Here is a 57,671-nt window from a genome sequence, read left to right as displayed (position 1 = left end):
GTGGGCGTACCCGCTTTTCGTGCCCGCTTGGGGCGATTCCTGGCTGACTCTGTCTCCTTCCGATTGCCAGTGGTCGTGCTGGTGTTCTTCTTCGGCTTGCGGGCTGCTGGCAGCGATGCAGGCTTCCGAGCAGCGGACGAGTCATTCTCCAAGCTGCTGGGGTCGATGTTCTCGGGTGCGTCACCGGCGGCTTCGTCACCGAGGGTCTGCTGCATGTTGAGCAGGAGCGCCCGGTTGTTTTCCAGCGCCGACAGTTGCTGCTGCAGTGCCGTGATTTCGGAGCTGACACGTTCGTGTTCGGCTGAGTTGCGCTCGAGGTCGGCGGTGATCTGCGCTGCGTATTGGGACTTCAGATTGGTGTTGCTGGCGGAGGTGTCCACCACAAGCTCCCTCGTCTGGGCAGTTTTCATGTTGGTGGTGGATCGTACCTCTACGCGACGGCTAGTGCTCTGACCGCATAGGTTCGCCGGGTTGGCGGTCGTAGCGGTTGGATGTGCGATGACATCCGATCCGACCGCTGGAGGCGCGGTGGCCGAGCCCGTCCGTGTGCGAAGACTGACCGACCAGGAGGGGCAGAAGCTGCAGCAGATCGTGCGCCGCGGCAGCACCAACTCCGTGCGTTACCGGCGCGCGATGATGCTGCTGGCCTCGGCCGGCGGGAACCGAGTGCCGGTGATCGCCAAGCTGGTGCAGGCCGACGAGGACACGGTCAGGGATGTGATCCATGCGTTCAATGAGAAGGGCATGGCCTGTCTGGACCCTCAGTGGGCGGGAGGCCGTCCCCGCCAACTCAAGCCTGACGAGGAGGATTTCGTCATTTCGACGGCCACTACCCGCCCGGTCAAGCTCGGCCAGCCGTTCACTCGCTGGTCGCTGCGCAAGCTGGTCGCCTACCTGCGCAAAGTGCACGGCCGGGTGATCCGCATCGGCCGTGAGGCGTTACGGTGCCTGCTCGCCCGCCGCGGCGTCACCTTCCAGCGCACCAAGACCTGGAAGGAGTCCCCGGATCCCGACCGCGAGGCGAAGCTGGACCGTATCGAGCACGTCCTGGACCGCTTCCCGGATCGGGTCTTCGCCTTCGACGAGTTCGGCCCACTCGGGATTCGGCCCACCGCGGGCTCGGGCTGGGCCGAACACCGGCGTCCCGACCGGCTGCCGGCCACCTACCACCGCACCCACGGAGTCCGGTACTTCCACGGCTGCTATTCGGTGGGCGACGACCGGCTGTGGGGCGTGAACCGGCGAAAGAAGGGAGCCGTGAACACCCTGGCCGGGCTGAGATCGATCCGTGCCGCCCGGCCTGACGGCGCGCCGATCTACGTGATCCTGGACAACCTGTCCCACAAGGGCGCCGACATCCGTCGCTGGGCGAAGAAGCACAAGTCGAGCTGTGTTTCACCCCGACCTACGCCTCGTGGGCGAACCCGATCGAAGCGCACTTCGGACCGTTGCGGCAGTTCACCATCGCCAACTCGAACCACCCCAACCACACCGTGCAGACCCGGGCCCTGCACGGCTACCTCCGCTGGTGCAATGCCAATGCCCGCCACCATGACGTCCTGGTCGCCGAACGCAAGGAACGCGCCGGTATCCGCAGCGAGAAAGGCATCCGCTGGGGCGGCCGACCCGCTCTCGCCGCATGATCAGGCGACCTGGCGAACGTTCCAGGTCACAGCACCACCTCCGCAGCGAATCTGTCTGGGCTACTTGACCAGCCGGAAGGCGGGGTGCCCAACCCAGGCCCGCAGGAACTCCGCCGATCCCAGCGCCATCCAGCCGTTCGCCCGCGATCCCCAACACCCCCGGAAGGCCAGCGACGACCGACGCCTGTCCATCCAGCAGCTCGACATTGGCCACGCCCCCGATGACGTCCATGACAGCGGCGGTCAGCAGGGCCGTGGTCACGTGGTCGATCTCGCGATTGCAGCCGGCGCCGACATTGACGGCATGGGTCGGTCTGAAGCCGAGGATGGCCTCCACCTCGGGCTCGTCCGCGTGCTCAGCCTCGAAGGTGCTCTCGTCGCCGACGCCCGGCCCCATCAAGTAGACCAGGAAGGGCCGACGCCAGTCTTCGCGCTGCGGATTGAATCCCACCAGGGCTGTGAGCTCCTCGTCCGCGGAGGTGTTGCCGAGGAGTGGCAGCGGGAACGGCTTTCGCCAGTCCTTCTCTCGCCTGTCCTCGACGCCCAGTCGCTCTGCGGGCACGTTGACGTCGAAGAACCCGGGCCGCTTCTCGTTGAAGTGGGAGGAGAGTCCCACCATCAACGCGCGGAACTCCCGCAGCGCAGCAGGGGAGAGCGGCTCCGCCAACTCGATCACCAACGTCGGACCAGACATGCTGGGAGCCTAGTTTGATCGGCTCCGCGACCGCTCGCATTGTTCCCACACTGAGTCCAGCCGGTCCGAGCACCGACGCCGCCAACCCGGCGAACCTATGCGGTCAGAGCACTAGAAAGCTATTGGTTTCAGTGGCCGCTGTTCTGCCCGACGTGCTTGGCGGCGAGGGCGCCGCTCGCCTCGTCGGTGTCGGGGTTCGCCGGGTTGCTTGGCGATGGCGGGCTGGCGCCCATGTTGGCGACGGTGACAGGTCGCATGCGCGACCCACAACTACGAGCGAGGGATGACGCTGTGGGAGGTCCAGCGCATTTTGGGCCACCACTGGGCCACCACGACTCTTCGGTACATGGCGACTGAACAGGCCGACTCCGAGCATGCCAATGTTGCAGCGAGCTCGCGGGCGGCCCAGCGCCTGGTGATGGACAAGGGGAACCTTGTGAAGTGGAATCTGAGGATGGTGGCCGCTCAGCGGGACCTGGGGCGTCCCACCGAGTTGCTGGAGGCGTTCAAGACGGTCGGGTTCACGCCGTCGATGAGCAAGGTCGCAGCGATGTGGAGCGGCACCCCGGTCACGGTGCGGCTCGATGACCTGGACAAAGTCTGCGCGGTGCTGAACTGCACCGTGGGTGATCTGCTCCAGGCCGAGCCCTTGGAGGCCGACTGCGGGGGAGAGCGAGGCACTGCCGAAGGCCGTGGGAGCTGAGGGCTCCGGCGGGGGTCCTGTACGTCCGACGCCTCGTCGACAGGGCAGCGGTCGCTCACTGCGCCGAACTGACGGATGCGGGCAAGATCTCATCCTGCTCAGTGCCCGGGCTGCAAGGGCTGGGGTGCTCGGGCTGACAGAGTGCCAGAGGTGCACGGAATGGCGGAAGAAGCATCCTGAGCGGGGCGTATGTCTGCGCTGCCGTCACACGGGATATCTCAACTCCGACCGTCTGTGCCGGGCATGTCTGCACACTGTCCGGCTCGATGCCGACGCCGCGTGGGTCACCGACTCTGAAGGCGCCGGCGGCCCGCGAAGCCGCCAGCTGATGTTCCTCTACTACGGCCTTGCCCCCACTCACGCCCAACCCTGAAGAAGTACGGCAGGCGCACCGGCCGCACCGGCGTCGATCAGTGCGAGCGGCTGCACTGGGTGGAACACATACGCGCGGCCGCGGCCTCGACGTGGGACGACCCTACGGTCCTCCCACCCACTGTCCCGGGGCAGCTGCCGCTCTCCGGCAACGGCACTGCCGTCATACCGACTCCGCCGCAAAGCTCGCGGTCCAACGCGTTCGCCGAACGATGGATACGCACAGCCCGTGCAGAATGCACCCGACCGACTCCTCATCGTCGGCGAACGACACCTGCGTACGGTCCTCACCAGGTACACCGAGCATTACAACTCCGGACGAGCTCACCGCAGCCTCGACCTACGTGCTCCGGACGACGACCCGAACATCATCCCCCTACCCGCCGCCACGGTCAGGCGCAAGCAGGTACTCGGCGGGCTGCTCAACGAATACCACGCCACGCCACCCCCGACCGCCTCATCATCCACAGGAAACGCCCAGCTCAGCGGCATGATCTGAATATTGACACCCGTCAGGCGGCTCGGAGTGAGCGACCACCACACGTCGCAGCCGAAGCCCGCCCTGATGGTGCCGCTGCCACAACTGCCGAAGGTCTTCTGGGCGTTCCACGACCAGTACTACCGGGCCTACCGCCGCTACGCCTACGTGCATCTGGGGGATCCGCACGCGGCCGGTGAGCTGGTCCACCAGGTGCTGATGCACCTGGCGATGAACTGGGCCCACCTGATGGAGGAGGCGAACCCCGCCGCCTCCGCGTGGGCTCTGCTCAAGGAGAGCGTCGCCGGAGAACTCCGGATCCAGGGCCGCAAACCCGCAGTGCCCGAGACGGCCATGCTGCAGCTCGTTGTGCGCGCGGTGCTGGAGTCCAGCCGCCAGGAATTCGAGGTCATCGAAAGCGCTCTGGGCCTGTACCCGGCGATAGCCAGGCTGCCCGAGCGGCAGTTCGACGTGATGGTGCTCCGCTGCGTCCTCGGCTTCTCCACCGATACCGTCGCCCGCATCATGGGAGTCACCAAGGCCACGGTGCGTTCGCATTGCCACTTCGCGCGCCGGAAGATCGCCCGGGAACTGGGCATAGCGTTCGAGACGGACTGCGACGACGAGGAGTGACATGACACCGCGCAGCGTCGATGAACTCCTGGCCGACGCCGAGATCCTGCGGCACGAGTACGACGTCGAGGACACCGAGGCCTCACGTCTGCGTATCGAACGCGAGATCGCCGACACCTGGTGGCGCAGCGCGCTGCTGCTGGAGTCCTCCGCTCAGCAGGTCAAGACCTGGCTCCCTGAGGATGCTCCGCGTCACCGCACTCCTCTGTGCACGGCCCGGTACGAACAGGCCGCCCAGGGGATCTGCGGAAGCTGTCCACCCTGGTGATCCGCGACTCCCGGGCCGCTCACCACATCGCGCTCCTGGCCCAGTCGTGCCGTGTCGAGCCCGCCAGCGCGCTGATCTTCGCTTGCTTGCTGCACCTGGCCGGACAGGGAGGGATCGCAGTTTGGTGGCAGTTCTCCGCCGGCGCCGGAAGCGTCACCGCGGCACTGTGCCTGTATCTGATGTGCAGCGAGGAGAGCTCCGCGATGCCGAGCACTGGGCACGCGAAGCCGCCTGCCTGGAACCTCGAGAACCAGACCAACCCCAGTGACGGCCTGGTCGGCATCCTGCGCCGGCCCTCCAGCCATGAACACTGCGGCAGCTGGTACACCCCCAGCCCATGATCAACCGCACCATGGCGATCCTGCACCCCGGCGTCGCGGCCAGCACGCGCGTCGTGGACAACCTCGCCTTCGCCGATCACCTGCTGTGCCGGTCAATCGCCGTGGCGGTCCAGCGCCTGGAGATCAAATCCGACGCCGACTACGGCACCATCCCCAAAGCCTCCTTCGAACTCGCCGCCCGACTGGAGGACTGCGCGGCATCATCCCCTGACCCGAGAACCCCACTACGAGGGGTGCCGTCACCACGGAAGAGCATAAGGGGCGGTGGGCCAGCTTGGGATGGAGCCGGTTTCATGAGCGGGCGGATGCGGTGCCGTGGAAGCCTGTGTCGGTGACGGTTTCGGTGTCCACTGCATGGAACTGGCGGATCCACCGGGTCAAGCCGACGCGGTCGTTCTTCGCAGAGGCGCTGCGCCGACACTGGGCGACGGCCGTGGAGACGCTGCTCGTCGACGACCGACTCTCGGTGCTGTGGGGCGGAGCCGCCCTCGGCCTGCACACCCTGCACGTCGCCACCCCGGACGTCCTCACCGACCGGTTCGGCCCACTCCTGCGGGGCCACGCGAAGGTGACCCCCGGTCTGGTGACTTCCCGGGGCCGCGCGGAGCCCACCAAGTGATGTTTGTGAGTGAGCCTTTTCAGCGTTGCCACTCCAGGGTGAGGACGGCTTTGGCGATTGGCGACATGCGTTTCGGGCGAACCGTGCCCCGCGGAAGGTCCGCAGCGGCGGCATCGGATCGCCCCGCTCGCCGGCCATCACCAGCCATGCGGACTCGGCCCAGAGCTTCATCGCCGGCGGCTCTCACCGAGTTTGACCCGTCCGCCTCCTGCTTGGCTTCCGAGCCAGCCAAGAAGGAATCCAGCAGGAATGGTGACCAGCCCGATATGTTCCAAAGGAAACCAGTGGAAGTCCTGTTGCGGCAGCAGCGATTGTGGCCGACCGGATACGGCCGGGCTGGATACTTCAAGAATGACACACGATGTCAACGATCCGTAGAGGGTCCACAGCAGGCCTCTGTTGGTGAAGCCTTTCCAGAACAAACCGTAAACCAGGGCAGGTAGCACTGTTGAAGCAGTGACCGCTGCCGCGAACGACACCAGAGCAACGACATTCCAATGGTGAAAGGCCACTGCCAGAAAAACGTTGATTATTCCGAAGGTGACTATGACCCATCTGGTCAGTGCCACCTCCCGATTTTCTGCAATGCGACCTCGCAAAACCACGTGCGCATAGAGGTCATGAGCCACTGATGCTGCGGCAGAAAGGAGGAGGCCGGAGAGTGTACTGAGGGCAGTGATGAAGACCGCACACGCGATCAAGGTGACCAGCGGTTTGCTCTTCATGCTGTCAACTAGCATGACAAGAGAGGAGTATCCCTGCGGATCGCGGACCGCTATAGGGTGACTACCCACCAGGGCTGCTGCAGTCAGTCCGACGATTACAATTCCGGTGAAGATAAGCGTCATGATTGGAAGGGTGAGAGTTGCGGCGCGCCGAGCGGCCGCCCCGTGGGTATAGGAAGCTATGCGCATGACAATGTGAGGCAGAACAATGGGACCCAGGGCGAGAGTGAGGCACAATGACAGGAGGTTCAGTCGGCCGACCGTCGTCTCGCCGAACAAAGTTCCAGATGAGTAGAATTCTTTCGCCCCGCCGCCCTGACGTCCGGCAGTTTCCAGGATACTGCCGACTTCCCAGTCGTACTGCTTCAGCACCGTCCAGATCAGCACCAAGAACACACCGAAGGTAAGGAGTACGTTGCCGATTTTGACCAAACTTGTGCCGCGCATTCCACCGAAGGCCGCGTAGGAGACGACCAACAGGCCGATGAGAATGGTGCCGATCTGTGAGGCCCAGGCAAGGTTCAGCCCCAGAACGTAGGCAACGACATCGCCTACCACCACAAGCTGAATGACCGAAAGGGGGATGCAGACAGCGATGGTGACCACCGCGCCTGCGGTTCTGACATCCCTGCCGCCTATACGGCTCTCCAGAACACCGCCCAGCGTGAAGCGTTCGGTGTTGCGTAGGGGTTCGGCCAGAGGAACCATAAGCGCGAAACCGGCCACGGCGCTGAGGGCAACGACCATACCGTCGTAGCCGCCTAGGCTAACCGCTCCGACCCCGCTGAGAAGGACGGTCGTCGAAATGTGGTCGCCGCACAGGGCCAAAGTGTTCCAGGCTACGGGAAGGGAGCGGTTAGCGCTGAAGAACTCGACGACCCTGTCGTCGCTGCTGATCCCGACGATCAGGCACAGAAGGAAAGATGCCATCATGGCCAGCATCAAGGAGATAAATGGCGTGATCGAGGCGTTGTCGGCCACCGCCAAGAAGTAGGAAGGGGAGTGCCTCACTGGTCGCTCCCCATATCGAAAGGCTTCGCAGAGGCTCGTGGACTATCGAGCTGAATGCTGCATGCGCGGTCGTACCAGAAGCCAGATGAGAGAAGACTGACGGCCTGGCCGCCGAGCAACAGCATGCCCCAAGTAAATGAGCCCGCTACGCAGGTTGCCATCTCGTGGCCCAGGCTGAGAATAGATAGCGGCACGCTGGCTATAGTTACGCAAATGATACCAACGAGGCGACATCCGAGTCTGCCAGCTGAGACGGGTGGATGATGCCCTGGCGTCGACTGTTCAGTCGACGAGTTGGACATACTTGCTATGGAACGCACGAAGTAATTCCCTAGGGGTAGATTCGGCGAGCGAAGGCGCGCCCTCATGGACTTATGACGAGGACCGCAGGTCTCGCACTGGCATGGTGTCGGCGGGAAAGCGGGGATCGGGGGGGGCATATCTGAGCTCGAACTGGTCGGCCAGAGCCTTCACGATGTCGAGTTCCCGGCCGCTTTCGTCATCTGGAGTCTCGGACTTCGCGCGGGACAGTTTGCGCTGCCCGCGGTCGGTAACCACTACGTGGATCGCCCAGTAGGTCAGGGATGCACGGAATTTGGCGGTGTCGCTGGGTGCACGCAGGACTGCGTTAGTGGTCAGCTCCGAGACGGCCTGCGACGTCGTCCATGATTCTCGCAGAAAGGCTCCGCTAGCGGCATGCTGCAAGAACCAGTTTGCGCGCCTCGCGGGGTGCTGCGTGGCTCCGGCCCGGCAGTTGCCCAGCCTCCCTATACACATGAGTAGCGGTATGGGCGCTGGCGGCCTGGGCATGCGAATAGGAGGCGGGCTTCACAGTCACGGCTCGGACGCTTCCTCAATGAGGTGTATGTCGGTCTCGATTCGGATTCGAGCCGCGTCGCGATCATGACCTGCATAGTGGTCCTGTCGATCGCAGCCACGCTTTTCACCGCCGCAGTAGATGTCTTTGATCCTGCCGTCAATAGAGAAAGCAGCGATAGCCCTCTTCGAAGCGGAAAATTCCCAGTTGCGTTGTGCTCAGCTGTATCCGCAGCCTCCACCTCGGGTCGGGCGTCGACCTAGCCGCTGGTCGATAAAGGGCCGCGGACACATAGCTCGCCGACCTCACTGGAGCGCGGTCTCGGTGCCCGGCGCGAGGACCACGACGTCGTCCGACTCGCTGATCGGGCGTCCCACTGAGCACCGGCGCGCCGCGCGGGACGCGTCGGGCGGAGTGACGCTGAGAGCTGGAGGGTGGCGATGTCGTTGGGGTGCAGGACCGCTTGGACGTATTCGACCCGCGCCCCTGCGGCCCCGGGGCCGCAGGTTCTGGTGTGAGGTCCTCGATCCTGATCCCCGCCGTGCCTCGGCTCGCTCCGAGTGTGAGCCGCACTCGTAGGCTGGGCACCACTGCGGCCATCTCCTCGGTGAACTTGTGAACGTCGAACTCAGGTTGTTCCTGGGCCAGGGGGCCGTAGCCCCGCCCCGCCGCGCAATCGTCTCGATCTCGTGGTGTCGGTGAGCCGGAAGCGTGCTCACCGGTACCAGCCCTGGCCTTGAGCGGGCCGTACCGGGCCAAAATGGTGCCGAAGGAGTTGCCGCTCTGGAGGATGACCCGGTTGCCAGGGACGAGTCCCTGGCGAAGGAGACCCACGGCGATCCTGTGGCTCGCGGGCGGCAGTTCGGCGTGGCTCAGCCGGCCGTCCGGGGCCACGACGGCCTCCCGGTCCGGGTGGGCGTCCGCGACGCGCTGCCACCGCTTCACCAGAGTTTCGGACTTCCATGCACCGCCCAAACGGCGCCGGCCGACGAGTTCAGGGGTGCGCGGTGTAAGTCCGATGTTAGCCATGATGATCCCCTTCTAGGACCAGCAGTGAGAAGTCAGCGGAAGCGAACAAGGTCAACACGGCGGCGCCGATCGCGTCGGTTCGGGCTTCCCGTGACAGGTCGACATCGACGGTGGCGCCGAGTTCGAGGCGAAACCGCTCGGCCGGGGCTCAGCGGCTCCGGGCATCCGTGCATGCCGTGGTGCCACTGGCCTCGAGCCACAGCGCGCGCCCCTAGGCGGCGCTGCTCGTTTGACCACCGCCGCGCCGTCGGCCTTGGACATCGCAGGTCAACCCCGTGGGCACGATTACGGTCTCGGAGCTCAACTGCGCTTTGCGATTATGAAGAATTGCTTCCATCAATGTCAATCTCCTGCCGGAGGTGTCACCTGACGATTCACCAGCGCCGCCTGGATCCGGTCGTGGTGTTCGCGGTGGCGGTGCGCGGCAGCGTGCATGCCGTCCGCGAGACGGCCCCTTGCTCGGCGCCGGTCCGCGCGTTCCCCGCCTCCCGACGCGGTGTGCGCGTACGGGGGCAAGTGGCCGCGTTGCTGCTGCTCAGGGCCGCGACCTCGCCCTCGACGGACTCTTCGCAGTTCACCGGCGTGCTGCGGCCGACGCCACGCGGGTCGAAGCCGTCACGTCGTAGGAGTCCAGCACCTTCTGCGGCAGCCCTGAGCCGGCGAGAATGGCCGGGTAGCCGAGCCCCGTACCGCGGAGCCCCGATACCGGGCTGGCCCGGCTCTCCTGCGGGCAGGTCCGCGCCCTTCTCGACGACTACACCGCGGCACGTGGAGCGGGAACAGGGTGGAACCTGCATCGGTCTGCTGGCGCCGAGCGACAACTCTCGTTGAAGGCATGGGTGTCGCCAGGTGCCGTGCCGCAGGCCGCCCGAGGCTGGGGGCTGCGGCACGGCCGACGGGGCGGTACCCCGCCCGTCGAATTAGCTTTGCGGACTGAAGAAGCGAATTGGGGAGTTCGGCTTGAAGCCAATACGCGGGTAGAGGGGCGCCCCGGCAACGGTCGCGTGCAAGGTGGCGCGGGTCAGTCCGGTGGCTCGGGAGCCTTCATACAGTGCCTTGCGTGTGACTGCTTCGCCATAGCCTCTGCGCTGCCATTCCGGCTCCGTGGCGACCAGCACGACGAAGAGCCGGCCCTCCGCCGCGATGGTGCCAGCGCACGCCACAGGGAGGTCGTCGCGCATCGCCAGGTACGCATGCACCTCGTTTTTCCACAGCGCGGAGCCGACAAGTCCGTCGCGGCTGTCCTCAAGGGGGAAACCGTAGCCGCGTGAGTTGATGTCTGCGTATGCCTGGAGCTGTTCATCGGTGGTCACACGTAAAAACGTCAGGTCCGGGTGAACAGGATCGGGGAGCGGAAGGAGGTTGCCGGCCATACCCGTGCCAGGGAAGGCGTACTGCAGACCTACCTGCTTGGCCGCTTCCTCCAGTGTGGAGCGGGCCTCGTCGTCGAGGAGATCCTCGAAGAGCCACAGGAAGCCCGGGTGCTTCTTCGTCCGCATGATGTCCGCCGTCTGGGTCAGACGTTGCTGAAGGAGCTTCGCGTCGGCGCCTACGTCGGTCAAGGTGATGGCGTTCCAGAACGCGAACCGGCTGTCTGCCCACCGGACAGCAATGCCGGGAAGGTCACGCACGTCAGCAGCCGCATCCCAGTCGAGCACCATCGCACGCCATGCCACGGCGAGCTGCTCCATTGACTCGATGGACTCCGTGAGGTCCGTCATCGTATCTCCTCGCATTGTTGTGAATCTCATGAGTTCGTGATCTTTCGTCGGCACAGGCCTGCGGAAGGGCCGTTCGCCCCTGTTCATTTGAAGGTGGGCGTCTTCGTCGCCAGCGCCCGTAGTCGGCCGGGCCGGTCGGGGAGCTGGAAGAACAACCGGCCGAGCATGTTGATGTGGTGCCGCACGAACGGCGAGGGGCGGGCCACGTCTTACGGTACCGCGTCGTCCGACGTCAGGCAGAGATCACCGCCGTCCCGGACCAACGGCTGACAGCGGGCCGCTCCTTCGTGCTCGTCACCGCCGAAAACCTGTGTTGCAGCTATGAATCGGTTCGCCGCTACGCCCTTCGTGGACCCGGCCGGCTCTCTTTGGGAAGAGTCGGAGGGCGACCGGGGGCTGGACGTCCGGTCGGGGGTGATGGCGGCTTCGTGGCCGTGACCATTTCATCCGGACAATGGTGTAGACGCGCCGGGCGCCAGGCAGTGTCGTAGGACGGGGTTGTGCTGCCGCGCCGTTGGACGCACTGGGCAGGTTGCCCCCACTTAGAGCTTTGAGGGAGTCGGACAGCACGAGCAGGGAGGTCTCGCCCGTTCTCCCCGCACACATTGCCGTCCAGCAGGTTCACCCGCTCAGGGTTCGCGTGCTGGCGGTAGCGGGGACCGTGGCGAGGGCAGTGGTGGGTGCGCCGCTCCGGGCTCTTGGGACCGTCCTGGGGCGGCGAGATGGTGCTGCAGGTCGATGTGACGGAACTGGTGGATCGTACCTAGCTGGCGCAATACGCCGCGTCGTTCATGGGCGTCGGTGAGGAAGGCGGTCAGATCCAGGGGAAGGTGTCGGTGCGCCGCCAGGTGGTGGCGGGCGAGAGTGTAGTGCCACCAGGCGTTGTGGCTGAGCGCTGCCGCAAGGCCGACGGTGAGGCCGTAGGCGAGGCCGCGGTTGAGGATGTGGAGCGGACCCATCGAGATCGCCTGTCCGCTCGTGGTTCCCCGGCCCAGACCGTAGGGAATGCCGCCCCGTACGGCGTATTCGACGCCATAGCAGAGGAGGAACGCGGCGCCGACCGCGAGGCCGACGCCCATCCACAGCCTATGGAAGATCTTTCGGTCCTGCTCCAGGAGTGCGGCCGGTCCGACCGAGGTGGTGAGATCAGCCGGTTTGCCGGCGAGGCCGTGGGCGATGCCGACAGCAAGTCCGAATGCGCTTGAGAAAGAGAGCATCGTGGTGAAGGTGTAGGAGGGCGTGCCGGTGAGGAGAGACTGGATCCCGAGGACGGTCCAGTGGGTGACACCGATGGCGGAGCCGCTGGCGAGCCCCACCGCAAACCCCCGCCAGTTCCAGGCCCACCGCGTGCGGACGGTTGGGATGGCGCCTGGGCGGCGTGCGGACAGGCTGCTTGCCCGGGCGCCGACGGCTCCGCCAGCCACTGCGTAGACCGCCCCGTTGGCGAGGGCGCCGACGGCGGCGGCCGTGGAGCCGTAGCTGTGGCGGAAGGAGAACCAGAGCGCGGCCCCGGCGGTGAAGCCGAGGGCGCACATGCGCCAGTCCCAGGCCCGGCGGTGTTGGGGCCTTGAGGCCGCGGGCTGCCGAACCGCGAGTTTGCTGGACAGCGCACCGACGAGCCCGCCGATGAAGCCGTAGGCGGGTCCATCGGCCAACGCGGTCCGCAGCCATTCCAGCTGCCCGGCGGTGAGTACGTGGGTCACCCCCTCGGCGATCCCCCCGGTCAACCCTGCGACGATGCCGCAGCCGATGCCACCCGCGATCCCTCCGGCCAGGCCCGCGACGACGGCCGCGGGCGGGCCGGTCTGCCACCCGGAGTCGAGGCCGGCGAGCAGCGCCGTGAGCCTGCCCACCACGGTGGCGGCGACCCAGGCCACGACACCGAGGACAGCTCCCGTCACCACCTGGGCGATACGGGGCGACAGCGCACGACGCAACTGCCACCAGGCCAGGTCGGTGGCACCGCCCAGGGTGTGTTGCAGGTGTCGCGCCAGATACCGCAGGGCGTGCTCGGCTTGTTGGGGAGACCAGCGGCACGGATACCGCGGATGGGGCCGGTAGGCGGCGGGCACGTACGCATCGAAGAGATGGGCCCGGACGGCTTCGGTGTCGGGGAAACGGGTCGGATCGCACAGGTCCGCAGGCGTGGGGAGGACAGTTGCCTCTTCTCCCGGCCGGGGATTGTACACCGTCCTGGCCAGAAAGAGCATCAGCGGTGTGGTCAGCGTGCGTGCCACGGGGGCATCAGTGCCGAGCAGGCGGATCACCGGATCCCAGCGGGCAGCCGCCGTCGTGTCCTGGCCGCCGGCGTCCCGTTTCAGATAGTCGGCGATGTCCGGCGCGTCCAAGGGGCGCAGTTCCACGGCGGTGGCACCGGAGAGCTTGACCGGAACGCCGCGGGCCGGGGCCAGCGTGTCCCCGTACTCCGTCACTCGGCTGGACAGCACCAGCGGCTGACCGAGAGGCAGGGCGGCGTTGATCGAGTCCAGCGCCATGGCGCGGAACGGTTCGGGAATCTCGTCGAACCCGTCCAGGACCGGAAGGATCAGCCGGTGCTCCAGTAGTGCTCGGGCGTGGTCGGCGTGCCCAGTGTGATCCGCATGCCCTGACTCTGGGGCGCCGAGACCGCTGTAGTCACGCGCGAGCCGTTCTGCCATCCAGGATTCCAGCGTCTGTTCCGCAGGATTCCACGAGGCCAGCGGGAACAGTACGGGAACCGGGCTGCCCTCTGCGCGCTCGGCGACCAAGGCCAGCAACAAGCGGATCAGGAGCATCGTCTTCCCGCTTCCCGGGCTGCCGAGGACCACAAGACGGCGTGTCGGTACCCGTTCCAGGAACACCTCGGTGATCTCCCCGCCTGTTCCGGCCAATCCAGCAGGCTCCCTGGCCCAGCCGGGGGGAGGAGCCGACCGGCCGGACGGCCAGTCACCGGCCATCTCCCGTAGGAGGGACCATGATTCGCTGAATTGGGGATCGGCTGTCTGCCAAGAGACCGGGAGCGGATAGGGGTCGTTCAGCCGCCGCACCCCGGCCTCGGACTCCCACTGGCCCCGTACGGCCACCGCGAGCCGATCGGCGATCCGGTCCAAGCCGTACCCGTCGGCTGCCTCCCGCCGATCGGCCCGGAAGGCTGCCCAGGACAGGTACAGACCGCCTACGGACGGAAGCAGAGCCGCTGCCGTCTCAGCCACCCGCAGGTCGGAACGGAAAGCAATGCATACGGCCCCGGCCATGCCGCCGACTGCCAGCACGAGATAGAGCACGCCGACCCGCCGTGTCCGCCAACCAGTCCCCATGGCCGGATTTTCCAGCGGCGGCAACGGGGGTCTTGCTGGAACAGCGGCTGCGCCCCACGTACGAGTGACAATTTGCTCGCCCCCCACCAGGATGCGGTTCGGAGCCTGGTTTCAGATGGTCAGCCGTCGCGGATGTGAAGGTCGAACTCGTGAGGGGACGTCCCCACCACTGTTCGGTCTTCTGTTCCTTCCGGACACGGGTCTGGATCTCCTGTTGGTGCTGGGGCAGCAGAAAGATGTGGCGGCCTTCGCCGTCGACATTGCCGGTGCATTGCTGCCGGTCCTCGCACTCGCGGCAGGCTCGGCGGGGGGAGGAGCACGGACAACCGGGCGTGTCCGTCGCCGAGTGCGGGTTTCCAAGGAGGGCTGGTCATCCCATTGGGGAGGTCAGGGTGCGGTTCTGCCAGTCGACGGTGAAGTTTTCCTTCGCGAAACCGGGACCTTCGCTGGCCCGGGGAACGGTGCGGACGGGGCCGAGAAGCGTAATGCCCCACCTCTGGGCGGCATGGTGGGTGCTGTCCGGGTTGGTGTAGCCGCCGTCGACGACGTGCTCGAGGGACCTGAAACCCTCGGACGCAAGTCCCTGGTGGATACGGTCGAGTCCGTCAATGTCCTGTTCAGGCGCCGGTCGGGTCTCCACATGCACGATGACATTTAGACCCTCATCGTCACAGGTCTGGGTCTGGTGGTCGCGGTAGCCCTCAGTCCCATTGTCCCGAGATAGCGACTTTCTGGCTGTAGCGGGCCCCCATCGTGGGGTGCGTGCCCAGACGACAGGCCGCACATCTCCACCCGGTCGGGTGGAGTTCACCGACCGCATCCAGAAGTTGAGCCAGAATGGGATGCGGTGCTGACGGAAAGGTTCCTCGTCCTGACCGACGCCCACAGCGCCTCCTTGCGTGCCCAGTGGAGACACAACTCAACGGGGGCATACCCGTACCTGCCGGATACCAGTAGGCTGAATGACCAGTCATCCGGGCCGTCGGGCCGGACTTCCGGGCTCGGGCCCGCGGATGCGGCCGGGTGCCACCAGGCCGGGGATGTGTCGAAGCGAGCCCGAGACCGCAGGTCCCGCCCGGCGTGTGTGCCCCGGATCGCCGGTCAGGAGCCCCGGCTCAGCTCGCTCCCGTACTGGTCGGCCATCAGGTCGCCGGACAGGGAAGCGAGCGACTGCTCCTGCCGCATGGTGCACGCCCTGTCGTTCAGCCCCGGCGCCTACCCTGGCAGCCCTGCGTCGCCACGATACCCAGCGCCACCAACAGCGTCACCACCCCGAACACGAACAGTCGCTGGCGCAGTAGACCGCGGCTTGGCCGGGCGACGCCCGCAGACCGGGTCCCACAGGTCGACAAGTTGTTCCTCTGGTACCGGCGTATCAGCTGTGTGCTGGGGGGAGAGGTTGACCGGGCCGGGCATGAGACAGGACAGGGCCGCGGTGGGCAGGTAGACAAGCCCGGTGTCGGCGGCCTGGTCGAAGGTGAGGAGGCGCGTGCTGTCGCCGCTGGCGGTGGTGAGGGAACTCAGCAGCACCCTGGAGAACTTACGGAATGTCGCACTGAGGTGCTTGAGTATCCAGCGGCTGGAGGGTCCAGGATCTCGTCCATGGACGACGAACGCCCCGACGTGCTCACCATCGGCCAGCTCGCGCACCGCACCGGACTTCCGGTGCGTACCCTGCGCTTCTGGTCGGATGTGGGAGCGGTGCCGCCCGTGGCCCGCTCCGCCAGCGGTTACCGGCTGTACGACGCCGACGCCGTGGCCCGCGTCGAGCTGGTCCGCACTCTGCGGGAGCTGGGCCTCGGGCTCGACGACGTGCGTCGGGTGCTGAGCGGTCGGACCACGGTCGCCGAGGTCGCCAACGCGCACGTGGCCGCCCTCGACGCGCAGATCCGCTCGCTCAAGATGAGCCGGGCCGTCCTGTCCACCGTGGCGACCCGTGGTTCCACCGCTGAGGAGACAGCACTGATGAACTGGTTGGCGCGGCTTTCCGCCGTCGAACGCAAGCAGATCATCGACGAGTTCAAGGAGGAGGTGTTCTGCGGTCTCGACGTCGGGCCGCGCCTGCGCGACCGCCTGCACACCTTCAGCATCGAACTGCCCGACGATCCCACACCTGAGCAGGTCGACGCCTGGATCGAACTGGCCGAACTGGTGCGGGACCCCGGCTTTCGCGCCCGGTTGCGCACATGGATGGAACTCAACACGCCCGCACCGGGGCGGCCTCATCCTCCCGGGGCCTCCATCTGGTGGGCCAGGCAGGTCGTGCAGACCGTCGTGGAGGTCAGAAAACGCGGGTTGCCCCCCGAGGGATCGGATGCGGCCGAGGTGCTGTCCGAACTGTTCGGCGACGCCGATTGGAGCGGAGTGCTGCGCAGCCTGGAGGCAGGGATCGAGGCAGGGGCGGAGCGCTATCGCAGACTTGTCGCCCGCGTGCGCGGGCAGGATTCGGCACCTGACGCGACCGAGGAGCTGGAGTGGCTGGCGCGGGCCTTGCGCGCCGCAGATCAAGCCTGACCGGCCCTACTTTGCTTGTGCGTCACTGCGGGTGCCGATAAATCATCCGGCCTGGTCATACGGCAGGTCGGTACTCGTGGAGGCTTCCGCGAGTCGGCGTCGTCGGTGGACCTCCAGCTCTCTCAACGTCTCTGGATCGTCGATCGGGTGAGGGAGTGGGCGGAGCGGTGCGGCTTCGCCCAGGGCTCGGTATGGTCTATACCCGTTGTGGTGGGTCTCGAATTCGCGCAGCGCGTGGAGAAGGTGGCTCTGGTTCCAGATCAGGGTGCGGCCAGGAGTTCGCGTCGGCAGCTCTGTATCCAGCGCTCTATGAAGGAGTTAATCCGCGGTATCTGGATGCCAGTGGTGACGACCCCCAAGCCGGCGTCGGTCACGAGGGCGTCGAAGGCGGCGGTGAACTTCTAGTCTCGGTCCCGGATCAACAACCTGGCCCTACTAGTGCCGCGTCAACCAACGTTCGCCCTGTAGTGCCGCGCTATTTGAAGGACGTGGCCGACAGTGGTCATCCGTCACGCTGTCCTCGTGGCTGAGCGTGTGCGGGTGCGAGAGATCGATGACGACGACGGGCAGCGACTGCTGCGGATTGTGCGCCGGGGCACGGGGCCGGTGGTGACCTGGCGGCGGGCCCAGATGGTGTTGTTGTCCGCGCAGGGCATGCTGGTCGACAACATCGCGACGGTGACGTTCACAAGCCCGGACCGGGTCCGGGACGTGATGCACAACTTCAACGCCGACGGTTTCGAGGCGCTCTACCCCAAGTACCGGGGCGGGCGCCCGAAGACCTTCACCCTCCTGGAACGGCGGGAGATCAAGAAGATCGCCAAGTCCAAGCCCGCCGAGCACAGCCTGCCGTTCTCGACCTGGAGCCTGATCAAGCTGGCCGGCTTCCTGGTCGACGAGGGGGTGGTCGACGACATCAGCCACGAGGGACTGCGCATCCTGCTCCGCGAGGAAGGCGTCACCTTTCAGCGGGTGAAGACCTGGAAGACCTCGAAAGACCCGGACTACGAGGCCAAAAAGGCCCGGGTCGAACACCTCTAGGCTATCGCCGACGGCGAAGTGATACCTGAACCCGGCGAGCCCGAAGTCATCGTCTGCATGGACGAGTTCGGCCCACTCAACCTCCAGCCTCATCCCGGACGCCAGTGGACTGAACGCGGCGGCAAGGGCAAGGACCCCGGCCGCGAACCTCGGCCGCGCCGCCGGGCCACATGCACCCGCCCGCACGGCGTGCGCCACCTTTTCGCAGCCTACGACCTGGGCAAAGACCAGCTCTACGGCCACATCAAGAAGACCAAGAACCGCAGCAAGTTCCTGGAATTCTGCCGCTACCTGCGCTCGCTGCACCCGGCGGAGGTACGCATCGCGATTGTCTGCGACAACTACTCGCCGCACTTGACGACCAAGCGCTGCCAGAGGGTCGGCGCGTGGGCGGCTGCCAACAACGCCGAGATCGTCTACACCCCGACCAACAGCTCCTGGCTGAACAGGATCGAGGCCCAGTTCACCGCCCTTCGCTACTTCGCCCTCGACGGCACCGACCACCTGACCCACAAGGCCCAGGGCAGTATGATCCGCCGATACATCATCTGGCGGAACAAGAACGCCGCCGACAAGCGCCTCACTGCCCTCGTCCACAGAGCGAAAGCTGCCTGACCCGCGCCGACAGCGTCTGTCTTGGGTCGTCAGGGCCGGATCGGTGGCGCACTCATCGCTGCCGTCAGGAACGTGATCGCCCATCGCCGGGCCGCCTCGCCCGCTACCGGGGACACGCAGCCAGGGGAGGGCTGCTGGTGGACCTGGAGGCGGTCGACGGCCGTCACGGCAAAGATCCCCCGCATCCGGAACCACAGCTCCTCCGGGGAAAGGCTGGGCAGTACGCGCGCGAAGGCTGCGAAGTAGCGCTCGCGGACCGAGTCCTCGGCCGGGCCGGTCCAGCTGCGTGCCTCCTCGGCCGGGTCGCTGAGGATCGTCACGATCAGCCGGGACGTCCGGGCGCCGCCCTCGTCGCCGGCCGGCATCTCGTCGAACAGCGGCCCCGCGAATGCCTCCACCAGTTCGCTGACCGTTGGGTCGGGGGTCCGGGCGAGCAATTTGTCGAGTTCGGCGCACTGGGCAGCGGTGATGGGCTCGACCACGCGGCGGGCGACTGCCGCCATCAGCTCCGCCTTCGAGCCGAAGTGGTAGCCGACGGCGGCCAGGTTCGCTCCGGCGAGTTTGGTTATCGCGCGGACCGAGGTGCCGCGGTATCCGTGCTCGGCGAAGAGGTGCTCGGCCGCGTCGAGGATCTGAGTGCGGGTGTCTGGGGTCGCCACACGAGGGACTCTACATATGTTTGAATGAAACGAACGTATGAATCAAACGGACGTATGAAAGAGGGCTGTCATGAAGCTGCTCGTGTACGGCGCCGGGGTTTGCGGCAGCCTGTTCGCCGCCCGCATGCACGAGGCCGGCCACGACGTCTCGCTCCTCGCCCGGGGCGAGCGCCTGACCGCCCTGCGCCGGCAGGGAGTGCAACTCGCCGAGGAAGACGGCCCTGTCAGGCGGGTGCCGGTACCGGTGATAGAGCACCCGGACGGCGGGTACGAGCTGATCACCGTCTTCGTCCGCACCCACCAGGTGGATACAGTGCTGGAATCACTCGCTGGTGTCCGAGGTGACGTGCTGGTCCTGCTCAACTGGGCAGCCGGCCCGGAGACGCTGGGTGCGGTGATCGGCCACGAGCGGGTGCTGCTCGGCTTCCCCGCGACTGGCGGCACGATGGACGGCGACGTGGTCCGCTACCGCAAGACCAATTTCATCACCCGCCGGGTCGCGATGCCGATCGGCGAGCCCGACGGCCGTACCACCCCGCGACTGGTACGGATCGTGGAGACGTTCCGTACTGCCGGGATCAACGCCAAGGCCGAGTCGCAGATGGATGCCTGGCTCAGGACGCACGCCGCGTTCGAGGTCCCGCTCGGTCAGGCGGTACACGCGGCGGGCGGCCCGGTAGCGCTGGCCGACGTCCCGGACGCGGTACGCGGCATGCTCCACCTCATGCGGCAAAACCTCGCCGCGATGGAGACGCCGCCGGTACCTCGCGCGTTCGCCGCGTTGCGGGCTCTGCCGCAAGGGCTCCTTGTGGCCGTGCTCCGGCGCTTCCTGAAGAGCCCGACGGCCGTGCACAGCGGACTCAGCGACCGCTCGCCTGCCACGGCGGCCGAACTCGAGCGGCTGGCCGAACAGCTCCGTGCCCCTGCGGGAGCCCGCTAAGCGACCCAGGACGGCGAAAACCTCACCACGCACACCACCGTCAGCCCCACAGTCCTCGGCCCCACCTCCGCTGGCTCCACGGACGGCAACCGCTGACCTCATGACCGTTTCGGTAGCAATGGAGCGTCCGGCCTTCGGAGTTGGCGTGGCTTTCTCCCCCTTTGGGGCCACGCCCTTCAAATGACGGGGCGCTACAGGGCGAACGTTGGTTGATGCGGCACTAGCCGCGTCTTCCAGGTCCATGAGCAGACTACGCCCGAGCTGAGCTATCCAGTCCGCAGTTGGCTGTGCGGTCGCACCCAAAACCCGGATCCTCCGGGCCGCATGCTCGATGACCGCGAACACGTACAAGGGGGGCGCTCCGGTCAGGGTGCTGACCTCGAAGAGATCGTAGGCGAGCAGCCCCTCCGCTTGGCTGCGTAGGACGTCCGGCCCAGGTCGTGCTCTGCCGTTCGGGTACGGGTGGGACCATAGGGGCCGGGTACGCGGAAGGGGGCGCACCGATGCCGTGATCAATAAAGGGGGAAAGCACGGATGTCTGCCCTTCTGTACGGGGGCTATCCCCCTAAGGGCTCAGGGGCGAGCCCCCTTAAGGGTTGGGGGTGAGCGGGATGGCCGCCGCTGATCGTCGATGGTGGGATGAACGGCATGACGACAACCGTGTCCCCCACCACATCAGCTGTGTCGGTGCAGGCAGTGAGCCGTGTCTACGGCGAAGGTTCCGCGACCGTGCGGGCCGTTGACCAAGTGAGCATCGACTTCCGTTGCGGTACCTGGACTGCAGTGATGGGGCCTTCGGGGTCGGGGAAATCGACCCTTCTGCACTGCGCTGCCGGTCTGGAGAGGGTGGACACCGGGCAGGTGCTGCTCGGTGACACGGACATCACCGCGGCCAGTGACGCGGAGCTCACCGAGATGCGCCGTACCCGCATCGGCTTCGTCTTCCAGAGCTTCAATCTCATCAGTTCGATCACCGCGGCGCAGAACGTGGCCCTGCCGCTCCGGCTGGCGGGGCGGCACCCCAATCGGGCCGAGATCCGGAACGCTCTCACGGCCGTCGGACTGACCGGCCGTGCCCATCACCGCCCGCGCGAGCTGTCGGGCGGTCAGCAGCAGCGCGTGGCGATCGCCCGTGCGATGATCACCCACCCCGAAGTGCTTTTCGCCGACGAACCCACCGGTGCTCTCGACTCGACATCGGCGCGCATCGTTCTGGATCTGCTGCGCGCCATGGCCGACCGGGGCCAGACCATCGTGATGGTGACGCACGACCCGGCCGCGGCCGCGCGGGCCGACTCCACGGTCTTTCTGCGTGACGGCCGCGTCGTCGACCACCTCGCGGGCGCGACCGCCCAGGCCGTCGCCGACCGCCTCGTCGCGCTGGAGCACTGAGATGCTGCACTTGAGCTGGTCCAACTTCGTCGAGCGCTGGACACTCTTCATCGGCGCCATCGTGACCGTGTGCCTCGGTGTGGCGCTTGTGCAGTCCTCGCTGCTCCTCCTGCTCACGGTGGCCACCCTCGATGCCCCGTCGCACCTGTCCGCCCTCGGCCGTATGGAGTTCACCGAGACGAAGCAGGTCGCGGTGACCCTCATCGCCGTGACACTGGCCTTCTCCGCCTTCCTCGCCGTCTTCATCATCGGCTCGACCTTCGCCTTTACCGTCGCCGAACGCCGCCGGGACTTCGCCCTGTTGAGGCTGGTCGGGGGCGACCGGCGCCAGCTTCGCCGCATGCTGCTCGGCGAGGCGGTGTTGCTCGGCGCGATCGGTGCCGCCGTCGGCATACCGGTTGGGGTCGCCGTCATGTCCTTCCAGACGTGGCTTCTTAATAGGATGCGGTTCGTGCCTGTCGGGTTCGAGGGTGAATGGCGCGGTTGGATCCTCGCGGTCTCGGTGTCGGCCGGTATCGGCCTCGCGGTAGCCGGAGTGCTGCTGGCAGCCCGGCGCGCCTCGCGTGTGCGCCCCCTGGAGGCGCTGCACGAGACCGGTAAGGCGGCCCATGTCATGACCCGAGGCCGCTGGATCATCGGGCTGCTCTTCGCTATGGGCGCCGGGGTGCTGATCGGCGTCTCACCCGCCGGGGGCCCGGCGGGCGGCCAGGCCATGGCCGAGGTGGTCTCGCTCTGCGCGGCGCTGGCGTTCACCGCGATGAGCCCCCGTCTGGTGACCCTGTTCGCCAGGCTCCTGCCGGTCCGCTCCAAGGCGGTGATCGGCACGCTTGCCAAGGCCAACCTCCGGGACGGGGTACGGCGCAGCGCGTCCACGGCAGCGCCCCTCATCGTGCTCGTCGGCCTCGTGCTGGGCCAGTTCGGCGCGCTCACCTCCTTCGCGGCTTCCGGCCAGGACCAGAAGCGGGCAGGTACCGTTGCCGATCTGGTGGTCGAGGCGAACGGTCCGGTCAGCCCGAGGTTCGCTGCGGTGCGGGGGCTCGCGCACGTGTCCACCGAGATCCAGGTGCCGGTCGCCGTCAGGACGGGCAACGGCGAGATGGCTACGACCGAGATCGGCCGGGCCTTGATCGTCGACCCGGCGGCATATCCGCACGCACACCCCGGCAGCGGCTCACTCGACGCCCTGCGCGGCAAGGCCGTCGCCGCGGGACCCGGCGGGGACCTCATCTCCCGGGGCGACCACGTCGGTGCACGGATCGGAGATACCGATCTTGGGTCGCTGCCCGTCGTCGCGAAGGTGCCTGAGGCGATGAGCGGGGGAGCGGCGCTCATCCTCCCGTCCGGGTTGGTGCCCGCTTCGGCGCTGGCCGACGCCACCTCTCAGACGTTCGTGACCCTGAGCCCCGGTGCCGACGAACAAAAGATCACCCAGGCGCTTTCCCGTATCGGCACCGTCCGCGGCCTGGACGACTGGCTCGACCGGGACGCGGCCGAGAGCAGCGCCACGAGTGCGGACATCTTCGTCGTGGTGATGGGGCTCGGCGGGATGTACGCCCTCGTCGGTGTGATCAACGCCGTCGTGATCGCGGCGGCCTCACGCCGCTCCGAGTTCGCCGCCGCACGAGCGACCGGCCTCACCCGCAAGCAGGTCGGATACATGGCGCTGGCGGAGGCGTGGGCGGTCACCGCTATCGGCCTGGTGTTCGGCGGTCTCGCCGCGGCGGGTACGTACGTCGCCGTCGTGGTCACCACCGCGGCGGTCACCGGAACTGCGACGCTCGTGGTGCCCTGGACGCTGATCCTCGCCATCGGCGCTGGCGCGTTCCTCGTCACCGGCGCCACGAGTGTCCTCACCTCCTGGTGGGCGACTCGTCCGAGCCCGGTGACGCTGCTGGGGGCCCGGGAGTAGAGACTGCGGGACGCGCCCGTCTCATCGATGTGCCCCATTGATCCACCGACTCCCGAGTCACATAAGCGACCGTCCGAGCGGGCCGGTGCGGTCATCGACGACCACGGTGTGCCGGGCCTGCCAGGAGGCCAAGCCCGGCTGCTGGCACAGTGGTTGGGGCGGACGAGGATGTCGCTGATCGCTTGGTCCCTCGTACCAAGACAAGGTCCGAGCCCGCCGGGCAGGCTGGACGCAGGAGTGATCCGGGCGGACACGCCACGGCCCGCCGCTGACGTGGCGGCGGCCGGGGAAACCGGTACTGGCCGTCGCCGCGTGGGCGCGCGGCCTGGGCCGAATCGGTTCGAGTGCCTTCCGGGGATCTCCGGTATGCCGCCATCGGCGCCGGTGGATCGCCTCGGCGGCCTTCTGATCGGCGGAGTCAGGGAGGCTGACATCAGTAATGGTGAACCGTATCGGCTCTTCGGAACGCCTGGGCGGTGGTCGAGGGGCGTGCGACCGGTTCCGGGAAGCCCGTAAGAAGGCGTTCTTCGGGCGGAAGGAGGAGCTGGCCCTGCTGCGCTCGGTCTTCTGTGACGAGGACCGTCCCTTCTCCGTCTTCTGGATCCATGGCCCCGGCGGAGTGGGGAAGTCGACACTGCTCCAGCACTTCGCCGATCTCGCCCGGGAGGAGGGAACGCCCTGCCGCCTGCTGGACGCCCGGAGGCTCGGGCCGGTGAGCAGTCTGAGCGAGGCCCTGGGGTCCGACACCTGGCCCGACGGCATCCGGCTGCTGCTGATAGACACGGCCGAAGAGCTCAGGCCCGAGTTGGTCCAGTTGCATGAGTGGTTCGTCAAGTCCGCACCCGAGGGAGCGCTGTTGGTCATGGCCAGCCGTCAGTGCCCCCCTGTGAAATGGGTGACGGACAGTGCCTGGTGGGGAAGGGTGCACACGGTCCACCTGGACAACCTCGGGCCGGACGACGCGGCGGAAGTGCTCAGGCACCGGAACGTGCCGGAACGGGATGTGCCGCAGGTACTGCGCTTCACGCACGGTCATCCTCTGGCACTCGTGCTCACAGCCGGTGCCGTCTCCGCCCGTAGCGATACCAGTCGGCCATGGGCGGCCGAGGAATCGCCTGACGTCAGCGCGGAGTTGGTGCGACAGTTCGTGCAGGACGTCACGCCGCTGCACCACATCCCTTCGGAGCTGCAACGCGGGGCACTGGAGATACTCGCCACGGCGCGGGTGACCACGGAGAGGGAACTGCGCGCGTGCACATCGGCGGCCTTCCACGCGCACAGCCAGGAGCTCTTCGAGTGGTTGCGGGGGCTGTCCTTCGTTCGTGCCTACCGCGACGGCCTCGTACCGCACAGCACAGCCCGTGAGGCGCTGATGGCCAACCTGCGGTGGAGGGACGCCTCGAGGTACGAGCGTGTGGTCCGGGGGTTGCACCAGCACATCATGGCGCGGCTCCTGACCATGAACCATGTATGCGGCCGGCGGGAAGCTTGCGACCTGCTGTACTTGGGCCGTGCGACCGGCGTCTTACGCACCCCCTTCCCCTACGATGTGGTCTTCGGTACGAATGCCGCCCCGAACGACCACGTCGCGGCCATGTCGCTGATTGAGCACGGCGAAGGCCCGCAGGCCGTCCGACTGGCGGAGGACTGGTGGCGCGCCCAGCCGCAGGCATTCACCATCTTCCGCGGGCCGCGCAGGAACGTCGAGGCTCTGCTGGTCACCGTGCGGGTGACCTCGAACGCGGTGGCGGTGCCGGAGGATTCCGTGGTCGGCGCGGCACTCGACTGGACTATGGCGCACGCGCCACTGCGACCGGGCGAGCACCTTCTCGTTACCCGCTGGACGCTGGTCCACGACCAGCGCGAACAGGACTGGGCAAGCGCCGACTTCTCGATCGCGGGCGCCATGCTGTCACGTTGGGTGTGCCCTCCCGGCCCGGCGGTGAGCTACACATGTCTGCGCGAGGGCGAGCCCTGGTCCCCGTACCTCACGATCCAGGACCACCAGAGGCTCGAGCTCGTGGAGGACGTCGCGTCGAAGCGCAGGGTGCCTTACGTGCACGACTGGCGCACCGACCCACCGACGGTCGTCCTTGCCCGGCTCGCGGAGCAGCAGCTGCACCCGGCTCAGGCCGAAGCCGACGTCGGCTTCGCCGACCCCGAGGTGATGCTGGCACGCACCGAGTTCACCGAGGCCGTCAAGGAGGCGTTCCGCAATCTGCACCGTCGCGACGTATTGGTCGGGAGCGCATTGCTGCGCTCCCGCCTGGTACCCGCTCACGGCGGAGCGGACGGCGTCCGGCGGCTCCTCATGGACGTTGTAGCGATGACGGCGAGGTCACCGCTGGACGCCGAGGCCGCGCACGTTCTGCGCGTTTCCTTCCTGGAAGGCGCACGCAGTCAGCAAGCGGCCGCCCACCGGCTGGGCCTGTCCTTCAGCACGTACCGTCGGCGGCTCGCCGCGGCGCTCCAGCTCATGGCCGACCAGCTGTGGGAGTGGGAGTGCGACCGGGCCCGGTCACCGCGGCCTTCGCGGGAGCCGGGCCACGGCCCTCACCCGTACCATCCGTAACGCGGCCCGGCGCACACCCGTACAGAAGACCCACGCCCTGGCGGCGGGCGGTCCCGAACCAGTCCGGGCCAGCCCATTCCCTGCCGTCTCAGCGGCACATACGAAACCCGCTGCCGTATCTGGTCGCATCGCACAGAGACAGGCGGTGTCCGGGCGGGCAGGCTGCGGACTGCGGACCCGACTTGGAGGCACAATGAAACCTGTCCAGGCCGTCGCGGTCATTGGCGTAACGGCGCTGTCGCTTTCCGCGTGCAGCGGTTCGGCTGGCCCGTCCTCTGCCGAAGGGGGCGCGTACCAGGACGGCAAGACGTTCACGATGGTACTCGAGGCCGACCCCGGAAACCTTGATCCGCATTTCACCTCGCAGTCGAGCACTTGGCAGGTCGACCGGTTCCTATACGACTCCCTGGTGAACATCGACGAGCACGGCAAGATCGTCCCGGGGCTGGCGAAGACCTGGCATGCCACCACTACCAGGGCGACCTTCACCCTGCGCAAGGGCATCACCTGCTCCGACGGCAGTCGGCTCACGGCCCGTGACGTGGCGGCGAACATCAACTTCGTCGCGGAACCCAAGAACGCCTCGACGCGCCTCGGTGTGTTCGTGCCCCCAGGAGCGAAGGCGGTCGGCAACGACACGGCGGGCACCGTGACGGTGACCTCCGCGACGCCGGACTCCTTCCTCGACCGCAACCTCGGCGGTCTGCACATCGTGTGTCCCAAGGGGATGAAGAACCGCACCCTGATCAAGCAGAAGGCCGCGGGCACCGGCATGTTCGAACTCACCGAAGCCGTCCCCGGCGACCATTACACGCTGACCCGGCGCAAGGACTACGCGTGGGGCCCCGGCAACTGGAAGACCGTCCAGAAGGGCCTGCCGGACAAGGTCGTCCTCAGGGTCATCTCCAACGAATCCACGGCCGCCAATCTCCTCCTCGCGCGGGAGGTCAACCTGGTCACGCTGATCGGCCCCGATAGACAGCGACTCCGTGGGCTGAAGCTGGTCGAGCGTGAGGTGGTCTCACCGTTGGGTGAGCTCTGGTTCAACCAGGCGGACGGGCTGCCGGGCGCTGACGAGAAGGTGCGGCGCGCACTGACCCAGGCGCTGGACCTCGACGCGCTCGCCAAGGCGCTGACCAGCGGGTCGGGCAAGCCGGCGACCGGGCTGGTGGCTCCCGGGATGGGACCGTGCAGCAAGGACACCGTCCGCGGGAACCTGCCCTCCCACGACTTGGACGCGGCGAAGTCGGCGCTGGACACCGCCGGCTGGCGCACTGGTCCGGGAGGAGCCCGCACCAAGGGCGGCAAGAAGCTGATGCTCACGTTCTACTACTCGACCAGCACGGGAGCGACGCAGCAGGCAGCCACCGCTGAGCTGGTGCAGAAACAGTGGAAGAGCCTCGGCGTGCGCGTCACCCTCAAGGGTGCGACGGACGCCGAGAGCGGCAAGCTCGTCGTCGGCGGCGAAGGGGCGTGGGATGTGGCCATCCTTCCGCTCGGCGTCGCACTGCCCACCGAGGCCGTGTCCTTCCTCTCGGGCCCGAGGCCGCCCAAGGGCCACAATTTCGCCGCCATCGACAACAAGCCGTACACAGCCGCAGTCGGTGAGGCATCGGGCATCGCCGGCACGGGCGGCTGCCAGACGTGGGCGAAGGCGGAGAAGCACATCTTCCGGCACGTGGACCTCGTACCGTTCGTGAACGCGGTGACTCCGAAGCTCGCGCAGGGGGCGACGTTCGAACTCAGCCAGGGGGCTGTGACACCCGGGTCGATCCGCATGACGGGCTGAGCCGGTATCGCACACGCACAACGAATGTTCCTGAATTCCTACAGAGGAAGCGCAATGGATCGCCAGGCACGAGACGACGGAGGCCGTTCTGGTGACTGCTCCGACCGCCAGTGAACAGGGGTTCCCAGGTCTCCTCGACAACCGCTGGGCCCGCTTCGCACTCCGGCGACTTGGACTGCTGCTGGTGTCCCTGTGGGTGCTGATCAGCGCCTCCTTCTTCATGATTCACCTCATACCCGGGGACCCGGTACGCGCGGCCCTGGGCACCACGGCCTCGCCGGACCTGGTGCGCCGACGCAAGGCGGAGCTGGGCCTGGACGACTCGCTGTGGCTTCAGTACCTGCACTACCTGCGGGACGTCATATCGGGGGACCTGGGCACCTCGATGATCTCCGGGCTGGATGTCTCCCACATGATCGGTGACCGGCTCCCGGCGACCCTGGAACTGGCCGTCGCGGCCTTCCTACTGGCCGTCCTCGTCTCGATCCCCATCGGACTGGCCATGGCGGCGCTGACCCGGGGCGGCCTGCGCCGGCGGACCGAACTCGCCTTCACGTCGACGAGCGTCGTACTGGCCGTTATCCCGGAGTTCCTGCTGGCCGTGGGGCTGGTGTACGTGTTCGGCGTGCAGTTGGGGTGGGCCCCGGTGGCCGGGCGGTTCGGCATCAGCTCCTACGTCCTGCCGGTCCTGTCGCTCGCGGTGGGCCCGGCGGCCGTCCTGGCGCGGATCGTGCGGGTGGAGACGCTGGCGGTCCTGCAGGCAGACTACATGCGTACCGCCCGCGCGAAACGTCTGCCCCCGCGGCTGGTGTACCTGCGCCACGCGATGCCCAACGCGTTGACGGCGACCCTTACCCTCGGCGGGCTGATGCTCAGCTCGATGGTGGCCGGCACCGTCCTGGTGGAGAGCGTCTTCGCCTGGCCCGGTCTCGGCAGCACCATCGTCCAGTCGATCCTGGTCAAGGACTTCCCGGTGGTTCAGGGCATCGTGCTCGTCTACGGAACCGGGGTGCTGCTGGTCAACCTCGCCGTCGACGTGGCGCTCGCACTGCTCGACCCGCGCTCGACCATCATGGAGGGCTGACCGATGACATCACGCGTTACACCGCACGTCCTGCGGGTGCTGCGCACTCCGGTGGGTGCCTGTGCGGCGGCCCTGGTCGCCGCCGTGCTGATCCTGGCCGTGCTGGCGCCCCCGCTCTGGTCGGCCGACGCCAACGCGGTCGACACGAGTCAGATCCTCCAAGGGGCCTCGACACAGCACTGGATGGGCACCGACCGTCTGGGCCGAGACATCTTCTTCCGGGTGCTGGTGGCAACCCGCCTGTCCGTGCAGCTCGCGGCGCTCGCGACGGCGATCGGTGTGGTGGCCGGTCTGCTGCTGGGCACGGCCCCGCTGCTGCTCGGAACCCGCTGGGGGCGTCCGGTGACGGCGGTCGTGAACGTCGCCGTCGCCTTCCCTGGGCTGCTGCTGGCCCTGTTCTTCGCCGTGATCTTCGGAGTCGGCAGCACGGGCGCCGTGCTGGCGATCGGCCTGGCGTCGGCTCCCGGCTGCGCCCGTCTGACGCACGCCCTGATCTCGGGCATCGCGGGACGCGACTTCATCGCTGCGGCCCGCGTCGCGGGGGTGGGCCGTTTCCGGGTGGTCCTGCGGCACGTACTGCCCAACATCGGCGAACCGCTGATCGTCAATGCGACTATCATGGCGGGGACTTCACTGTTGGCGTTCGCTGGCCTCTCCTTCCTCGGCCTGGGCGTGCAGGCCCCGGACTACGACTGGGGACGCATGCTCGGCGACGGGCTCAGCGCTATCTACGTGCACCCCTTTGCCGCGCTCGCGCCCGGCGTGGCCGTCGTGACGGCCGGACTGGCGTTCAACCTGTTCGGCGAGGCTCTCGCGCGAGCCGTCGGGCTGGACGCCCGTACCGCCGCGGTGTCCCGGGGCGCGCGTACCCCCCTGCCCGCGGCGCCTCCGTCCGACAAGTCACCGGCGGTGCGGTCCTCCTCGGACACGGTGCTGTGCGTGGAGAACCTCCACATCTCCGTCCCAGGGCCCTGCGGGTTGGTCATCCCCGTGCGCGGCGTCAGCTTCGCGCTGCGGCGGGGGGAGGCCGTCGGGGTTGTAGGCGAATCCGGATCCGGCAAGAGCCTGACCGCCATGGCGATCGCCCAACTCGTGGAGGAGCCGGGCAGCGTGAGTGCCGACCGGCTCGCATTCATAGGGGAAGACCTCCAGCGCCTTTCCCCCCGCTCGCTGCGGCGCTTGCTCGGCACATCGCTGGCCATGGTCTTCCAGGACCCGATGACATCGTTCAACCCGGCCCAGCGGGTCGGCCGCCAACTGGCCGAGGTCGCCGAAGTGCACCAGGGGCTGGACCGCGCGAAGGCACTGGCCCGAGCGGTCGACCGGCTGCGCGCGGTCCGCATCCCGGGGCCGGAGCGGCGGGCCGGACAGTACCCGCACGAGTTCTCCGGCGGTATGCGGCAGCGGGCGGTGATCGGCATGGGCCTCATGGGCAGCCCGGCGCTCATCGTGGCCGACGAACCCACGACCGCCCTCGACATGACCGTCCAGCGGCAGGTGCTGCGCCTGCTCGCCGAGGTACGCGAGGCCGACGATGTCGCCCTGCTGCTCATCAGCCACGACATCACCGTCGTCGAGCAGAACTGCGACCGGGTGCTGGTCATGTACGCCGGCCGTATCGTGGAGGACCTGGCTGCCAAGGACCTGCGCACCCAGGCACGCCACCCCTACACGCAGGCTCTGCTGGCCGCGGTGCCGAGCATGACCATGGACCGGGACCAGCCGTTGGTGTCCATCCCCGGCAGCCCCTTCAGCCCGGCCGACGTGCCCGGGGGCTGCGCCTTCGCGCCGCGCTGCCCGCTCGCCGACGAGAAGTGCGCCGATGCCGTGCCCCCGCCCGTGGATGACGGCCACGGACAGCTGACTGCCTGCTGGCACACCGACCTCACGGACCGAAGCGACCGGCCGCAGACACACCGCATGCAAGGGGTGGGGGAGACACAGTGACCGAGCTTCGCTTCGAGAGCGCCACCGTCCGGTACGGCAGCCGGCGCCGCGGCACGACCGCCGTCACCGATGTAAATCTCACCGTCCCCGACGGCAAGGTCGTCGGGCTCGTCGGTGAGTCCGGCTCGGGCAAGTCCACCCTCGCGCGCGCCGCGGTGGGCCTGACACCACTGGCGGCCGGACGCATCCTCTTGGACGGGCAGCCTCTGCGGACCGCGCAGCGTGCCGGTACCCGGCGCCCCCTGCAGATGGTCTTCCAGGACCCGTATTCCTCGCTGGACCCACGCATGACCATCGGCGCCTCCATCGCCGAGGCCATCCCCAGAAGGCACCGCCAGGGAGCAAAGGCGCGCCGGGCGGAGGTCGTCCGGCTGCTCGGACTGGTGGGCCTGCCCGCCGACCGCGCCGCGGTCTACCCCGCGGATCTCTCGGGGGGGCAGCGCCAACGCGTGGCGCTGGCCCGCGCGCTGGCGGGGCAGCCCGACGTCCTCATCGCCGATGAGATCACCTCGGCCCTGGACGTCTCCGTCCAGGGCACCGTGCTCAACCTCGTCCGCGACCTCCAGCGGCGCATGGGCCTGTCCATGCTGTTCATCTCGCACAACCTCGCGGTCGTGCGCTACGTCGCCGACATCGTCGCGGTCATGTACCTGGGCCGGATCGTCGAGTACGGGCCCGCCCACGAGGTACTGAACCACCCGCAACACCCCTACACGCGCGAGTTGCTCGCCGCCGCCCCGGGGGCACCGGACGCCGCAGCGGACCAGACACGGGCGGACGGCCCCGGCCCGGCCGTGGCGGAACCGGCCGACCCGCACCATCCGCCCGCCGGCTGCCACTTCCATCCACGCTGTCCCATGGGCCCTGCGATGTTCGGCGACCGTGAGGTCTGCCGCCAGCGGACCCCCAGCCCCGAGGGCCATCGGCATCTCGCCGCCTGTCACTTCGCGACACCCCTCACGGAAGCCGGCCCCGTTTCATGACTGGCCCACGCGGTGTCGCTCACATCGATCGGCTTGTCGCTCACACCAATCGGCACCGTTCCGGTTCGCTCAGGCAGATGAAGTATCGACCGAGCCTTCGCACGAGGCTGCTAGCAGCCGCCATCCGAATGAGGAGTACCTGGTGACCCGAGGCCAGCGCATCGACGACCTGAACGTCATCGCCATTCCGGAACAGCCCGCGCTGTCCCCGGACGGCACCCGGAGCGTGTACGTGCTGCGGACCGTCAATACCGGGGCCGACCGCAACGAGCGGGCCATCTGGCTCGCCGGATCGCGCACCGGTCGGCCTGTGCGGCTCACCCACGGCAGTGCGGACTCCGCTCCGGCCTGGTCCCCCGACGGCCGCAGCGTGGCCTTCCTGCGTGCCCAGAACGGCCCCCCGCAGGTCTGGTTGCTGCCTATGGAGGGCGGAGAACCGGAGCAGCTGACCTCGTTGCCGCTGGGGGCGGGCGCGCCCGTGTGGAGCCCCGACTCCACCCGCATCGCGTTCTCCACCGCGGTGGACCTCGCCGCGGGCGACGAGGAGGACAGCTCCGCGCAGCCGCGGTCCTCAAAGGACCCCATCGTCGCCGACCGGCTGGATTACCAGGCGGACGGCGCGGGGCTGTTGCGGTCGGTGCGAGGACATCTGCACGTGCTCGACGTGCGCTCCCGGGAGTGCCATCAGGTCACCACCGGTGACTGGCACGCCGGAGGGCCGTCCTGGTCGCCCGACGGGAAGACCCTGGCCTTCACCGCGGCCACGGCGTCCGACGCGGACCTGCGGTACCGGGCACCGGTCCACCTTCTCGACGTGCACGACCGCACGGCGGCACCGCGGCAGATCGGCCTCGTCCAAGGAAGCGGCGGGCCGATCATCTGGACCCCCGACGGGTCGGCCCTGCTCGTGGTGGGCACGGCCAAGGGCCCCGTGGGCCAGGCCGGCCTGCACCGTCTGGCCGTGGACGGCAGCGGGAGCACCGACCTCGCCGCGCCACTCGACCGCAATGTGATGCCCGGCGGGCCCGCCTATCCGGGTGCTGCGCCGCAGCTCACGGGTGACGGCGAGACCGTGCTGTTCTGCGTGCGTGACCGAGGCTGCACCCATGTGTACTCCGTACCGGCCACTGGCGGCACGCCCCGCGCGGTCGTCGCGGGCGCCGGACGGCACGTGCTGGGAATGTCCGTCATGGGCAGCACCGCCGCGATCGTGCTGGCCACCCCCATGTCCTACGGTGAGATCGTCTTCGTCGACCTCACCAGCGGCACGGAGACGGTGGCTACGGAACACGGCGCCGTATTCGAGGGCACCGAGCTCTACCCGCGCCAGGAGCGCGACTTCCACATCTCCGACGGCACCGTAGTTCACGGCTGGCTGATCCGCGACTCGGCCGCGCAGGGACCCCAGCCGCTCCTCCTGGACATCCATGGAGGGCCGCACAACGCGTGGAACGGTGCGGCCGATGACGGGCACCTGTACCACCAGGAACTCGTCGCCCGGGGCTGGACCGTGCTGCTGCTCAATCCGCGTGGCAGCGACGGCTACGGCGCCGCGTTCTACAACGGCGCGATCGGCGCCTGGGGCGAGGCGGACGCGAAGGACTTCCTGGAGCCGGTGGACACCCTCGTCGCGGAAGGCATCGCCGACGGCGCACGGCTCGCGGTCTCCGGTTACAGCTACGGCGGCTATATGACCTGCTACCTGACGAGTCGCGACGGTCGGTTCAAGGCGGCGGTGCCCGGTGGCATGGTGGGCGACCTCACCAGCATGGTGGGCACCGCCGACGGCGGCCAGTACCTGAGCACCTACGAACTCCGCGGCCGCCCGTGGGAAACGCCCGAACGGTTCGCGGCCATGTCACCGCTGGCACGGGTCGGGCAGGTGACCACACCCACGCTGATCCTCCACGGCACCGAGGACCGGGCCTGCCCGGTGGGCCAGGCCCAGCAGTGGCACACCGCCCTGCGCGAACGGGGAGTGCCCGCCCGGCTCGTGCTCTACCCGGGCGGCACTCACCTGTTCATCCTCGAAGGACAGCCCTCGCACCGCATCGACTACGGCCGACGCCTCGTCGACTGGGTGGAGCAGTACGCCGGCAGCGCCGACGGGCCTCGGCGTGCGCGCATCGACGCCCGACACTGGCAGCGACGGCTGACCGAGCTCGCTCACAAGCACGGCGTCCCGGGAGCCGTGCTCGGCATACTGCGTCTGCGGCCGGGCGGGGAGGACGAACTCGTCGAGGCCGCGTACGGAGTCCTGAACAAGGACACGGGCGTCACCACGACCACGGACTCCGTGTTCCAGATCGGCTCCGTGTCCAAGGTGTGGACGACGACTGCCGTCATGCAGATGGTCGACGAGGGACTGCTGTCCCTGGACACCCCCGTCATCGATCTGCTGCCCGAACTGCCGCTCATCGACGCCGAACTCGCCAAGCGGGTGACCATGCGGCATCTGCTCACGCACACCAGTGGCATCGACGGTGACGTCTTCACCGACACGGGCCGCGGGGACGACTGTCTGGAGCGGTACGTGGCCCAGCTGTGCGACGTGGCGCAGATCCATCCGCTCGGAGCCACCTGGTCCTACTGCAACTCCGGCTTCTCCCTGGCCGGCCGCGTCATGGAGAAGCTGACCGGCCAGACGTGGGATGAGGCCATGCGCAAGCGCCTGTTCGAGCCGCTCGGGCTTGAACGCACCGTGACGCTGCCCGAGGAGGCGCTGCTGCACCGCACGGCTGTCGGACACGACAGCGAGGCGACGCAGGAGCCGGTCAGGGCCCCCGTGTGGGGGCTGCCCCGGTCGCTCGGGCCCGCCGGTCTGATCAGCGCCAGCGCGGCTGACGTCCTGCGTTTCGCGCGTCTGCACCTCACCGGGGGCCTCACCGAGGACGGTACGCGGATCCTGAGTGCGGAAAGCGTCGCCGCCATGGCCGACAAACACGCGGACCTGCCCGACAAGCACATGCTCGGTGACTCCTGGGGCCTGGGCTGGATCCGCCTGGCGTGGGATGGACAACGACTCATAGGCCATGACGGCAACACCATCGGCCAGGCCGCCTACCTGCGGCTGCTGCCCGGCGAGAACCTCGCCGTCACCCTGCTCACCAACTGCGGCGACGCCCGCGACCTGTACATGGAGCTGTTCCGCGAGATCTTCGCCGAACTCGCCGACGTCACCGTGCCGCAGCCGCTGGCACCCCCGGCGGTACCCGTCCCGGTGACCGCGGACACTCACCTGGGCACCTACGAGCGAGCCGGCACGAAGTACGAGGTGTTCCACGCAGACGGCGGGCCGATGCTGCGAGAGACGGTCACCGGGCTCCTGGCTGAGCTGACTCCCGAACCGGTGCACGAGTACCCGATGGTGCCCGTCGAGGACAACCTGTTTCTGGTGTTCGAGAAGCGCACCCGGACCTGGATGCCGGTGACCTTCTACACACTCCCGACGGGGGAACGGTACGTGCATTACGCCGTGCGCGCCACGCCCAAGGTGGCCTGACGTGGGGGAGCAGACGTCTCTCGTCACGCACATGGGCTCCCGTCTGCCGGCGATGCTCGCGGACATCGAGGCGCTGGTGACGTGTGAGTCGCCCTCCTCGCATCCGGCCGCCGTCTCCGCCGGGGCCGAGGCCGTGGCCCGCATCGGTGAGCGCCTCCTGGGGGAGTCGGCCGAGCGGATCGTCATCGATGGCACGACCCATGTGCGGTGGAGGTTCGGGGAGGGCCCGTCACGGGTACTCGCCCTGGGGCATTACGACACCGTCTGGCCGCTCGGATCGCTGACGCGGCACCCCTTCACGGTCGAGAACGGGGTGCTGCGCGGACCCGGCTGTTTCGACATGAAGGCCGGTGTGGTGCTCGCCCTGCACGCGGTCGCCTCCCTGGCGGACCGATCGGGGGTGACCGTCCTCCTCACGGGCGATGAGGAGATTGGTTCGCCGACGTCGCGGGCGCTCATCGAGGCCGAGGCCACCGGATGCGCCGCGGCACTCGTCCTGGAGGCATCGGCCGACAACGGCGCGCTGAAGACCGAACGCAAAGGGGTGTCGCTGTACCGCCTGCGGGTGTCGGGCCGTGCTGCCCACGCCGGCCTGGAGCCGGAACGCGGCGTCAACGCGGCCCTTGAGCTGGCACACCAGGCCCTCGCGATCAGCGCGATAGGCGATGCCGCACGTGGCACGAGTGTCACACCTACCCTCATGACAGCGGGTACCACGGTGAACACCGTGCCCGCGGAGGGGGAGCTCGCTGTCGACGTGCGTGTCCGGGACGCACGCGAACAGTGCCGGGTGGACAAGGAGTTCAGGGCACTGCGTCCGGTGCTGGACGGGGCCCGACTGGAGGTGACGGGCGGCCCCAACCGGCCGCCCCTGTCCCGTACGGCGTCGGCGCACCTGTACGAGCGTGCCGCGGTGCTGGCCGGCGAACTGCGTCTGCCGCCCCTGGCGGCCGTCGCCGTGGGAGGCGGCTCCGACGGCAACTTCACCGCCGGTGTCGGCACACCGACGCTCGACGGACTCGGTGCCGTCGGCGGTGGAGCCCACGCCGAGGACGAGCACGTGCTGGTGGACACGCTGCCGCACCGCGCGGCGCTGTTGTCGGCCCTGATGAGCGAGTTGCTCGCGGAACCCGGTGGGCCGCAGGTGGCTGACTCCTACGCCGCACCCGGTGTGAAGAGACCATGACCGAAGCCGAAGGGGTTGTGCCCATGCAGAGTGTGGCCGGGGCCCAGAGCCCGCCCGCCGGAGGACCTCCGGTGTGCGAGACCGCCGCCGAAGCCGTGCGGGCCGCCGACCGTGCCGCCCGCGCGGCGGGTGTCACCTTGCGGGAGATCGCTGAACTCGACGGTCTCGTTGCCGTCTATCAGCTGTACGACAACATCTGGCGTCCCGACCCGAGCAACCCGCCCGTGACTACCGAACTGCTGCGTGCCCTCACCAAAGGGGGCAACTATGTCGTGGGCGCCTTCGACGGCGACGAGCTCATTGGTGCCTGTGTCGGCTTCTTCAGCGCACCCGCCGACAAGGCGCTGCACAGTCACGTCGCGGGGGTATCCGCCCGGGGACGCGGCCGCAGTGTCGGCTTCGCCCTGAAGGCGCACCAGCGGGGCTGGGCCCTGCGACGGGGTGTCTCGGCCATCACCTGGACCTATGATCCCCTGGTCAGCCGCAATGCGTACTTCAATCTGGGAAAACTGTCGGCCGCCGTGGTGGAGTACCTCCCCAACTTCTACGGAGGGATGAACGACGGCATCAATGGAAGTGATGAGAGCGACCGACTGTTCGTGCGCTGGCAGCTCGACAGCCCCCGTGTCGCGACGGCGTGCTCGCAGGCGAGGGCCTCGTTCTCCGATGGCACCGGGGCGGAGGCCGCGGTGACGGCGCTGGCACGGTCACAGGAGGGAGGGCCGCTGCTGGGCGCGCTGGAGGGGGAGACCGTGTTCGTGGCGGTTCCCCGTGACATTGAGACACTCCGCAGGACGCATCCGGAACAGGCCAGGAAGTGGCGTGCCGCGGTGCGCGATGTGCTCTCGGCGCTGCTGGCCGACGGTGCGCGGGTGGTGGGCTTCGAGAGATCCGGCCGGTACGTCGTCAGCCGCGCGACGGTGAGGGGAGACGCGTTGTGAAACTGTTGAAAGTGGAGCTGCGGAGGGTGCGTATGCCGCTCGTGGCTCCCTTCAGGACATCGTTCGGCACGGAGTCGGAGAGGGACATCCTGCTGTTACGTGTGGTCAGCGATGACGGCACGGAGGGCTGGGGAGAGTGCGTGGCGCTGTCGCACCCGTTCTACTCGTCGGAGTACGTGGACGCCGCCAAGGACGTGCTGACGCGCTACATGATCCCCGCGGTCGCGGCCGCCGAGCGGCAGGACGCCGGGTCCATCGCGCCGACGTTGGCGGGGATCAAGGGGCACCGCATGGCCAAGGCGGCCCTCGAAATGGCCGTGCTCGACGCCGAACTGAGCGCGCAGGGCCGGACGATGGTACGCGAGCTGGGCGGTGTGCGCGAACGCGTGCCCTGCGGGGTGTCGGTGGGCATCATGGAATCCGTCGACGAGCTCGTCGAGGCGGTGGCGGGCTATCTGGCACAGGGCTATGTGCGGATCAAGCTGAAGATCCAGCCCGGGTGGGACATCGCGCCGGTCCGGGCAGTGCGTGAACGTCTCGGTGACGGGTTCCAACTGCAGGTGGACGCCAACACGGCCTATACGCGTGGCGACGCCCGTCACCTCGCCGGACTCGACCCGTTCGATCTGTTGCTGATTGAGCAGCCCCTCGACGAGGCCGACATCCTCGGCCACGCCCAACTGGCCAGGACCGTCCGCACGCCCATCTGCCTCGACGAATCGATCACCTCGGCACGCTCTGCCGCCGATGCGATCGAGCTAGGGGCCTGCCAGGTCGTCAACATCAAGCCGGGACGCGTGGGCGGTTATTTGGAGGCACGCCGGATCCATGACGTCTGCGTGGCCCATGGCGTGCCCGTGTGGTGCGGAGGGATGCTCGAAACCGGACTGGGGAGGGCGGCCAACGTCGCGCTCGCCGCACTGCCGGGATTCACGTTGCCTGGGGATACCTCCGCCTCGGACCGGTACTACCGCTCGGACATCACGGCGCCGTTCGTGCTGAAGGCGGGCCATCTCTGTGTGCCGACGGGCCCGGGGATCGGCGTGGCACCCATCCCTGAGGAACTGGCAGCCGTGACGTACGAAACCGAATGGCAGTCCTTTTGACGACGATCTCCCGAGTGGGCCGCCGTGAAAGGGAGGGGAGGAAAGGGAAGGAGTGGAAGAGACACCTGCCCGTCTCGGGGCGGCCCCGTTGTTCGTCCCGGTGCTGGGGCAGCCGAACGCGGGCGGGCAACGGTCGTGGTGAGCCGCACCCGTGCACCGGGCCCGGACAGCCGTCGGCGCGCAGGCCGAGCGATTACTCCTCAGGGACGACGATGCGCAGCTGAAGCATCGCGGCGAAACGGGTGTCGGGGTCGTTGAGGTCGATGCCGCCCACCTCGGCGACTCGACGCAGTCGGTAGCGGAACGTGTTCGGGTGCACGTACACCGCTTTGGAGGCGGCGATGACGTCCCCGAAGGCGTCCAGCCACGCGCGCAGTGTCTCGATCAGCTTGGCGTTGTGCCTGTCGTCGTAGGCGATCAGCCGCGCGACCGGCCCGGTGGGCCGGTCGCCTCGGGTCGCGGCCAGGTCGCGCATCTGGAGTATCAGGGACTCGACATGCACGTCGGCGAGGCACGCCACGCGGCGGTCCTTGGCACCGCCCGCGCGCAGGACCCCGAGGACGCGGTCGGCCCCCGCGCGCGCGTCGGCCAGGCCGGCCGCGTTGGAGGCCGTGGGACCCACCGCGATGACGGCGTGCATCCGGTCGCCCACGCGCTCCAGGAAGTCGGTGGCGATGCGGACGGCGCGCTGCTCGCCGTCTCCGTCCTCCGGGACCGGCAGGAGCCCGTAGGCGACATCGCCGACCAGCGCGGCCGCGCAGCGCGGGTGCACGGCGCCGAGATGCATCGCGAAGGCGTCGCCGAGCCGCTGCCATTCGGTGGCCAGGGATGCGTCGCCGGTGTGAGTGAGCTCCTCCATGGTGGGCCCCGGTATCCCGAGCGCGAGGACAGTCACGGGTTGTTTGGCGAGGCCGAGTCGGCTGAGGGCTTCCCGTGCACCGATGCCGCCCTTCAGCGCCGTGCTCAGCAGGTCCGTGCGGAGCCGGCGCTCGACGTCCGACCCGGCCCGGATGCGCATCATGTGCAGCGCCAGCACCTTCGCGGCCTCGCGCAGCGCACGGGCACGTTCCTCGCTCAGCGGTTCGCGTACCGCCGCCCAGATGGAACCGAGTACCTCGTCCCCGGCGTGCACCGCGACCGCCACACGCGGCAGGAACGGTTCGTCCAGCCCCGTCGGCAGCGACTCGATGTACACCGGCTCGTCGCTCCGATACAGCTTGCGGAGGATGCCGCGCTCGGCCAGAAGGCGTGAGTAGAGCTCGGGCACTTGGCGGCCGAGGACGGTCTGGACGCGTGAGCTGTCGGCTTCGTCCTGGCGGCCGGAGAAGGCGAGGACGCGCAGACTGCGGTCCTCGATCGTCACCGGGGCGTCCAGCAGGGCTGCGATCGCGTTGGCGAGGGCGAACAGGTCGCCCGACGGCAGGCCTCCCACGGTCTCGGACTGGGAGAAGGCTACGTCGCCCTCAGCAAGGATGCTGCGCAGCAGTGCGGCGAGCTGCGTCCAGGAGGCGCCGTGGGTCAGGGCGAGCACGGCGACACCGGTCTCGCGGGCGGCCTCGGCCAGGAGCGGCGAGGCAGGGACCGGAGCCCGTAGGACAAGCCCCGCCGCTCCGTACTGGCCGAGCGTCCGCAGGAGCCGGACCGTTTCCTCGGGCTCGCGCACCCCAACGCCCAGCACCAGTGCGTGCGGCGGCAGTACGGGCTCCTCGAACGGGTCGTAGATGACCACGCTGCCAATGTCGTCGTGGTTTTTCGGAGCTCCGTGGACGAGCTCCAACAAGGTGGCACCGAGGTCGTCCAGGACGCGACCGAGACTGGCGTTGGGTTTGGCGTTCACAGACACGAGTACCGTCCGAAGCTGTGATGCGGAAGGTTGCATTCTACGGTCGAACAGACCCATTTGACGCTGAACGGGAAGGTTGGGCGGTCGCGGGTGCTGAAGCCTTCCCGTCCTTGTCCGGGCCCGATCGGACGGAACGCCCCGTCGCGGGGCGGATTCCGGGGACGTTGTAACACGCGGTTTGTTGATCAAGTTGCGAGCAGCTTAACGAGGCGCTCGGCTGGGGTTTCCCAGTCGAGTGTTTTGCATGGGCGGCTGTTGAGTTCGGCGGCGACAGCGACCAGGTGCTCGCGGCTGTGCTGGAACAGGTCGGTGCCCTTCGGGAAGTACTGCCGCGGCAGTCCGTACGTGTTCTCGTTGGAGCCGCGCTGCCAGGGGCTGCTGGGGTCGCAGAAGTAGACCGGGATGTCGGTGGCCATGGTGAATGCCTTGAGGCGGCCATGTCCGAGCCGGAGGCGGGCCCGAATGGCTGCGCCGGCCCAGGGTGCCCCCGCCGTCAATCGTTACCTTCAGCGGTTCGGCAAGCAGGTTCGCCTGCCGCTCGTCCAGGGCCGCCTCCACCACCGGTACTGAGTGCGTAACGCGGTGCGGCCCCGGGGCCGGTTCACTCGTGGACTGTTGGCTTGCGGTGGACCGAGATCGGCGACAGGGCGAGCGCCGCTATAGCTGCGGCGCAGGCCAGGGCATAGAAGCCCCAGGGGTAGGCGATGCCGGCGGTGACCAGCGTGCCGAGCAGGTAGGGGCCGAGGATGGCTCCGAGACGGCCGATCCCGGCGGTGAGGCCCAGGGCCGTCGCCCGCAATTCTGGGGGGTAGAGCTGGGTTGTCCAGGCGTATACGAGGACCTGGGCGCTGAAGACGAACACCCCGGTGACGAGCACGGCGCTGAAGACCAGGACCTGGCTCTGCAACCGGATCGACAGTAGCGCGAGCAGCGTGGCGGCCAGGGCGAACCACATGAGCGTCGTGGTCTTGTGCCCAGTGTGGTCCGAGACCCGGCCGGCCACGATCAGCCCGATCACGGCCCCGATGTTGAGGATCAGCAGGAGGCCGGTGCCCGCCTGGATCGAGTAGCCCGCCTGCCCCATGATCCGGGGCAGCCAGGTGTTCAGCCCGAACACCAGCAGCAGGCCCATGAAAGACGCCGCCCATAGGGCGAGGCTGGTGATGAGGTTCGCGCCCCGGACGACGTCGGCTCGGTACTGCCGCACGGGCGCGGGCGAGGTCTCTCGCTGCCGGTCGGCCGCGATGTAGGTCTCGGACTCGGGAAGCTTGGCCCACAGCAGCGGGAGCAGCGCGATGCCCAGCAGGCCGCCGGCCACGAACATCGACCGCCAGCCAAGCTCGGGCACGAGGACGAGCCCCAGCAGTGCGGTCAGGACAGCGCCGGCGTGATTGCCGGTCATGGCTGTGGTGACCGCTGTCGCGTTCTTCCCGTCGCGGGCGTGTTCGGAGATGAACGCCAGCGAGGTCGGCAGACAGGCACCCAGTCCGACGCCGGCAACGAAGCGCAGAATGATGAAGGCGGTCATCGTGGGGGCAAACCCGTCGGCGAGAGTCGCGACGGAGAAGAGTGCGATGCTGCCGAGCAGGGTGCGACGCCTGCCCCAGCGGTCGGTCAGCGGGCCGGTGGCCACAGCCCCGAGACTGACACCGACGAGACCCAGAGTCGAGGCCGTCGTCAGTGAGGCGTCGGTGAAGCCGAGGTCTCTCGTCTTGGACAGGGTGGGGATCACCACGCCGAGCACCACGAGATCGAAACCGTCGAGCGCGACCGCGATCCAGCAGAGCACGGTGGGCCATAGGCCGGGTGTCGAGCTGTTGAGAGGAGTATTGGTGGGTGTGGCTTTCCGCATCGTCAGCCTCCTTCGCTGGGCTGTTGCGACAGTCACAGTCCACCTGTCCTCGGGACTAGCGTCGGTGTCCGCTCAGCGGGACATACGCCCGTGTTGTTTTTGGTTCGGAGGGACCGACGGCGAGGCCAGTAGCCGACTTACCGAGAGCGCTGCCATGCGGACCGCGCTCGAGACCCGTTCCAGGTTGCTCGACGACCGGGCCACGATCCCCAGGGCACCCGTCAGCTCGCCCCGCGCGCCGAAGAGCGGTGCGGCGACCGAGCACGCCCCGAGGGTCCGCTCCTCGATGGACCAGCCCAGCGATGTGTGGCGCACCTGAGTGAGGTTGGCGGTCAGTCGGCCGGGCTCGATGAGCGTATAGGCCGTGTGCCGCTCCAGCCCGGCGTCGAGCACCTGGGCCAGCAGGCTGGGGTCGGAGAAGGCCAGGATGACTTTGCCGACGCCGGTGCAGTGCAACGACAGCGGGCCGCCCGGGGCCGTGACGTTCCTGACCGAGCCGGGTCCCGACACCTTCTCGACGACCCGGGCGACGAGCCCGTCCGGGACGGCCAACTGCACGTTCTCCCGGGTCGCCTCGTAGAGATCGGCCATGAAAGGTGCCGCGACCCGCCGCAGCTCCTGGTGGCGGGGCGAGCTGCTTGCCAGGCTCCACAGCCGCAAGCCGACGGCGTAGCGTCCGTCGTCGGTGTGCTCGAGGACCCCGAGCTCGACGAGTTCACTTACGATGCGGTGGCAGGTCGAGCGCGGCAGACCACTGAGTTCAGCGAGGTCAGTCAGGCGCAGCGACGGCTTGGCCAGAGTGAAAGCGTCGAGCAGGGTGAACGTCCGGTCGAGGGTGCTGCGCCCGCTGTCACGACTATTGCCCGCCATGAGCCCATCTTTTCAGGTGCAGGTCGGCGGCGCCGTCAAATGGGCAGTGGCTCAAAGGTCAGGTCCGCCCCCTCCAGCCAGAGATCCCCGCGCGCGTACAGCCGCTCCACCGGCTCTCCGGTCAGGCCGGGCAGGTCGGCAACGACGCGGTAGCCCGCCTCGGCTTGGACGTAGGCGAGGTGGCGGTACCCCTCGGGCCAGGCGAGCAGGCGTTCTCGGTCCAGGGCGGGGCGCTCGACCGGATCGACGGGATCGACCCGGTCACGTTCGTAGATCGGCTGGCGGTGGCACAACCGCCATCCCTCACGGCCGCGCCTGAGGAAGTCGTAGAAACGGCCGTGGCAGGTGACATCGACCTCGACCCCGGCCGCCCTGGCGCGCTGCAGGATCGTCATCTTCGTCTGTGCGACCGCGCGATCCCCCGCGAGGTCGACGGAGCACCCGTGGAGCTGGTGCCAGATGCGGACCCCCTTCTCCCACCCGCGGCGGCTCGCCTCAATGAAATCGTGCGCTGAGCCCTGGAACCAGGTCGCGCTCATCGTGCCGTCGTCCGACCAGAGCGTCGCGAACCGGCGCCAGTCGCCCGCGTCGCGCCAGACCACCCAGTCGTTGATGAGCGCGTGGATGCTGCGCTCGTCGGCTTCCGTCTGTGCGTTGTGCTGCTGCACCAAGACCACCTCTCTGAGAGACCGAGGGCCATCGCACCCCCGGGCCCGCTTTCAGGCCACTGATGGATCCCACTGAGCGGACGCTGGCGCTGGTGGGCTGATCGCTTGGGCCGGATCGTGGACGTTGACGATCGAAAGGAGAGCCACGTGAACCCAACGACGGTCGTGGCTTCGGCAGCAATGGATGACCTCGAACGGCAGGTTCGGGCCAGCTTCGACCGGTCCGGCAACGACCGGTTCCGCATGTTGATGCAGTCGCTCACGGCGCATCTCCACGCCTTCCTGTGGGAGAACGACGTGACGATCGAGGAGTGGTACGCCGGGGTCGACTTCCTGACCCGAACCGGCAGGACTTGCTCGGAGACCCGACAGGAATTTGTGCTCCTCTCCGATGTGCTCGGCGCGAGCATGCTGGTAGAGGTGCTTGCCGAGGGGCGCGGCGAGGGGGTAGGAGCCACCGAGCGCACCGTGCTGGGGCCGTTCCATATGACCACCTCACCCGAGCGCGAACTGGGCTCGTCAATCGCGGGCGACGCGGCCGGCGAGCGTCTCCTGGTCTACGGCCGTGTGAGCGACACAGCCGGCGGGGCCCTCCCCTCGGCCACCGTCGACGTATGGCAGGCCAACGGCGAGGGCTACTACGATGTGCAACTCCCGGATGTGGTCCCGCAGGGCAGTGGCCGCGGGCTGTTCACGACGAACAGCGCCGGCTGGTTTTACTTCGAGACCGTCGTGCCGGCGCCGTACCCGATCCCCAGCGATGGGCCCGTAGGCGAGTTGCTGGCCGCTGCCTCGCGGCCGGTGTACAGGCCGGCTCACATCCATTTTCAGGTCTCGGCCGCAGGCTGTCGGGAGCTGACCACACACATCTTCCTGGCAGACTCCCCGCACCTCGACTCGGATGCGGTCTTCGCGGTGCGTCCAGGCCTCGTCCGGCAGCGACAGGCTGTCGACGGCGATCGAGGCGACCTCGCCGATCTCGTGGTCGATCCCGACGGCCCGCCTGTGCCGTCGGGCGCCGAGGCGCTGCGGGTGGACTTGGTCCTCGCGCTGGACGCCCAGGCCACGTCGCGGAGGTCCGCGTGAGCACGACGACACGCTTCATCCACCAGTCCAAGACGCCGCGCATCGTCTTCGGTCGCGGACGCCGCCGCGAGGTCGCGCAGGAGCTGCGAGCCCTCGGCGTGCGTGCTCCGCTGTGTGTGTCCTCGCCGGGGTCTGCCGCAGCAGCAGCCGGTGTCGCGGTAAGCCTCGCGGACGGATCCCTCGCTCCGGCCGCGACCTCGGACCGGGCACGCATGCACGTGCCCGAGCACCTGGTGGACGAGCACATGCGCATAGTTGAGGAGTCGGGTGCCGACTCGCTGGTGGCCGTCGGAGGCGGCTCGGCCATCGGTCTTGCCAAGGCGGTCGCACTGCGCAGCGGGTTGCCTGTCGTGTGCCTGCCGACGACGTACTCGGGCTCGGAGATGACCGATGTCTGGGGCGTCACGAAGAGGGGCGAGAAGCGCACCGGCCGGGACGTTCGGGTCCTGGCACGGGTAGTCGTGTACGACCCCGAGCTGACCGACGGCCTTCCCCGGTCGGTGAGGGGCCTCAGCGGCCTGAACGCAGTCGCCCATGCTGTCGAGGCGATCTACGCCCCGGACACCTCGCCATTGGTGGCCGTCACCGCCGGCGAGGCGATCGCGGTGATGATCCGAGCCCTGCGCGGCCTGGATGGCGGCTGGAACGACCGTGACCGGGACGATGCGCTCTACGCCTCCTGGCTCTGCGGCGTCTGCCTGGATTCGACAAGAATGGGCCTGCACCACCGGCTTTGCCACCTGCTCGGTGGCAGATTCGACACCCCGCACGCCGCTACCCACGCTTTGGTGCTGCCGTTCGTCCTGCGCCACCAAGAGCCCGGGCTGTCGGACGCCCAGCGCGAGCTCATGGCCCGGTCAGTCAACGGCGGCGACGTGTGCACGGAACTCCTGCGTCTGGCCCGTGCCTTCGGCGCGCCGTCCGACCTACGAGCACTCGGAGTCGGCGTCGACGACCTCGCGCCGATCGCACGGCGGTTGGCTCAGGAGCCACCTTCCAGTGACGGTCCGACCGGCGAGAAGAGCCTGCTGGCCCTGCTGCGCTCACTCCACCGAGGCCGCCTTCCGTCACCGATCGGGCCCGGATACGACGGGCGAGTGTCCCACTGAGCGGAAGCGATTCATTGGGATACGCAGGTCCCGCCCGTTCACTAGCGAGATGTCACCGGACCGCCGAGGCCCTTTGCCCGCAGGAGGAGTCATGCCGAATCCATTGCTGATGCTGGACCCCAGGAAGCCCCCTCTGACACCACGGAACACACTCGACGACGCGGCTCTGCTCATCCTGCGTCTGACCGTAGGCGGACTGCTCGTCATCCATGGATTCCAAGGGCTCGGCAACCCGGGGCATCGCATAGCGCTCTCCCGCGGCTTCGGGGTTCCGCTGCCGGAGGTGGCGAGTTGGCTCAGCATCCTCGGTGAGATCGGCACCAGCGTGACCGTCGTGGCCGGTCTGCTCACACGGCTCGCGGCGGTGCTCATGGCCGTGCTGATGGCGACGACGTGGCTGACCTCCAGCCTGGGCGAGCCCCTCATCGGGGGCAGCGAGCCAGGGCTGACGCACGAGAATTCCCTCTTCTTCGCCATGAGCGCACTCGTGCTCTTCATCACAGGCGCCGGCCGACTGAGTCTCGACGCCCGGTTCGAGACACGGGCCCGGCCTCAGACGTGAGCCACGCCTGAGCAATTGGTTCCATAGACAGGGTGGCCGGGTCCGCGGCGATCGCCGCGGACCCGGTACCGAACGGCACGACGTTCGTGGCGGGAGGCTGCGGCCTCGGGGCGTGTCGAACGTGTTGATCGACGCTCTCCACGTCCCAGGTGTCCGCGGACTCGGCGTCGTCTCCAACACTGCGGGGCGATGGACTCCGGCCCTGCGGGGGGTGTTCGCAGCAGGCCGCATCACGCGGATCACCGGTACCTATGCGGACATGCCGTAGGACGACTCACGGATTGCGGCTTCGGCGGGGGCACGGGGGTCAGTCGACGAGACTGCGGAACCTACCAGCGTGAAAGACCAGGGGTTCCCGGTGCGCGAAGAAATCCGCTGAGTGGGCCCGGAGGACAATCAGATCATGGTCACCCGCTGGGATCGCGGCCTCGATCGAGCAGACCATCATCAGGCACGCGCCGTCCAAGAAGACCGTCCCATCCGCACGCTTGCTCCATCGCAGGCCGGCGAATCGGTCTGTCGTGTCCGAGGCGAGTGCCCGGCAAGCGGGTCCTTGCCCCTCGGCGAGTACTCCCACCCCCAGCTTGGGCGCCGTGCGCAGCAGCGGCCAGGTGCGCGACTTGTGGTGTATCGCGACGCTCACTAACGGAGGATCGAGCGAGACGGAGGTGAAAGAGCTGGCGGACATACCCACCGGCCGCTCGCCGACCAGGGCACACAGCGTCGTCACGCCGGTGGGGAAGGTAGCCAGGGCCTGGCGGAGACCGGTGGGGTCAAACGTGACGGCAGTCATCGGCCGACGTACTCCATGGCCATCACGCCCCAACTGAAGCCCAGAGCGCTGGTGGCATGTAGGACGAGATCACCGCACCTGAGCCGACCATCCGAGATTAGGTCGTTCATCGCGATCAGTGTGTCCGCTCCGCCCATATGTCCCAGGTGCTCGTAGTTGAACACGCTCTTGGTGGTTGGCAGCTCCATCGCGCTCAGCAGCCGCTGATGTACACGTCGATCACCATGTGTGACCAGCAGGTAAGATATGTCGGTTGGATTCTTGCCGAGGGAGGAGAGTAGTTCCCGGATGAGGCCGGTGAAGTTCTCCAGATATGCCTCGCCCAGACCGTCCCGCAGGCCGTGGCGCCTAATGATCAGTTGCTCGCCTTCCCGTACACCTGTGTAGTAATCACACCAGCTGGGGTCGGTACGCATCTTCGCCCCCAGCATCTCGGCAATCCCCTGGCCGGAGGCCGATATCAGTACGGCGCTCGCTGCGTCGCCCTGGTTGAATAGCTCCTTGGCGCCGGGGTCACTGTAATCCAGCATCGTGCTGACTCGGTCCCCGCCCAGCACCAGCACGTACCCATCCGGCCTCGCGTCGACCTGGTCCGTCCCATATTGGATCGCGGCTGTCACGGCGTTGCAGTAGTTGACTATCTCAAAGCAGTAAGCGCCCTCGATTCCGAGTTCATGGGCCACCTTCGCTGCGGGCGACCAGAACGGGATATCCCACTCACCCGTACCGGCGTAGATGACAGTGCGTATAGCCGAGAGCGGGACGGCAGCCCGTTCGAGGACTACCTGGGCGGCCCTCAGGGCCAATTCCCATTCGTGTTCGCCATCCGCGAGTACGGGGAAACCCTCGCACACGGTGAGCGCTCTGATGTCGTTCTCCGTCAGGCCGGATTCCGCGGCCATCTTTGGGACTGTGATCCACCCCGAAGGGTATATGACCTCAAAGTCCAGGATTGCTGCCATGCTGTGGTCACCCGCTCACTTGAATTGGTGCGCCGGAGAGGACTCAGGACAAACAAAGGGAACGAACGGCGGGGCCTACGTGAAGAAGAGTGGCTTGCCCCTGTAGTAATCAACGACAGCCGCGCTCATACTCATCCGCGACGGCGGGTGGAAGACCACCGCCTGCGCGGCGGACGCCAGATAGGCGACCTTAGGGGAAGAGATGAAGGTCATGCCGCCCACCATCTCGACGGCCAGGCCCACTACCTTGGTGATCAGATCCTGGACGGAGAACCGGGTGAACAGGGAGGCAGCCGCGCAGTCGTTGCCCAGATCGACGTCCGCGATCCGGCGGGCAAGCCCCTCCACCAGAGACGCTGCCGACTCTATGAGTAAGCATAGCTGTGCTCGTTCAGCGGCCGAGCCTCGTTGCTTGTCCAGGGCCATGTCGACCAGAGCGCTGGCGATCCCGGTGTACGACGCCGCAACAAGCATCTGGAACCAGATCACCCCCGCCTCGTTGAGTTCGTCCAGCCTTTCGACAGCGGTGGGAGGCGTACGCAGCACGTGCTCCTGGGCCACGAATACGTCGTCCATCCGGACCTCTTCGCTCTCTGCGGCGACCAATGGGAAGGTCGACCAGAAGTCGTGAACGGAGACTCCCGGCGTGTCAGCGGGCAGCACTAACAGGCCCATGTCAGGTGTGCCGTCCGGATCTCGCACGGTGACGCTTGCCGTCAGGAGATCCATCGAACGGGCCAGGCTGCATGGCTTTTTAGAACCTGTAACGCGGTAACCACCGGGCACCTCCCGTGCCTCGACAGTCGGGCTGAGGATGCCGTGCCCCGACCGACCCTCCGCGTAGCCGGAGGCGATCAACAGTCGCTTGGGCGCGATCGTATCCAGCACGGAGGTGCGGATGTCGGTCGTGGCCTCGTAGAGAGGGCCCACGGAGTAAAGCATTCCGACGGAGAAGTGATGCATCGCCGTGGCCACCACCAAGGAGGGTGCAAGCGACCCCAGGGCACGGATGACTCGTACGGCCTCCAGCGCAGAGGCACCGAGCCCACCATATGCCTTCGGCACTAGGAGATTGGTGCCGCCGTGGTCCTTGAACAGGGCGATGGCAGGACTCTCTGGGGACTCCAGGGTATCGAAGGGCATATCTGCGAGGCGTCTGGCGAGGCCCGGTAGTAGCCGTTCGCAGGCATCGAGGTCGGCTTGCAAGAACTTCATGCTCAATCCCTTTCTGAGTACGGCGCGGCGGGCGAGCGCGGTATGGGTGCCTGAGTTGCTGGGTTCAGTTGTCCACCATGCCCATCAAGAAAGGGTCGTACCGTTCGCCGTGGACGGCCCCCGCTTGCACAGCATCGGCTACAGCCTTTAGTTCCTCGTCGGTGAGTCGTACCGATACAGCGGCGAGGTTCTCCGCCAGATGATCGCGACGCGAAGTGCCCGGGATGGGTACGACATCGTTGCCCTGCCCGTGCAGCCAGGCTAGAGCGAGTTGGGCGACCGTGATGCCACGCTGAGCGGCCAAGGACCGCAACTTGGTCAGGATGGCGACATTGCGAGGGAGGTTGGTTTCGGAGAACCGGGGGAGCATGTGGCGGAAATCGCTGGGCGGGCCAAGGGAGGAAACCGAGCTGACCTGCCCGGTGAAGAAACCGCGGCCGAGAGGGCAAGACGCGATGATGCCGATGCCTAACTCCCGGCAAACCGGTACCACGTCGGCCTCAATGTCTCTGCTCCACAGCGACCACTCGCTCTGCAGCGCTGTGATGGGGTGGACAGCGTGAGCCCGCCGAATGGTATCGGCGGAAACCTCCGATAGGGACACATGGCGCACCTTCCCCTCAGTAACCAGCTCTGCCAGAGCTCCGGCTGCCTCTTCGATGCGCTCCCCCGGTGCGGCCATGTGTTTGGTGAAGAAGTCAAGATGATCTACCCCGAGTCGGCGTAGCGAGTCATGGCAGCGTGCCCGTATATAGTCGCGGTCTCCTCGAACGCCCAGGAACGTTCCCTCGCGGTCTCGCTCAAGGCCGACCTTGGTGGACACCAGCACCCGTTCCCGGCGACCAGCGATCGCCTTGCCCAGCAGCCGCTCTCCCTCACCCAGGCCTTGAACATCGGCCGTGTCCAGGAGACGCACGCCCCGGTCGATCGCCTGCCGCACGGTGCTGACCGCCTCTTCAGGATCGGTCTGCCTGTAGAACGACGTCATGCTGAGGCAGCCCAGACCCTGCGCCGGCACTTCCACTGGACCGAGCTGGCGCTTCGGCAGTGTGGCATCAGTCTTCATCGTCACTCCTCTTGCCCTTCGCACTTCGAGGCGGACGCCTCTTTAAGGGCATGAATTCTGTGCGTTCACCATTTGTCGATGTGCAGGACGCTCTCGAGCGGTTGCCTCGGTGCAGGTTTGAACTCCGTGCCAATGGGGTAGGCCGTCGGGAGCAGAGCCGACTGGATAACTCCATTTGGCAGCCCCAGCAAGTCGGCGATCTCCTTCTCGTACGTGAGGTGCAGGGTGGTCCAGGCGGTGGCGAGGCCGCGTGCTCGAGCCGCAAGCATGTAGCTCCAGCCAGCTTGAATGATCGATCCCCACTTGCCGGCCTCGTTGTACTCGGGCGTGTCGCTGACATCGAGGCAAGGGATGACGAGGACAGGGACCTGGCCCATCCGGTCGGCCAGGTGGGCGACGCTGTCGCCCACCTGGCGCTGTACCGCGTAACGCTCAGGGTCCTCCTTGAACAGTGAGGAGGACGTGCCCTTCGTCTCCAGGTAGCTATGCGCCGCACGCTGGTAATAGCGACCGATCGCCGCACGCTGCTCGGCATCCGTGATCACCAGCCAATGCCAGCTCTGCCGATTGCTGCCGGAAGGGGCATGCAATGCGATGCGCACACACTCCTTGACCAGGTTAAGCGGGACCAGGCGGGTAAGGTCCAGCCGCTTCCGTATGGAACGGGTGGTTGTCAGCAGTTCGTCCGGGGTGAGATCCAACAGAGGCATGAGCCGCAGGACCTTTCCTTTCAGGAGTGAGGTGCTTGCGCATGGTGCTGGAGTACGCCGCGTCGGGTGCGGCGGTCGGCGAAGTGATGGCCTGGTCAGGCCAGGGGGCTATGTGGTTACGATGCAACCCTGCCGTCGGTCGACACGCGGGACAGCACAGTTAATAGCCCTTCGGCCAATTCATCTGCAGCGTCGCGGTTCATCACAAGAGGTGGATTGATGAGCAGTGAGCGGGGGTTGCCGCGGACTATGATGCCCGCCTCCTCGCGCAGTGCCAGTGCGACCGGGGCCGTTCCTGTCGGCAGCTCGAATCGGCTCGTCTTGTCCGCGACCAGCTCGATGCCCAGCAGGAGGCCGAGTTGGCGGACATCGCCCACGACGGGCAGGTCCCGCAGGACCGCGAGCCGGGAAGCCAGGTAACCGCCAATCTCCACCGCGTTCTCCAGCAGGCCCTCGTGCTCGAGGATATCGAGGTTCGCGAGCGCTGCGGCGCACGCGGTGGGATGGCCCGTGTACGTGAATCCGACGGGGAAACCGGCCGCGTCGGTGACGGTGGTCGCCACTTCCTCGCTGACCAGCACGGCACCGTGGGGGATGTAGCCGGAAGTAATGCCCTTCGCGGTAACCATGATGTCCGGCGTGATACCGAAGTGCTCAGCCGCGAACCAGTGGCCAGTCCTGCCATACCCTGTCACCACCTCGTCGAGGATCAGCAGGATGCCGTATGATCGCAGTAGTTCCGCGACACGTGGCCAGTAGTCTCGTGGCGGGATTACCGCGCCGCCCACGCTCATCACTGGCTCGCCAATCAGCGCCGCGATCCGGTCGGGCCCGATTCGTTCGATGGTCTCCTGTAATTCCCTCAGGCAGAACTCCGTGGGATCTTCGCCATCATAGAGCTCAGTTCGGTACGGATCGGGCGGTGTCAAGTGGTGGACATGGGGCATCATTGGGCCAAAGCCCTTGTGGTACACAGAGAGCCCAGACACGCTGCCTGCGCCGTATGCGATGCCGTGATACGCGGAGGCTCGCGAAAGAATCCAGGTCCTCTCGGACTGCCCTCGACGGTGGTGAAAGAACCGGGCCATGCGTAGCGCAATCTCGTTGCCTTCCGCCCCTCCACTGGTGAAAAAGACCTTGTCGAGACCGGAGGGCGCGAGCCCGGTCAACCGCGCCGCCAGCTCCACCGCCTTGTCATTAGTCATGCTCTCCCAGAGGTGAAAGTACTCCAGGGAGGCCATCTGTGCGGACACTGCTGCTGCGATCTCGCTGCGCCCATGCCCGACCTGCACTACGCCGAGCACTGCTGCAGCATCCAGGTACCGCCTACCCTCGCTGTCACGCACATCACATCCTTTGCCCTCCACCATGACAATGCGGTCCGTATTTTCGCTGGGGAGGTTAGGGTGAACTATGTGGGTGCGGTCGGCTTGTACCCATTGGGTCGTCTTCTCCGGGTCGGGGTCCGAGGCGGCAATAGGTGCGGTCCGCGATATGGGCATGCGGTCTACTCCTTTACGTACTACTCCCTGGGGCGGTCTACGCCTCGAAGCTTGGCACTCGGACATTGTGATTCGCTGGCGCAGACAACGGACGGAACGTCAAGCGCTCTGCAAGGGAGCATCGACCATTAGCTGTTTGATCGCCTCGTCGCTGTACAGGCAGCGTTCACCGCACCGCTCGTGGTCGTTGGACGCGTGCTCGCCCGTTGTCACATGGACCAGAAGCTCGTGCGACATGCGAACATTGCCACCTGAGTGGGCAGGCACCCGACGATGTGGAAAGCCTCGCCCAGGTGCGTGTGGCGAGGTACTTGCCGAAGCGGCCAGGTCAGACGACAGCGCAGCTCAGTTGCGGTCACTCAACGCTGGCGGCGGGCGTCGTTTGCGGTGGTATCGGTGAATACATTCACGGGATAGCGTGCAGCGGCGCGGCCCATTCCACGACGGTGCCGTTCGGCTCGTTCGGGCGGAGGGAGAAGGAGCCGCCCAGTTCCTCGGCGCGTTGCTGGAGGTTGGCCAGGCCGCTTCGGCGGGTGACGGGCGGGTCGAGGCCGTGGCCGTTGTCCGTCACTTTCAGCCGCAGCGCCGTGTCGGTGACCTCCACGCTGACGTCGACGGCGGTGGCCTGGGCGTGCCGGGCCGCGTTGGACAGGGCCTCGCCGGCCACGGCCAGCATGTGCTCGGCGTGACCGGCGGGGACGTTGGTGTCCAGCAGGCCGGTCATGCGCAGCGCGGGCGCGAAGCCCAGGGCTTCGGCGGCCCTCTCCATGGCCGCCACCAGCCGGGCGCGCAGTCCTTCGCTCCGGGACCGTTCCTGCTCGCCGAGCGAGTAGATGGTGGAGCGGATGACCTTGATGGTGTCGTCCAGGTCGTCGACCACCCGCTGGACCCGTGCGCCCTCCTGCGGCCTGTCGGCGAGGCGGCCGAGCGTGGACTGCAAGGTCAGCGCCCCGGCGAATAACCGCTGGATGACGAGGTCGTGCAGATCGCGGGCGATCCGGTCACGGTCGTTGAGGACCAGCATGCGATCGGCGTCCTGCCGGTGCTCGGCGACCTCGAGCGCCAGCGCCGCCTGGTTGCCGTACCCGATCACCATGTCGATGACGGCGTCGGTGAAGCCCGGGCCGCCCGGCACGTTGGCCACCTGGAGCACGCCCCGCACGTGGTCGCGGGTGCCGAGGGGGACGAGGAACGCGGGGCCCAGCTCCACGACAGCGGCGCTGCCGCCGGTGGCGCGCGGATCGGCGCTGACCGCGTCGCTGGTGATGGTCTCCCCGGAGGCGAAGACCTTCGCGGCCAGCGTGGCGGCACCCAGGACCAGACCGCGCGCGTCCTCCGCGCGCGTTCCGGAGGCGGCCTCGATGACCAGCTCGCCGCTGTCGCCGACCGGGATGGCCAGGGTGACCAGGTCCGCGCCGGCCATCTCCCGCAGGGTGGCGGTGAAGGACTCCAGCACCGCGGTGGGTTCGGTTCCGGACAGCAGGCGCGCATGGTGTGGGCGGCGCTACTGGACGGTCTACTGGCAGCCCTGGCAATGACCCGTCGCGGCTTGCACAGGGGACGAGCAAGGGGATCGTACATATGGCCGCAAGGGACTGTCGGCATAGTCGTTGGTGATCGATTCCTCGCGTTCACCAACGCGAGCCATCCGTCCAAAGGAGCTTGCATGTCCCGCGTCTCCAACGCCCCGCGCACCGGCCCGACGACTGCTCACGCGCTGCTCAGGCGACTCCACGACCACGGGGTGCGTACCGTGTTCGGAGTGGTCGGTCGCGAGGCCGCATCAATACTCTTCGACGAGGTTGACGGCATCGACTTCGTGCTGACCCGGCACGAGTTCACCGCTGGCGTGGCAGCCGACGTGCTGGCCCGTATCACCGGGCAGCCGCAGGCGTGCTGGGCGACACTCGGACCCGGCATGACCAACCTTACGACCGGCGTAGCCACATCCGTCCTCGACCGGTCCCCGGTCATTGCTTTGGCAGCCCAGTCTGAGTCGCACGACATCTTCCCCAACGACACTCACCAGTGCCTGGACTCGGTGTCGGTTATGCAGCCGATGACTAAGTACGCGGTGGAGCTCCAGCGTCCCAATGAGGTGACAGACCTAGTGGACTCGGCCATAGCCGCCGCGATGAATGAGCCGGTCGGCCCCAGTTTCATATCCTTTCCCGTTGACCTCCTCGGAGCTGAGATCGACACTTCTGTGACCCACTCCGAGGCTCGGACGCCGACCAAGCCGCTCGCCACCGTCGAGGATGGCTGGCAGGAGGCCGCCCGCAAGGCCGCAGAGCTGATCGCCGAGGCTCACCATCCTGTACTGGTCGTTGGCGCCTCCGCTATCCGGTCCGGGGCGGTACCCGCCATCCGCGCCCTGGCTGAGCGGCTGCGGCTGCCGGTGATCACCACCTACATCGCTAAGGGCGTAGTACCACATGGCCATCAGCTCAATTACGGCGCGGTTACGGGCTACATGGACGGCATCCTTTCGTTCCCTGCGCTGGAAACCTTATTCGGTCCCGCGGACCTTATCCTCACCCTGGGCTACGACTACGCTGAGGACTTGCGACCCTCAATGTGGCAGCGGGGGGAAGAGAAGGCTACGGTCCGCGTATCACCGACGGCCAATCCGATCCCGCGCGTCTATCGCCCTGACGTCGACGTGGTCACCGATGTCCTGGCCTTCGTGGAATACCTGGACGGCGAGACCGCCGGGCTCGCCGAGAAGACCCCGCATGACATCACGCCATTGCGGGAGCGGATCGCGGAGTTCCTTGCCGATCCCTGCGAATACGAGGACGGTATGCGAGTCCACCAGGTGATCGACTCGATGAACACTGTTATGGCGGAGACCGCTGAGTCCGGTCAGGGCACGATTGTCTCGGACATCGGGTTCTTCCGGCACTATGGAGTTCTCTTCGCCCGCGCAGATCAGCCGTTCGGCTTCCTGACCTCAGCGGGCTGTTCCAGCTTCGGTTACGGAATCCCTGCGGCAATCGGTGCCCAGCTCGCTCGGCCGAACCAGCCAACGTTCCTTATCGCGGGCGACGGCGGATTCCACTCCAACAGTGCCGACCTGGAGACCATCGCCCGACTCAATCTGCCCATCGTTACCGTAGTGGTCAACAACGACACCAACGGCCTGATCGAGCTGTACCAGAACCTCGGCCATCAGCGCTCGCACAACCCGGCGGTGAAGTTCGGTAGCGTCGATTTTACTGCGCTCGCCCGCGCCAACGGGATCGAGGCGGTCCGGGCCAGCTCCCGGGAGGAGTTGCTCGCCGGGCTCCGCAAGGGAGCGGGGCTTGGGCGGCCGCTCCTGATCGAAGTTCCGGTGAGCTACGACTTCACCGCCAGCGGCTTCGGTGCACTGAGCATCTGATTATGACTCTCATGCTGCCCGCCGCCATCGGCTTCTCTGTGGAGGTTCGTCGAGACGGAGGCCGACCCATCGAGCCAGCCTTCGCTGCCCTTGGTTCATTGGCCAAGCTGACCGAGTGTACAGCCGACCACGTTGTACGTACCGTCCTTCTCCATTCTGGAGCTCCCGAACGTGCCTACGCGCACGCTGAGGGCTGGACTGTGGTCCTGGCTGGAGAGCTGTACAACCAAGATGAGTTAGAGCGGTTATTGCCCGCCGACGCGTCCTGGGGTGGCGACGCCGAGCTTATTCTGGCCCTCTTCGCCGTCTACGACGTTCACGCTTTTCGGCTGTTCAACGGGCGGTTCGCCGCCCTCGTGACCACAGGAGTGCGGGCTGTGCTCGCCACCGACCATGCGGGCTCAGTACCCTTGTATGTCGCCGCCGCTCCTGGCCGGGTGCTGGCGGCGACCGAAGCGAAAGCCCTTCGGACAGCCCCCAAGGGGCTACCACTCACCGGCCGGTGTGTGCCAGGGCTGCCGGGCGTCCATCAGGTATCGGCCGGCACAGTGCTCGACTTCGTGGTGGCCAATGGTGAGCACCAGGTGCATCGCACCTGGGCTCCCCCGCTCGCCCGCCAGATCGTTTCGGAGGAGGAAGCGGTGGGCGGCGTCCGTTCAGCCCTGGCCCACGCCGTTTCGGCCCGTATCGGAACTGGCCGCCCTCTGGTGGTCCTCTCCGGGGGGATCGACTCCTCCAGCGTCGCGGCCCTCGCTGCGCAGAAGGCTGCCGAGCCGATCGATACTGTGTCCATGGGAACCGACGAGGCTGATGAGTTCCCTCATGCACGCACGGTGGCTCAGCGTCTGGGTTCGACACACCGCGAAGTGACTATCGGCACGGAGGAGCTTCTGCGCCGTCTGCCTCATGCGGTGTGGGCATCGGAGGGCAGGGACCCCGACATCATCGAGTACCTGCTGCCACTGACCGCGCTCTATCTGCGTATGGAAGGCGCCGGTCGGCGGATCCTTACCGGCTATGGGGCCGACATCCCCCTGGGCGGGATGCACCGGGAGGACCGTTTGCCGCAGCTGGACGCGGTTGTGTGCCGCGATATGGACACCTTCGATGGCCTTAACGAGATGACACCGGTGCTTTCTGCGATCGCGGGCCACTGGTCCACCCACCCTTACTGGGACCGCCAGGTCCTTGACCTCCTGGTGTCGTTGGAGGCCGGGCTCAAGCGCCGATACGGGCAGGACAAATGGGTGCTTCGCGCCGCCATGGGCGATCTATTGCCGGTCAGCGCAGTCATTCGCCCGAAGCTCGGCGTGCACGAGGGCTCGGGGACCACCTCGGCGTTCACCCGTCTGCTGATTGACGCGGGCGTGCCCGGCGAGCGGGTAACGCATGCGAAGCAGCTAGTCGTGCTGAACCTGTTCGATCAGGTGGTCACAGCAGGCATTCACCCGGACGACGTAGCGGTTGAGACGGTGGTGGCGGAGGTCATGGGGCGGCTGGACTCCGCAGCCTAGCCGCTGG

Annotated in this window: 45 protein-coding genes and 5 pseudogenes (1 of these 50 running past the window's edge); 27 read left to right on the top strand and 23 right to left on the bottom strand. The window is 67.5% G+C overall.

Annotation, left to right across the window (positions count from 1 at the left end; genetic code table 11):
* Positions 1–380: the 5' portion of a hypothetical protein gene (locus tag ACT2CW_RS43400; RefSeq protein WP_445520585.1), read on the bottom strand. Its footprint begins 253 nt before the window's first position; 380 of the gene's 633 nt are visible here — the first part of the coding sequence; it begins with the start codon at positions 378–380; its stop codon lies beyond the left edge, outside the window.
* 148 nt (positions 381–528) lie between these two features.
* Between ACT2CW_RS43400 and ACT2CW_RS43395 the strand changes: the two are divergent.
* Positions 529–1,643, top strand: a pseudogene (locus ACT2CW_RS43395) (IS630 family transposase).
* 202 nt (positions 1,644–1,845) lie between these two features.
* Here the strand turns inward: ACT2CW_RS43395 and ACT2CW_RS43390 are convergent.
* Both ACT2CW_RS43390 and ACT2CW_RS43385 read right to left on the bottom strand, forming a co-directional pair.
* Positions 1,846–2,337: pseudogene (locus tag ACT2CW_RS43390) on the bottom strand (DUF6368 family protein); the annotation flags it as partial.
* 128 nt (positions 2,338–2,465) lie between these two features.
* Positions 2,466–2,594, bottom strand: a complete 129-nt coding sequence (locus ACT2CW_RS43385) for a hypothetical protein (protein WP_445520584.1) — start codon at positions 2,592–2,594, stop codon at positions 2,466–2,468.
* Positions 2,595–2,773: 179 nt separating this feature from the next.
* Here ACT2CW_RS43385 and ACT2CW_RS43380 point away from each other — a divergent pair.
* The 7 genes and pseudogenes from ACT2CW_RS43380 to ACT2CW_RS43350 all read left to right on the top strand — a co-directional run.
* Positions 2,774–3,101 (top strand): annotated as a pseudogene (locus ACT2CW_RS43380) (helix-turn-helix domain-containing protein); the annotation flags it as partial.
* A 540-nt stretch (positions 3,102–3,641) separates the two neighbouring features.
* Positions 3,642–3,911 (top strand): hypothetical protein, encoded by a 270-nt coding sequence (locus ACT2CW_RS43375; RefSeq protein ID WP_445520583.1) that lies wholly within the window; start codon positions 3,642–3,644, stop codon positions 3,909–3,911.
* 27 nt (positions 3,912–3,938) lie between these two features.
* A complete protein-coding gene (locus tag ACT2CW_RS43370) occupies positions 3,939–4,523 on the top strand; it encodes a sigma-70 family RNA polymerase sigma factor (RefSeq protein ID WP_445520582.1) in 585 nt (194 codons plus the stop codon).
* Position 4,524: 1 nt separating this feature from the next.
* Positions 4,525–4,791 (top strand): hypothetical protein, encoded by a 267-nt coding sequence (locus ACT2CW_RS43365; RefSeq protein ID WP_445520581.1) that lies wholly within the window; start codon positions 4,525–4,527, stop codon positions 4,789–4,791.
* Positions 4,788–5,132 (top strand): hypothetical protein, encoded by a 345-nt coding sequence (locus ACT2CW_RS43360; protein ID WP_445520580.1) that lies wholly within the window; start codon positions 4,788–4,790, stop codon positions 5,130–5,132. The genes ACT2CW_RS43365 and ACT2CW_RS43360 overlap by 4 nt, the downstream gene beginning before the upstream one ends.
* Positions 5,129–5,467, top strand: a complete 339-nt coding sequence (locus ACT2CW_RS43355) for a hypothetical protein (protein WP_445520579.1) — start codon at positions 5,129–5,131, stop codon at positions 5,465–5,467. Before ACT2CW_RS43360 ends, ACT2CW_RS43355 begins: the two co-directional genes overlap by 4 nt.
* A gap of 8 nt (positions 5,468–5,475) precedes the next feature.
* The gene (locus ACT2CW_RS43350; RefSeq protein WP_445520578.1) at positions 5,476–5,751 is read left to right on the top strand and encodes a hypothetical protein; all 276 of its coding nucleotides are present in this window, start codon (positions 5,476–5,478) and stop codon (positions 5,749–5,751) included.
* A gap of 167 nt (positions 5,752–5,918) precedes the next feature.
* On the opposite strand, the gene ACT2CW_RS43345 is transcribed toward ACT2CW_RS43350, so the two are convergent.
* The 7 genes from ACT2CW_RS43345 to ACT2CW_RS43315 form a co-directional block, all read right to left on the bottom strand.
* On the bottom strand, positions 5,919–7,457 hold the full coding sequence (locus ACT2CW_RS43345; protein ID WP_445520577.1) for a sodium:solute symporter family transporter: 1,539 nt from the start codon (positions 7,455–7,457) through the stop codon (positions 5,919–5,921).
* 402 nt (positions 7,458–7,859) lie between these two features.
* Positions 7,860–8,264 (bottom strand): ATP-binding protein, encoded by a 405-nt coding sequence (locus tag ACT2CW_RS43340; RefSeq protein WP_445520576.1) that lies wholly within the window; start codon positions 8,262–8,264, stop codon positions 7,860–7,862.
* A 199-nt stretch (positions 8,265–8,463) separates the two neighbouring features.
* Positions 8,464–9,333 carry an AMP-binding protein gene (locus ACT2CW_RS43335; protein ID WP_445520575.1) on the bottom strand — a complete coding sequence of 290 codons (870 nt, stop codon included), beginning with the start codon at positions 9,331–9,333 and terminating at the stop codon, positions 8,464–8,466.
* 920 nt (positions 9,334–10,253) lie between these two features.
* Positions 10,254–11,054 (bottom strand): GNAT family N-acetyltransferase, encoded by an 801-nt coding sequence (locus tag ACT2CW_RS43330; RefSeq protein WP_445520574.1) that lies wholly within the window; start codon positions 11,052–11,054, stop codon positions 10,254–10,256.
* Between the two features lie 83 nt (positions 11,055–11,137).
* Positions 11,138–11,260, bottom strand: coding sequence for a hypothetical protein (locus ACT2CW_RS43325; RefSeq protein WP_445520573.1), 123 nt, complete (start codon positions 11,258–11,260; stop codon positions 11,138–11,140).
* A gap of 423 nt (positions 11,261–11,683) precedes the next feature.
* Positions 11,684–14,350: an NACHT domain-containing protein gene (locus ACT2CW_RS43320; RefSeq protein ID WP_445520572.1), complete on the bottom strand. Its 2,667-nt coding sequence runs from the start codon at positions 14,348–14,350 to the stop codon at positions 11,684–11,686.
* A 370-nt stretch (positions 14,351–14,720) separates the two neighbouring features.
* Positions 14,721–14,996 carry a hypothetical protein gene (locus tag ACT2CW_RS43315; RefSeq protein ID WP_445520571.1) on the bottom strand — a complete coding sequence of 92 codons (276 nt, stop codon included), beginning with the start codon at positions 14,994–14,996 and terminating at the stop codon, positions 14,721–14,723.
* A gap of 956 nt (positions 14,997–15,952) precedes the next feature.
* Between ACT2CW_RS43315 and ACT2CW_RS43310 the strand changes: the two genes are divergently transcribed.
* Positions 15,953–16,864 (top strand): helix-turn-helix domain-containing protein, encoded by a 912-nt coding sequence (locus ACT2CW_RS43310; protein WP_445520570.1) that lies wholly within the window; start codon positions 15,953–15,955, stop codon positions 16,862–16,864.
* 522 nt (positions 16,865–17,386) lie between these two features.
* Positions 17,387–18,520: pseudogene (locus ACT2CW_RS43305) on the top strand (IS630 family transposase).
* Positions 18,521–18,549: 29 nt separating this feature from the next.
* On the opposite strand, the gene ACT2CW_RS43300 reads toward ACT2CW_RS43305, so the two are convergent.
* Positions 18,550–19,179: a TetR/AcrR family transcriptional regulator gene (locus ACT2CW_RS43300; RefSeq protein WP_445520569.1), complete on the bottom strand. Its 630-nt coding sequence runs from the start codon at positions 19,177–19,179 to the stop codon at positions 18,550–18,552.
* A gap of 70 nt (positions 19,180–19,249) precedes the next feature.
* Between ACT2CW_RS43300 and ACT2CW_RS43295 the strand changes: the two genes are divergently transcribed.
* The 12 genes from ACT2CW_RS43295 to menC all read left to right on the top strand — a co-directional run bounded on the left by ACT2CW_RS43295 (position 19,250) and on the right by menC (position 38,530).
* Positions 19,250–20,119: a ketopantoate reductase family protein gene (locus ACT2CW_RS43295; protein WP_445520568.1), complete on the top strand. Its 870-nt coding sequence runs from the start codon at positions 19,250–19,252 to the stop codon at positions 20,117–20,119.
* Between the two features lie 648 nt (positions 20,120–20,767).
* Complete coding sequence (locus ACT2CW_RS43290) at positions 20,768–21,511, top strand: ABC transporter ATP-binding protein (RefSeq protein WP_138913559.1); 744 nt, start codon at positions 20,768–20,770, stop codon at positions 21,509–21,511.
* A 1-nt stretch (position 21,512) separates the two neighbouring features.
* A complete protein-coding gene (locus ACT2CW_RS43285; RefSeq protein WP_445520567.1) occupies positions 21,513–23,420 on the top strand; it encodes an ABC transporter permease in 1,908 nt (635 codons plus the stop codon).
* Positions 23,421–23,859: 439 nt separating this feature from the next.
* On the top strand, positions 23,860–25,992 hold the full coding sequence (locus ACT2CW_RS43280; protein WP_445520566.1) for an AAA family ATPase: 2,133 nt from the start codon (positions 23,860–23,862) through the stop codon (positions 25,990–25,992).
* Between the two features lie 409 nt (positions 25,993–26,401).
* Positions 26,402–27,781: an ABC transporter substrate-binding protein gene (locus tag ACT2CW_RS43275; protein ID WP_445520565.1), complete on the top strand. Its 1,380-nt coding sequence runs from the start codon at positions 26,402–26,404 to the stop codon at positions 27,779–27,781.
* A gap of 91 nt (positions 27,782–27,872) precedes the next feature.
* On the top strand, positions 27,873–28,865 hold the full coding sequence (locus tag ACT2CW_RS43270) for an ABC transporter permease (protein ID WP_051573729.1): 993 nt from the start codon (positions 27,873–27,875) through the stop codon (positions 28,863–28,865).
* A 3-nt stretch (positions 28,866–28,868) separates the two neighbouring features.
* Complete coding sequence (locus ACT2CW_RS43265; RefSeq protein ID WP_445520564.1) at positions 28,869–30,812, top strand: dipeptide/oligopeptide/nickel ABC transporter permease/ATP-binding protein; 1,944 nt, start codon at positions 28,869–28,871, stop codon at positions 30,810–30,812.
* Positions 30,809–31,795 carry an ABC transporter ATP-binding protein gene (locus tag ACT2CW_RS43260; RefSeq protein ID WP_037961000.1) on the top strand — a complete coding sequence of 329 codons (987 nt, stop codon included), beginning with the start codon at positions 30,809–30,811 and terminating at the stop codon, positions 31,793–31,795. The genes ACT2CW_RS43265 and ACT2CW_RS43260 overlap by 4 nt, the downstream gene beginning before the upstream one ends.
* Positions 31,796–31,937: 142 nt before the next feature.
* On the top strand, positions 31,938–35,297 hold the full coding sequence (locus tag ACT2CW_RS43255) for a serine hydrolase (protein ID WP_445520563.1): 3,360 nt from the start codon (positions 31,938–31,940) through the stop codon (positions 35,295–35,297).
* Between the two features lie 52 nt (positions 35,298–35,349).
* The gene (locus tag ACT2CW_RS43250) at positions 35,350–36,483 is read left to right on the top strand and encodes a M20 family metallopeptidase (protein WP_445520615.1); all 1,134 of its coding nucleotides are present in this window, start codon (positions 35,350–35,352) and stop codon (positions 36,481–36,483) included.
* Between the two features lie 23 nt (positions 36,484–36,506).
* Positions 36,507–37,424 carry a GNAT family N-acetyltransferase gene (locus tag ACT2CW_RS43245; RefSeq protein WP_206311560.1) on the top strand — a complete coding sequence of 306 codons (918 nt, stop codon included), beginning with the start codon at positions 36,507–36,509 and terminating at the stop codon, positions 37,422–37,424.
* Positions 37,421–38,530 (top strand): o-succinylbenzoate synthase, encoded by a 1,110-nt coding sequence (gene menC, locus ACT2CW_RS43240; protein WP_138911701.1) that lies wholly within the window; start codon positions 37,421–37,423, stop codon positions 38,528–38,530. The genes ACT2CW_RS43245 and menC overlap by 4 nt, the downstream gene beginning before the upstream one ends.
* A 193-nt stretch (positions 38,531–38,723) precedes the next feature.
* Here menC and ACT2CW_RS43235 read toward each other — a convergent pair whose 3' ends face one another.
* From ACT2CW_RS43235 to ACT2CW_RS43215, 5 genes and pseudogenes are all read right to left on the bottom strand, one after another.
* Positions 38,724–40,367 carry a PucR family transcriptional regulator gene (locus ACT2CW_RS43235; protein ID WP_138911702.1) on the bottom strand — a complete coding sequence of 548 codons (1,644 nt, stop codon included), beginning with the start codon at positions 40,365–40,367 and terminating at the stop codon, positions 38,724–38,726.
* A gap of 191 nt (positions 40,368–40,558) precedes the next feature.
* Positions 40,559–40,801: pseudogene (locus ACT2CW_RS43230) on the bottom strand (transposase); the annotation flags it as partial.
* A gap of 173 nt (positions 40,802–40,974) precedes the next feature.
* Complete coding sequence (locus ACT2CW_RS43225) at positions 40,975–42,225, bottom strand: MFS transporter (RefSeq protein WP_037961014.1); 1,251 nt, start codon at positions 42,223–42,225, stop codon at positions 40,975–40,977.
* 72 nt (positions 42,226–42,297) lie between these two features.
* Entirely contained in the window at positions 42,298–43,095 is a 798-nt protein-coding gene (locus tag ACT2CW_RS43220) for an IclR family transcriptional regulator (protein ID WP_138911703.1), read from the bottom strand.
* A gap of 35 nt (positions 43,096–43,130) precedes the next feature.
* Complete coding sequence (locus ACT2CW_RS43215) at positions 43,131–43,763, bottom strand: nuclear transport factor 2 family protein (protein WP_037961018.1); 633 nt, start codon at positions 43,761–43,763, stop codon at positions 43,131–43,133.
* A gap of 147 nt (positions 43,764–43,910) precedes the next feature.
* Here ACT2CW_RS43215 and ACT2CW_RS43210 point away from each other — a divergent pair, with 147 nt between their 5' ends.
* The 3 genes from ACT2CW_RS43210 (at position 43,911) to ACT2CW_RS43200 (ending at position 46,520) form a co-directional block, all read left to right on the top strand.
* Entirely contained in the window at positions 43,911–44,849 is a 939-nt protein-coding gene (locus ACT2CW_RS43210; RefSeq protein ID WP_240812602.1) for a dioxygenase family protein, read from the top strand.
* On the top strand, positions 44,846–45,958 hold the full coding sequence (locus ACT2CW_RS43205; protein ID WP_445520562.1) for a maleylacetate reductase: 1,113 nt from the start codon (positions 44,846–44,848) through the stop codon (positions 45,956–45,958). Before ACT2CW_RS43210 ends, ACT2CW_RS43205 begins: the two co-directional genes overlap by 4 nt.
* A gap of 91 nt (positions 45,959–46,049) precedes the next feature.
* Positions 46,050–46,520 (top strand): DoxX family protein, encoded by a 471-nt coding sequence (locus tag ACT2CW_RS43200; RefSeq protein ID WP_037961020.1) that lies wholly within the window; start codon positions 46,050–46,052, stop codon positions 46,518–46,520.
* A gap of 307 nt (positions 46,521–46,827) precedes the next feature.
* On the opposite strand, the gene ACT2CW_RS43195 is transcribed toward ACT2CW_RS43200, so the two are convergent.
* From ACT2CW_RS43195 to ACT2CW_RS43165, 7 genes are all read right to left on the bottom strand, one after another.
* A complete protein-coding gene (locus tag ACT2CW_RS43195; RefSeq protein ID WP_037961022.1) occupies positions 46,828–47,313 on the bottom strand; it encodes a flavin reductase family protein in 486 nt (161 codons plus the stop codon).
* Entirely contained in the window at positions 47,310–48,275 is a 966-nt protein-coding gene (locus ACT2CW_RS43190; protein ID WP_445520561.1) for a 3-oxoacyl-ACP synthase III family protein, read from the bottom strand. Before ACT2CW_RS43190 ends, ACT2CW_RS43195 begins: the two co-directional genes overlap by 4 nt.
* A gap of 75 nt (positions 48,276–48,350) precedes the next feature.
* A complete protein-coding gene (locus ACT2CW_RS43185) occupies positions 48,351–49,490 on the bottom strand; it encodes an acyl-CoA dehydrogenase family protein (RefSeq protein ID WP_037961026.1) in 1,140 nt (379 codons plus the stop codon).
* A gap of 64 nt (positions 49,491–49,554) precedes the next feature.
* A complete protein-coding gene (locus ACT2CW_RS43180) occupies positions 49,555–50,556 on the bottom strand; it encodes an aldo/keto reductase (RefSeq protein ID WP_445520560.1) in 1,002 nt (333 codons plus the stop codon).
* A 65-nt stretch (positions 50,557–50,621) separates the two neighbouring features.
* Positions 50,622–51,266, bottom strand: a complete 645-nt coding sequence (locus tag ACT2CW_RS43175; protein ID WP_037961031.1) for a nitroreductase family protein — start codon at positions 51,264–51,266, stop codon at positions 50,622–50,624.
* A 116-nt stretch (positions 51,267–51,382) separates the two neighbouring features.
* Positions 51,383–52,768, bottom strand: a complete 1,386-nt coding sequence (locus ACT2CW_RS43170; RefSeq protein ID WP_078559569.1) for an aminotransferase family protein — start codon at positions 52,766–52,768, stop codon at positions 51,383–51,385.
* Positions 52,769–53,174: 406 nt separating this feature from the next.
* Complete coding sequence (locus ACT2CW_RS43165; protein WP_445520559.1) at positions 53,175–54,224, bottom strand: GAF domain-containing sensor histidine kinase; 1,050 nt, start codon at positions 54,222–54,224, stop codon at positions 53,175–53,177.
* A 210-nt stretch (positions 54,225–54,434) separates the two neighbouring features.
* Here ACT2CW_RS43165 and ACT2CW_RS43160 point away from each other — a divergent pair, with 210 nt between their 5' ends.
* Positions 54,435–56,150, top strand: coding sequence for a thiamine pyrophosphate-binding protein (locus ACT2CW_RS43160; RefSeq protein ID WP_138911706.1), 1,716 nt, complete (start codon positions 54,435–54,437; stop codon positions 56,148–56,150).
* Positions 56,151–56,152: 2 nt separating this feature from the next.
* Positions 56,153–57,664 (top strand): asparagine synthase-related protein, encoded by a 1,512-nt coding sequence (locus ACT2CW_RS43155; protein WP_037960948.1) that lies wholly within the window; start codon positions 56,153–56,155, stop codon positions 57,662–57,664.
* The last annotated feature ends 7 nt before the right edge of the window (positions 57,665–57,671 follow it).

The sequence above is a fragment of the Streptomyces sp. NEAU-174 genome (genome assembly GCF_052665095.1).
Note: the sequence above shows the minus strand (reverse complement) of the source record. Positions and strands in the feature narration are given on the sequence as shown.

Excerpts from the sequence above, each read along its gene's own strand:
- ACT2CW_RS43385 (WP_445520584.1), bottom strand. The coding sequence starts at position 2,594 with ATGCGACCTGTCACCGTCGCCAACATGGGCGCCAGCCCGCCATCGCCA.
- ACT2CW_RS43365 (WP_445520581.1), top strand. The coding sequence starts at position 4,525 with ATGACACCGCGCAGCGTCGATGAACTCCTGGCCGACGCCGAGATCCTG.
- ACT2CW_RS43355 (WP_445520579.1), top strand. The coding sequence starts at position 5,129 with ATGATCAACCGCACCATGGCGATCCTGCACCCCGGCGTCGCGGCCAGC.
- ACT2CW_RS43340 (WP_445520576.1), bottom strand. The coding sequence starts at position 8,264 with ATGTGTATAGGGAGGCTGGGCAACTGCCGGGCCGGAGCCACGCAGCAC.
- ACT2CW_RS43335 (WP_445520575.1), bottom strand. The coding sequence starts at position 9,333 with ATGGCTAACATCGGACTTACACCGCGCACCCCTGAACTCGTCGGCCGG.
- ACT2CW_RS43330 (WP_445520574.1), bottom strand. The coding sequence starts at position 11,054 with ATGACGGACCTCACGGAGTCCATCGAGTCAATGGAGCAGCTCGCCGTG.
- ACT2CW_RS43320 (WP_445520572.1), bottom strand. The coding sequence starts at position 14,350 with ATGGGGACTGGTTGGCGGACACGGCGGGTCGGCGTGCTCTATCTCGTG.
- ACT2CW_RS43310 (WP_445520570.1), top strand. The coding sequence starts at position 15,953 with ATGGACGACGAACGCCCCGACGTGCTCACCATCGGCCAGCTCGCGCAC.
- ACT2CW_RS43295 (WP_445520568.1), top strand. The coding sequence starts at position 19,250 with ATGAAGCTGCTCGTGTACGGCGCCGGGGTTTGCGGCAGCCTGTTCGCC.
- ACT2CW_RS43290 (WP_138913559.1), top strand. The coding sequence starts at position 20,768 with ATGACGACAACCGTGTCCCCCACCACATCAGCTGTGTCGGTGCAGGCA.
- ACT2CW_RS43285 (WP_445520567.1), top strand. The coding sequence starts at position 21,513 with ATGCTGCACTTGAGCTGGTCCAACTTCGTCGAGCGCTGGACACTCTTC.
- ACT2CW_RS43280 (WP_445520566.1), top strand. The coding sequence starts at position 23,860 with ATGGTGAACCGTATCGGCTCTTCGGAACGCCTGGGCGGTGGTCGAGGG.
- ACT2CW_RS43265 (WP_445520564.1), top strand. The coding sequence starts at position 28,869 with ATGACATCACGCGTTACACCGCACGTCCTGCGGGTGCTGCGCACTCCG.
- ACT2CW_RS43250 (WP_445520615.1), top strand. The coding sequence starts at position 35,350 with ATGCTCGCGGACATCGAGGCGCTGGTGACGTGTGAGTCGCCCTCCTCG.
- ACT2CW_RS43245 (WP_206311560.1), top strand. The coding sequence starts at position 36,507 with ATGCAGAGTGTGGCCGGGGCCCAGAGCCCGCCCGCCGGAGGACCTCCG.
- ACT2CW_RS43225 (WP_037961014.1), bottom strand. The coding sequence starts at position 42,225 with ATGCGGAAAGCCACACCCACCAATACTCCTCTCAACAGCTCGACACCC.
- ACT2CW_RS43220 (WP_138911703.1), bottom strand. The coding sequence starts at position 43,095 with ATGGCGGGCAATAGTCGTGACAGCGGGCGCAGCACCCTCGACCGGACG.
- ACT2CW_RS43200 (WP_037961020.1), top strand. The coding sequence starts at position 46,050 with ATGCCGAATCCATTGCTGATGCTGGACCCCAGGAAGCCCCCTCTGACA.
- ACT2CW_RS43195 (WP_037961022.1), bottom strand. The coding sequence starts at position 47,313 with ATGACTGCCGTCACGTTTGACCCCACCGGTCTCCGCCAGGCCCTGGCT.
- ACT2CW_RS43190 (WP_445520561.1), bottom strand. The coding sequence starts at position 48,275 with ATGGCAGCAATCCTGGACTTTGAGGTCATATACCCTTCGGGGTGGATC.
- ACT2CW_RS43185 (WP_037961026.1), bottom strand. The coding sequence starts at position 49,490 with ATGAAGTTCTTGCAAGCCGACCTCGATGCCTGCGAACGGCTACTACCG.
- ACT2CW_RS43180 (WP_445520560.1), bottom strand. The coding sequence starts at position 50,556 with ATGAAGACTGATGCCACACTGCCGAAGCGCCAGCTCGGTCCAGTGGAA.
- ACT2CW_RS43175 (WP_037961031.1), bottom strand. The coding sequence starts at position 51,266 with ATGCCTCTGTTGGATCTCACCCCGGACGAACTGCTGACAACCACCCGT.
- ACT2CW_RS43170 (WP_078559569.1), bottom strand. The coding sequence starts at position 52,768 with ATGCCCATATCGCGGACCGCACCTATTGCCGCCTCGGACCCCGACCCG.
- ACT2CW_RS43160 (WP_138911706.1), top strand. The coding sequence starts at position 54,435 with ATGTCCCGCGTCTCCAACGCCCCGCGCACCGGCCCGACGACTGCTCAC.
- ACT2CW_RS43155 (WP_037960948.1), top strand. The coding sequence starts at position 56,153 with ATGACTCTCATGCTGCCCGCCGCCATCGGCTTCTCTGTGGAGGTTCGT.